Origin of the sequence: Azospirillum sp. ST 5-10, assembly GCF_051225715.1 — a bacterium.
Classification (GTDB): Bacteria; Pseudomonadota; Alphaproteobacteria; order Azospirillales; family Azospirillaceae; genus Azospirillum.
The window spans coordinates 1-56,280 of sequence record NZ_JBPJSP010000015.1 but is presented as its reverse complement, the minus strand read 5'-3'; the positions used below and the strand labels follow the sequence as shown (position 1 = coordinate 56,280).

The following is a 56,280-nucleotide window of genomic DNA, read 5'->3' as shown; positions in this document are numbered from 1 at the left end:
GCGTCCTTGGGCACCTGGCCGGAGACGAAGATGAAGTCGCCGGCGCGGATCGCCGGATGGAAGGGCAGGTTCGGGTTCTTCCTGCCGATCGGGTAGACGTCCGGCGGGCGGACGGTGCTGGAGGCGTCGCTCATGGTCCTCCCCTTCAGCCGAAGACGCTGGTTTCGATGATGTCCACGCCGTGGACGCGGTCGATGAGGTAGATGATCCCCCGCTCGTCCAGGGTGACGTCGTTGGACGAGGCGCGCTGCGAGCCCGCCGGCACGTCGGGAACGAAGTGCCCGACCTCCTGCGGCGCGAACGGGTCGGCGATGTCGACCAGGCGGAGGCCCTGGGCGAACCAGGCGAAGGGGATGATCGAGCCGCTGAAGCGCTCCGACGGCTGATGGCAGCCGGTCATCGGCGGCTGCGGCTCGCCGGTGGTGTCGATGCCGGCGACCTGGAAGGTCGAGATCGGCACCGGCGTGCGCTCGTCGGTGATGTCGTAGATCCAGGTGAAGGCCGGCGGCGCCGGGTACAGCTTGGCGACGTCCTCGTCCGCCACCACCATGATGCGCCGTCCCTTCAGGGTCTGGGGGATCGGCAGGCAGGTGTGGGTGGGGTGCGGGAAGGCGCGGCTGGTGTTGAGGGCGGCGACCGGCTTGGGCGACGACAGGTCGGAGACGTCGAGGATGAACAGCCCGTGGTGCCAGTAGCTGACGTACAGCCGGTCGCCGAGCCGCAGCGGGTGGTGGCAGCGCGGCGTCGGCCAGGCGGGGTCCCACGGGTACTCCTCGCCGCCCGCCTGCCACTGGCCGGGGATCCACCAGCGCCCGACCTCGCGCGGCGACACGGGGTCGGCCAGGTCGAGGATCATCGCGATGTTGCCGATGAACCCCTCGGCGGTCGGCGAGATGTAGGCGTAGCGCCCGTCGAAGTCGTAGCGGTGCACGCCCTTGCCGGCGGTCTGCCACTTCGAGATCAGCCGCGGCTCGGCCGGGCGGGAGACGTCGTAGATGCCGAGCCCGCCGCCGAACTCCGGCGCGTCCTGGCCGAAGCGCTCGTGGTTGACGATCATGATGCCGTCGCTGACGCGCACCTTGTGGGAGTGCCAGCCGTCGGGAACGGTGATGCGGGCGATCACCTTCGGGTTGCGGGGATCGGCGACGTCGACGATGGTCGTGCCGCTCGGCGGCCGCATGTGCCCGATGTAGAGGGTGGTGCCGTCGACCCAGACCTGCCCGCCGCCGGGGCAGTCGATGTGGGACAGGTGGGTGGTGTTGAGGGACTGGGGCATGGGGTCAGGGCTTTCGCTGTGCGGCGTCAGACGAGCCGGACGGTGTCGCCGTCGGCGGTGCGCCCCCATTTGCGGTAGAGCGAGAAGGCCTTCTGGGCCGGCTCGTCGCTCGCCACGAACAGGATGGCGGGCTCGCTGTCGGACCCGTTGACGTGCTCGCACCACGACCCGCCGGGGATCGCCAGGGTGTCGAATTCGTTCCAGTCGAAGCGCTTGCCGTCGACGATGGAGTGGCCGCGGCCGCGGAACGGGGCGGCCAGCAGGCTGGCGGTCTGGCGCAGCGGCAGGGTCTTCTCGCCGGGCCGCAGCATCTGCGCGAAGAAGGTGATGGTCTTGAACACCGGCCCGCCGGTGGTGGGATCGACGTACTCGACCATCAGCGCCTCGTGCGGGTCGCCGTCCCAGTCCTTGTGGCGGTCGAGGATGCCCTCCATCGCCTCCCAGCGGTAGACGTACATGGGCGAGGAGAAGCCGGCGCCGCGGCTGTGGTTGACGAAGCGCGGGCGCAGGCCGCCCTGGCCGTAGATGCGGTGCGAGTAGTCGTCGGGAAAGCGGGCCGACTGCTTCTTCTTCAGCACGTCCTGGCCGCCCTCGGCCTCCGTGTAGTCGTGCTCGAAGCTGACGGCGTTCAGGGTCTCCACCAGCGGCAGGTCGAGGACCGACAGGTTGATGGCGGGCTCGTCGCCGACGGTGCCGTGGTTGTGCCAGGTGTCGATCGGCGTCAGCACCATGTCGCCCGGGCCGAAGACGATGTCCTCGCCCTCGACGCCGGTGAAGTTGCCCTTGCCGATCAGGCCGAAGCGGATGGCGCTCGGCGTGTGGCGGTGCGGCGGCATGATCTCGTTGGGGTCGTTCAGCCGGTAGGCCGTGTACATGGTGCTGACCGTGGCGCGCTGCGGCGCCAGGCCGGGATTGACCAGGATGACCGAGCGGCGGTCGGAATCGTCCGTCGTGATCAGCTCGGCCGAGCGCTTGAGGATCGGCTCGATGTCGTCCTTGTAGGTCCACAGGTGGGGCACGGCGCGGCGGGTCGCCATGAGCTGCCGGATCTCGTCGTGCTCGACCTTCGAGGTCGCCCAGAACGGGAAAAGGTTGCGGGCGTGGAGGTCGTCGTACAGCGCCTTGAGCGCCGCCTCCCGGTTGCTCAGGGTGTCGAGGCTGCTCATCGCGTTGGGCTCCTGTTCGGATGAACGGCGAGGTGTCTCAACCAATTTTCCAACCGTAATCTGGAGCGGTTGCCCCGTAAAGCGAAAATTGGTCGGTCCCGCCAAGTTTTCGCACGGCCCGGTCGGCCGACGTCCCGACCAATGGTCAGGACGCCAGGGGAACGGCCACCTCCCCCGGAACGGCGGCGTCCGCCTGCGGCAGCGCCGCCGGCGGCAGCGGCGAGCGGCCGCGGATGAGGTCGGACGCCCGCTCGGCGATCATCACCACCGGCCCGTTGATGTTGCCGGACGGCATGTCCGGCATCACCGAGGCGTCGACGACCCGCAGCCCGTCGACGCCGCGCACCCGCAGGTCGGGCCCGACCACCGCCATGGCGTCCGACTCCGGCCCCATCTTGCAGGTGCCGAGCGGGTGGTGGACGGTGATCGAGGTGGCGCGGATGTGGGCGTCCAGGTCGGCGTCGGCGGTCCGCGCCGGCCCGGGCAGCGCCTCCCTGGCGACGAAGGGCTGGACGGCGGGCTGCCCCATGATCGCGCGCGTCATCCGCATGCCCTCGCGCAGGGTCGCCCAGTCGGCGTCGCGGTTCAGGAAGTTCTGGTGGATGCGCGGCGCCGCCGCGGGATCGGCCGAGGCGAGGCGGACGCTGCCGCGGCTCTCCGGGTGCAGCATGACGATGCGGGCGACGAAGCCGTCGGCGAAGGGCTGGCTGAAGGGCGGCAGGTAGGGCCGGCCGGTGAAGGGGGCGGCGGTGAAGAGGAGCTGGAGGTCCGGCGCGTCGAGTCCGGAGCGGGTCTTCAGGAACGCGGTGATGCCGCCCGGCACGTCGGCGGCGAAGCCCGTGCCGAACAGGTAGGCCTGGAGGATCGCCGGCCCGATCCGGTCGGCCCGCATCATGCGGTGGAACGGCCCGGGCTCCTTGCGCAGGTAGGAGATGATGACGGAGACATGGTCCTGCAGGTTGCGGCCGACCCCGGGCAGCGCCACGCGGGTGGCGATGGCGTGGGCGGCGAGCTGGTCGGGGTCGCCGATCCCCGACAGCATCAGCAGGTGGGGCGAGTTGATGACGCCGCCGGCGAGGATCACCTCGCGCGACGCGCGCACCTCCTCCAGCCGGCCGTCCCGCCGGTATTCGACACCGACGGCACGGCTGCCCTGAAACAGCACGCGGGTGGCCAGCGCCCTGACCTCGACCGTGACGTTGCCGCGCCGCAGCGCCGGGCGCAGGTAGGCGGTGGCGCAGCTCTGCCGGCGGCCGTTGCGGATGGTCATCTGCAGGCGCGCGAAGCCGTCCTGGCGGGCGCCGTTGTAGTCGTCGTTCCAGGCGAAGCCGGCGGAGCGGCCGGCGGCGGCGAAGCTGTCGACCAGCGGGTCCTGGTACTTGCAGGTCTGCACGCCGAGCGGCCCGCCGCCGCCGCGGTAGGCGCTCTCCCCGCCCTCCCAGCGCTCCTGGCGCTTGAAGTAGGGCAGGACGTCGGCGTACGACCAACCATCGAGGCCGGTTTCCGCCCAACGGTCGAAATCGCGCCGGTTGCCGCGGACGTAGGCCATGGCGTTGGTCGAGGACGAGCCGCCCACCACCTTGCCGCGCGCGCACTCGACGCTGCGGCCGTCCACGTTGGCCTCCGGCTCGCAGAAATAGTTCCAGTCGTGCAGGCGCTTCTGCAGGATGCGGCCCCAACCCAGCGGGATGTGGATCCACGGGTCGCGGTCCCAACCGCCGGCCTCCAGGACCAGCACGCGGACGTCCGGGTCCTCCGACAACCGGTTGGCGAGCGTGCAGCCCGCCGAGCCGGCGCCGACGATGACGTAGTCGTACGATCTTACTGAACCCATTGCTGAATCCCGTTCAAGAGTTTATCTTAGAACGCGCAGACGGGGTGCTGTTTTTCGGCCGGTCCTGTTGGCCTTTGGTCGGCAGGTGGTGCCCGGAAGGTGCTGGCGGGCAGCCGCTGCTTCAGCGCTGCAATAACCAATTCGAGCTGACCACCTTTCAACCAAACTTGTCAACCATTCCAGTGGACGCTATTCTCCACGGCATGTCTGACGCTTTCCGAGGCGGTTTGCCCACGCCGTCGCCAGAAACAGGAACACATCGATGCAGAGTGGCAGGCTCGTGAAGCTGCGGCCATCCGGTGCCGATCTCCCCAAGCTGGAACCGGTGTCCGACCCGGAGCGGGTCGACCTGATCGCCGCCGCGGTGCGCGAGATCGTGGCGGCCGGCGCCGCCCTGCCGCCCGAGCGTGTGCTGGCGGAGGGGCTGCGGGTCAAGCGGCACCGGCTGCGCTCGGCGCTCGAGCTGCTGCGCAAGGAGGGCCACATCGGCCAGCCGGTGGTCGGCCGGCCGCGCAACGCCGCCGCGCCGGACGCCGGCGAGACGCTGATCATCTGCACCAATCCCATCGAGGTGATCGAGATGCGGATGGTGGTCGAGCCCGGCCTGGCCCGGCTCGCCGCCCTGCGCGCCTCGCCCTTCGAGATCGCCCAGATCGAGGCGGCGGCGACCACCGGGGCCGGGGCCGAGACCGGCGCCGTCGACCTCGCCTTCCACATGGCGGTGGCGGCCGGGGCGCGGAACAACCTGGGGGTCGAGCTCTACGGGCTGCTGCGGCGCGTCGGCACCGACGCCCGCGTGCGCATCGGCGCCAAGGACGCCGCCGTCTGCCCCAAGCGCATCCAGCAGCGCGACGCCGAGCACCGCGCCATCGCCGCCGCCATCGCCGCGCGCGACCTCGACGGCGCCGAGCAGGCGATGCGCGCCCACCTGCTGGCGGTCCAGAAGCGCATCACCGAACGCCTGATGCCGGGCGTCACCGCGGCCTGACGCCGGGAGAGGGGGGGCCGACGCCAGTCGTAGGCAAAGGACGGAGACCCTCTCCCCGCCAGGACTAACGCATTCACACATCTGGTGCGGCACAACCCTCCCTCGCCCCCGGCGGGGGAGGGAGGGGCCCGGCCGAAGGCTGGGAGGGTGGGGGCTTGGTCTTGCAGGACGAGCCGGCGCCCCAGTTTTGCACCGCCAAGGGTTCGGCGCTGCTGCGAAACCGAGCCCCCACCCGGCGTCCTTCGGACGCCCCCCTCCCCCGGCGGGGCCGAGGGAGTGGCGGTCGCCCGGCATCGGAAAACGTGTGAATCCGCTGGCCCCGCCGCGGAGAGGGCCGGGTGCGGGGGCTCCGCACTTGGTCGCCCGGTCCCCCGCCCCTCCTCTCACCCGCCCCTGCGGGCCGACCTCTCCCCGCCGGGGCGAGGTGATCCTCACGGCGCCGCCTTGGCGTCGACCAGCGTCTTCAATTGGTCGTACTCCGCCTTGACCGCCGGCTTGTCGTTGATGATGGACAGGCCGATCCGCGCGAACTGCTCCATCATCGCCGCCTGCTCCGCGGCGGGCAGCTTGGCGATGGTGCCGCCGTTGGCGGTCCAGGTGTCGGCGGAGCGGGTCAGGTTCGCCACGCCCCAGGAGAAGGCCCGCTGCTCGGCGGCGCGGCCGGCGGCGCGGATCGCCTCCTGCACCTCGACGGGCTGGGACTGGAACCACGTCTCGTTGACCACGTCGACCGAGACGATGTGGGCGAAGTTGAGGTCCAGCACGTGCTTGGCGACGTCGTAGTACTTGAACGCGGTGAGGATCGGCATGCCCGCCAGCACGCCGTCGATGCCGCCGGTCTGCAGCTGCGGGATCACCTCGGTCAGGGCGAGCGGCACCGGCAGGGCGCCGACCGCCTTCAGCGGCTCCATCTGCAGCGGTGTCGCGAAGGTGCGGATCTTCTGTCCCTTGAGGCCGTCGAGGGTGGTGACGTCGCCCTTGGTCAGCACCAGGGTGGAGCTGTTGTAGATGGCGCCGATCACCCGGAGGTCGCGGTCGAGGAACATGGTCTCGAGATGGTCGCGGTAGGCCGGGTCGTGGATCACCGCGTGGACGTGCTCGGGCGATTTGAAGAGGCCGGGCACGTCGAAGATCTCGAACTTCGGGTCGGTGTTGGTCAGGAACGAGGTCGGCGAGATGAAGGACTCGATGGTGCCGAGCAGCACCCCCTCGGTCATGCGGGGGATCGAGCCGAGCTGGCTGGCCGGGTAGATCTCGACCTTGACCTTGTCGCCGACGCGCTTGGCGAGCTCCTCGGCGAACAGCTTCTGCCACTCGTGCTGGACGTCGTTGATGGTGGCGCTCGCCAGCTTCATCACGGTCTGGGCCGACGCCGGCTTCACGGGGCCGGCGAGGATCGCCAGGGCCGCCGCCGTCAGCAGGCACAGGACTGGTTTCTTCATGTCGAAAGCTCCGATCAGGGGGTGGCCGCGCGGGCGAGGAACAGCGACAGCTCGGGCCAGTAGGTGATGATCACGAGGGCGGCGACCTGCACCGCCACGAAGGGCATGACCCCGCGGTAGATCTTCCCCAGCGGCAGGTCGAACACCGACTGGGCGACGAAGAGGTTGAGCCCGAACGGCGGCGTGAACATGCCGATCGCCAGGTTGACCGACATGACGATGCCGAAGTGGATCGGGTCGATGCCGAGCTGGATGACCGACGGCACCAGCAGCGGCGCCAGCACGAGGATCGCCGAGGTCGGGTCGAGGAAGCAGCCGGTGATCAGCAGGACCACGTTGACCGCCAGCAGGAACTCCCAGGCCGTCAGACCGAGGCCGGTGAGCCAGCCGGTGATCGCCTGCGGCACGCCCTGCAGGGTGAGCAGCCACGAGAAGACGCCGGCCGCCGCGACGATGATCAGGATCTGCGCCGTCAGCAGCGCCGAGCGGCTGGCCGCCGCCAGCACGTCGCCCCACGACATGGTGCGGTGCACGTAGCGGGCGACGACGATGGCGTAGACGCAGGCGACGCCGCCCGCCTCGGTCGGCGAGAACCAGCCGAGATAGATCCCGGCCAGCACGAAGACCGGCATGGACAGCGCCGGCAGCGCCGCCCGGGTGGCCCGCACGAACACCCCGGCGTCGAACCCCTCGGTCCGCGGGATGTCGCGGAAGCGCGAGCCGACGACGACGAAGATCGCCATCATCGCCGCCATCAACAGGCCGGGCAGGACGCCGGCGGCGAACAGCTTGGGGATCGACTGCTCGGCCGCCGCCCCGTAGAGGATCATGGCGATGCTGGGCGGGATGACGATGTCGATCGCCCCGCTCGACGCCGCCAGGCCGGCGGCGTAGCTCTCGCCGTAGCCGCTGCGCACCAGGCGCGGGTAGAGCACCCGCCCGACCGCCGCCACCGCCGCGGCGCTGGACCCCGACACCGCGCCGACCAGGGTGCAGGAGCCCACCGTGGCGACGCCCAGGCTGCCCTGCATCCGCCCGGTGATCGCCAGCACCCACGACACCATGCGGTCGGCGATGCCGCTGGTCCCCATGAGCTCGCCGGCGAAGACGAAGAACGGGATGGCGAGCAGGGCGTAGTTGTCGAGCCCGCCCATCATCACCTGGTGGAGGGCGATCGGCGGCGTCGGCAGCACCAGCAGGAAGCTGGCGGCCGCACCCGCCAGGAACACCGCGAAGATCGGCGTGCCGAGCGCCAGCAGGACCAGCGGCAGCAGCCCCAGCGTCCAGATCATGCCCCGTCCCCTTCCCGGACCAGCGCCGCCAGGGTGCCGAGCGCCAGGCACGCGGCCGTCAGCGCGGTCAGCGAGAACCCCACCAGCAGGGCGGAATGGGGGATGACGGTGGGGATGCCCAGCCCCATGCTGACCTGGCCGACCCGCGCGACGCGGGACACGAAGGCGAAGCTCTGCACCGCGGCGTAGCCGCAGCACGCCGCCACCAGCAGGTTGTGGAACAAGGCCAGGTTGAGCCGGCCGCGGCGGTGCAGGCAGCCCTGCACGGCGTCGAGGCTGAGATGCCGCCCCTCGGCGGTGACCACGACCATCCCGGTCATGACCAGCCAGACCACGGCGTAGACGACCAGCTCGTCGGCGCCGGTGAAGGAGATGCCGAATCCGTAGCGGCCCGCCGCGTTGGCGACGTTGACGACGACCATCAGCAGCAGGACGAGGCCCAGCACGACGCGCAGCACGGCGAGCAGGCCGCCGGCGAGGCGGCCCGCCCCGGCCAGCGCGGCGGCGAGGCGGGAATGCGTTGGGTTCTGGAGTGCGACGCTCATGTGTCCCCGCGCGGTGTTCGCTGAAAGAACCGGACCCGGAAACCTGCCGGCGGCCGTCGGCCGCCAGGGGGCATGCGGGTGGCGTACGGCATAACCATTTCAAGAACCATTTCGGAAATCCTACCATCATGTTCGGCGACGACAAGCAAAATGCGCCGACCGGTCGTCACTGACCTCCGCCAGACCGGGCGAAATGGTCCGTATGCCGCGGCGGCGCTCACGCCCGCGGCCGTCTGCGGTCAACCATATTTCGGCCATGATGGTGGTTTGGTCGGAAAGCCGCCGGGTTCCCTCCCCCGGGGCGGGTCATCGTGTTCACGCATATCCTGAACGGCGATCCGGCCTGATCCTCCCTCGGCTCCGCCGGGGGAGGGTGGCGCCACAGGCGCCGGGTGGGGGCTAGGTTTCGCGAGAACGCCGGGTCCCCTCGGTCGTCGGGTGGAGGCGCCGGTTCTCCTGGTACACCTTGCCCCCACCCTCCCAGCCTATGGCCGGGTCCCTCCCTCCCCCGGCCCGGCCGGGGGAGGGAACGTCGGCGTGCCGCCGATATGCCTGAATTCGCCAGGTCGGGGCGGGCGCGGCCGGAAGCGGCCGGCCGTGTCAGCGGCGCGGCCCGGCGGGCAGCACCAGGGCGAGGCCGGCGAGGATGGTGGCGGCGGCGGCGAGCTCGATCCAGCCCAGCGGCTCGCCGAGAATCAGCCCGCTGCTGACGACGCCGACGACCGGCACGAGGAGGGTCGACAGCGCCGCCATCGGCGCCGGCAGGATGCTGACGATCCGCATCCACACGGCGTAGCACAGCACCAGCGCGACCAGGGTCGTGTAGGCGGCGGCCAGCCACCCCGCGGGCCCCGCCGCGACGGCGAACGGCTCGTCCTGCGCCAGCATGGCGGCGGCCATGGGAAGGGAGCCCAGGAGCAGCTGCCAGCCGGCGCCGGCCAGCGTGCCGACCGACCAGCGGGCGCGTTTCTGGATCACCGTGCCGACCGCCCAGCAGACGGCGCCGCCGACCGTCAGCAGCAGCGGCAGGGGCACCGCGCCGACGCCGGCGGCGTCGCGGGCCAGCAGCAGCCCCAGCCCGGCCAGCCCGAGCGCCAGCGCCGCCACCGTGCGCGGCCGCGGCCGCTCGCCGAAGGCGGCGGCGCCGATCACGGTCACCCAGAGGGGCATGGTGAAGGCGATCAGCGCGACGTGCCCCGAGGCGGCCCGGGGCAGCGCGTAGGCGACGATCATCTGGAACAGGGCGATGGAGAAGAGGGACGCCGCCGCCAGCGCGCCCCATTCCCGCCCGCGGGGGACGACCGGCGCCCCGGCGGCGGCGGCCGCCGCCAGCAGCGACAGGCCGGCGACGAAGCAGCTCGCGAAGCGGAAGGTCCAGGGCGGAAAGCTGACCAGCGCCACCTTCATGATCGGCCAGTTCACGCCCCAGCCGACGGACAGGACGAGCAGCAGGACGGCCCCGGCCGCGAACCGCTCGCGACCGGGGCCGGGGCCGGGGCCGGGGTCCGCCGGCCGGGGGCCCGCGCCGCCGCCCGTCGTCAGCCGCCCGACAGCAGGCGGGGCAGCCACAGCACCAGCCCGGGAAACAGGATCGACAGGACCAGCGCGGCGATCTGGATGAGCACGAAGGGCACGATGCCGCGGTAGATGGTGGCGATGTCCACCCCGGGCGGGGCGATCCCGCGGATGTAGAAGAGGGCGAAGCCGAAGGGCGGGGTGAGGAACGAGGTCTGCAGGTTGACGGCGAACAGGATCGCGAACCAGAGGAGCGTCTCCTGGTCCGCCAGCCCGAAGTCGAGCGAGGCGATGACCGGGGCGACGATCGGCAGGACGATGAAGGTGATCTCGATCCAGTCCAGGAACATGCCCAGCACGAAGACCAGCACCATGATGACGGCGAGCACCCAGTAGGCGCTGCCGGTGCCGGCGCCCAGCGCCTCGGCGATCAGGGTGTCGCCGCCCAGGCGGCGGAAGACGACGCTGAACACCGTGGCACCGATCATGACGAACATGATCATCGCCGTGGTCTTGGTCGTCTCGGCCACCACCGCGGCGAAGCGGCGCCAGGTCAGCTCGCGCGACAGCAGTGCCAGGACGAGGGCGCCGAGCGCGCCGAGCGCCGCCGCCTCGGTCGGCGTGGCGACGCCGCCGATGATCGAGCCGAGGACCACCGCGATCAGGGCCAGCGGCGCCATCAGGTCGCGGGCCAGGACCAGCAGGTCGCGGGCCGAGGTCATGCGCTCGTGCGGCGGCAGCGGCGGCATCAGCTCCGGCCGGCTCAGGGCGAGCACGACGAGGTAGACCACGTACAGGCCGCCGAGCAGCAGCCCCGGGACCAGAGCGGCGGCGAACAGGTCGCCGACGGAGAGGCGCAGGGTGTCGCCGAGGATGACCAGCATGATGCTCGGCGGGATGAGGATGCCGAGCGTCCCGGTGGCGGCGATCAGCCCGGTCGCCACCCGCGGGTCGTACCCGTTCCCCAGCATCACCGGCAGGGCGAGCAGGCCCATCAGCACGACGCTGGCGCCGATGATGCCGGTCGAGGCGGCCATGACGATGCCGATGATGGCGACGGCGAAGGCGTAGCCGCCGGGCGCCCGGCCGAGCGCCCGGGCCAGCGAGCGCAGCAGGCGCTGGGCGATCCCCGACCGCTCCAGCATCAGCCCCATGAACACGAAGAGGGGGACGGCGATCAGCAGCCAGTTCGCCAGGATGCCGGTGAAGATGCGCGGCACGCCGGTGGACAGGAAGATCAGCGGCACCCCGGCGGCGACGCAGAACAGCACGCCGACGCCCGCCAGCACGAAGGCCACGGGATAGCCGCTGAAGATGCCGACGAGCAGCGCCGCCACCATGCCGATGGGCCAAGCTTCACTCACGGCCGTGCGCTCCCTCCGGTTCGCGGCCGGTGGCCAGCTCCACCGCCTTGCGCAGCCCGCGCGCGGTGCCGGCCAGCGCCAGCAGGCCGAAGCCCAGCGGCATCACCGACTTGATGATCCAGCGGTCGAGCAGCCCGCCGTAGCTCGACCCCTCGCCCGACCGGTAGGCGCTGCCGACGAAGTTCCAGGAGAACCACACCATCAGCAGGGCGAAGGGAACGAGCAGGACCAGGTCGCCGAACACCGTCACCAGGGTGCGGAGCCGGGCCGGCAGGGCCTGCGAGAACACGTCCACCGAGACGTGGGCGTCGCTGCGGTAGGCGTAGACGCCGCCGAGCAGCACGAGGACGGCGAAGAGGTGCCATTGCAGGTCGAGCAGCCCGTTCACCGAGAGCTCGGTGCCGAGCACGGGGAGCGGGGTCGACCAGCTGGCGACGACGTTGACGCGGAGCTGCACGGCGGCCACCGCCACGCACACCGCCAGCATCAGGGGGACGACGAGCCAGCCGGCCATGCGGCCGACCCAGGCGCAGGCGTCCTCGATCGCACGGAGGGCGGAAATCATGGGAATACCCGGAGATCGGTCTGCGGACTGTCGCACAGCCGTCCCCGCCGACCGGCGGGGACGGGGACGACGCGAGGGGGGCGGGAGCCGCCGCGGCGGCGGACCGCTCAGTCCCGCGGCAGCGCCTGCAGGTCCTGCCAGCGGCCGACGCGCTTCATGTACGCCCGCATCGAGGCCAGCGCCTCCTTGAACAGCGGGTCCTTGCCCGCCTCCTCCTCCAGCACCTCGTCGGAGGCCTTGCGCAGCGCCGCGAGCACCGGTTCCGGGAAGCGCTCGACGGTCACGCCGGCCGCCTCGATCTTCTCCAGCGCGTCGATCTGCGCGCCGAGCTGGTCGTACATGTTGTAGGTGATGTTGGCTTGGCAGGCCTCGACGAAGATCTTCTGGGTGTCGGCCCCCAGCTCCTTCCAGACGTCCATGTTGACGATGATGGAGTCCCAGCTCGCCGGCTGGTGCCAGCCCGGGAAGTAGTAGCGCTTGGCGATCTTCTGGAAGCCGAAGCCGGCGTCGAGCTGCGGTGCGGAGAACTCGACCGCCTCGATGCGGCCGCGCTCCAGCGAGACGTAGATCTCGCCGGCGGGGATGAGCTGGGTGTTGGCGCCCAGGCGCGCCATCGCCTTGGCGCCGAGGCCGGCGATGCGCATGTTGAGGCCCTTGAGATCCTCGACGGACTTGATCTCGCGGTTGAACCAGCCGCCGGCCTCCGGCACCACGAGGTGGCACGGGATGACCTTCACGTTGAAGGGATCGTAGGCCTTCTGGATGATCTCCAGCCCACCGCCCTGGAACATCCAGCCGAGGAACAGCTCGGGGTCCGGCCCGAACGGCATCGACCCGACGAGGTTGGCGACCGGGATCTTGTCGGCCCAGTAGCCGATCCAGTCGAAGCCCATGGGGATCGCCCCGGTGCTGACGGCGCCGAACACCTCGAAGGGCGGGACCAACTCGCCGGCGCCGTGGACCTTGATCGCCACCTTGTTGCCGGTCATCAGGGCGACCCGTTCGGCCCACTTGCCCGGGCTCGGCCCGATGGACGGGACCTGGAGCCCGAAGACGCTTTGCAGATCGTAGGTCGCGGCGAAACCGGTGGTTGCGGATGCGGCCATCGCGGCCGCCGTCGCGACGCCAAGCAGGAGCTTCTTCACGGCATTTCCTCTCGTTTTCGTTGGTCTCTGTCGCTGCCCGTTCGGGAAGCCGGCGGCACTCCCTGGCCTGCCGCCGGATTCCGCACTGTGCGCTCTGGGGAATGCTTGGGCCGCAGACTAACGTCAAACGAATCGATTCGCAATGATCGAATCGACGAGGCACCCGTGTCCCGCCGCACGGCCCCGCGATCCTTGACCGCCGCACCGGATGCGACATAAACGAAATGATTAGCTGATAACGAATCAGGGAGCCGGCCATGGAAGGGCTGTTGAAGGGCGACGTCGCGGTCGTGACCGGTGCGGCGCAGGGGAACGGGCGCGCCATCGCCCTCGGCTTGGCCGGGGCCGGGGCCGCCGTCGCGGTCGCCGACCGCAACGGCGACGGCGCCGCCGCGGTGGCGCGGGAGATCGAGGCGGCCGGCGGTGCGGCGCTGGCGCTGACGCTCGACGTCACCGACGCCGAGGCCTGCCGCGAGGCGGCCCGGACGGTCGAGGGGCGGCTGGGGCCGGCCTCCGTGCTCGTCAACAACGCCGGCATCATCCGCCGCACGCCGGTCGACGCGCCGGGCTACCGCGACGACGTCGCGCTGACGCTCGAGGTCAACGTCGGCGGCTGCGTGGCCATGACGACGGCGCTGCTGCCGCAGCTGCGGGCGACGCGCGGCCGCATCGTCAATCTCGGCTCGATCATGTCCTTCGTGGGCGGGCGCAACGTCTCCTCCTACGCCGCCAGCAAGGGCGCCGTGCTCCAGCTCACCCGGGCGATGGCGGCCGAGCTCGCCGCCGACGGCGTCCGCGTGAACGGCATCGCGCCGGGGGTGATCGAGACGCCGATGACGCAGACGACCCGCGACAACCCCGAGGTCCTGGAGCGCTTCCTCGGCCACACGCCGCTCGGCCGCGTCGGGCAGCCGGAGGAGCTGGTCGGACCGGTGCTCTTCCTCGCCTCGCGGCTCTCCAGCTACGTCACCGGCGTCATGCTGCCGGTCGACGGCGGCTACCTCGCGGTGTGAGGCCAGGCGCCGCCCCGCTCCAAATTCAAATGCTCAGAGCAAGATTCACGCTTTTGGCCGGATCGGCCAAAAGCGTGAATCTTGCTCTAGGAGGACGGGGCGGCCCGCCGGCGGACGCGCCGGGCGGACACGCCGGCCTCGGCGCCCCCGGCCGACGCGGATGCGGATGCGGATGCGGATGCGGCGTCCGGCGGACGGTGGCCGAACCGTTCGGAGATGCCGCGCGTCGTGCCCAGCAGCGCCCGGGCCTGCTCGCCCTCCGGGCTGCAGTCGACGAGGGCGGTCGGGCCCATCATCATGATGGCCGCCTGCATCTGGCCGGAATGGTCGAACACCGGCGCCGCCAGGGCGCTGACCCCGGGGACCGGCCGGTCGCGGATGGTGGAGATGCCGGTGCGGCGGATCTGCGAGAGCTCGGCCCGCAGCCGGTCGAGGGTGACGTCCTCGGCGTCCGCCCCGCCGCGGCGCGCGGGGTCGCGCAGTTCCGCCTCCAGCAGGGGCAGGACCAGGCGCTCGGGCAGCAGCGCCGCGAACAGCTTGCCCGTCGCCGTGGTGGTGAGCCCGAACACCGTGCCCGGACGGACGTTGACGTGGATCTGACGCGAGGACTCGTGGATGCGCACGACGGTGGCGCCATGGGTGCCCCAGACGCAGACGGCGACCGCGAGGTTGAGCCGCTCGGCCAACTCGACGGCGCTCGCCGCCGCCGCCTCGTAGACATCGGACCCGCGCAGCCGCGCCAGGCCGAGGTGGAGGGCGAACGGGCCGAGGCGGTAGCGCCCGCTCACGCCGTCCTGCTCGACCAGCTCGATCTTGCGGAAGCTGACGAGATAGGCGTGCGCCTGGCCCGGCGGCATCCCCGCCGCGTCGGCGAGGTCGCGCAGCATCATCGGCCGCGCCGCCTCCGCCAGCACCCGCAGCAGCCGGCCGCCGATCTCGATCGACTGGATGCCCCGCCCGGTCGTTCCCGTCGATGGCTCCGGAGTGTCCATGGTCCCCTCCCGTCAGCATCCCGCCCGCCGCGGCCCGATGTACAGGATTCGGCCCGCCCCGGAACAGACCCGCGTCGCGCGCCCGGCACCCCGGGGCCGGCAGGCGGTGCGGCGTCGCTCGTCAGACATTTGCCATTGGCGAATGAGTTCGCTATATGGGAACGAACGATCGGCGTCAACGACGCTGCGCACGACCGGCGCCGGCGCATGGCCGGAACGGGGACACCCCCCGACGCTGCGGCGGGCGGACCATCACGGAAGGGAGGACACATGGCAGCCATCGACGGGGCGGCCCGCGGCCCGGGCAACGGCGACACGACGGCGGTTCCGGTGCGGGGCGACGGGGGCGGAACGGCGGAGCGCGTGTGCGACGTCCTGGTCGTCGGCTCCGGCGCCGGCGGCCTCGCCACCGCGGTGTGCGCCGCCCACCGCGGCCTCGACGTCCTGGTGGTCGAGAAGGAGCACGTCTTCGGCGGCACCACCGCGCGCTCCGGCGGCTGGATGTGGATCCCGTGCAACGGCCCGGCCCGGCGGGCCGGCGTCGAGGACAGCGCGGAGAAGGCGCGCACCTACCTGCGGCACGAGACCGGCGGCCATTTCGACGCGGCGCGCGTCGACGCCTTCCTCGAGGCGGGCCCCCGCGCGGTGGAGTTCTTCGAGACGGAGACGGCGCTGCAGTTCGACCTGGGGCCGACCTTCGCCGACTATCACCCGGACGCCCCCGGCGGCATGCCGGGCGGGCGCTCCATCGTCGCCCGCCCCTTCGACGGGCGCGCACTGGGCGACGAGATCCGGCGCCTGCGCCCGCCCCTGAAGGAGATCACCTTCCTCGGCATGATGATCGGCTCGGGCAAGGAGCTGCTGCACTTCTTCAACGTCACGCGCTCGCCGGTGTCGGCCGCCTACGTCGGCATGCTGTTCGTGAAGTTCCTGCGCGACATGGCCTTCCACGGCCGGCCGATGCGGCTGATGAACGGCAACGCCCTGGTCGGGCGCCTCGCCAAGTCCTGCTTCGACCGGAAGGTGCCGATCTGGACCGACGCGCCGGTGCGGCGGCTGATCCGCGACGACGACGGGCGCGTCACCGGCGCCGTCGTCGACACGCCGCAGGGCCGGGTGACGGTCACCGCGCGCAAGGGCGTCGTCCTGGCGGCCGGCGGCTTCCCGCAGGACCCGGTGCGGCGCAAGGCCCTGTTCCCCCACGCCGCCAGCGGCCACGAGCACGCCTCGCCGGCGCCGCCGGGCAACACCGGCGACGGGCTGCGCCTGGGCGAGTCGGTCGGCGGCGCCGTGAACGACGCGCTGCCCCACGCCGCGGCGTGGGTGCCGGTCTCCCGCCCGGTCCTGCCGGACGGCAGCCGCGGCACCTTCCCCCATTTCGTCGACCGCTCGAAGCCGGGAGTCATCGCCGTCACCCGGTCGGGGCGCCGCTTCGTCAACGAGGCGGACTCCTACCACGACTTCTGCCAGGCGATGCACCGCCGCTGCACCGAGGAGGGGGCGGAGGTCTGCGCGTTCTTCATCGCCGACCACCCGACCTTCCGCAAGTACGGGCTCGGCTACGCCAAGCCGGCGCCGGTGCCGTTCGGGCAGCACCTGCGGTCCGGCTATCTGGCCCGCGGCGAGACCCTCGCCGACCTCGCGCGCGCCGTCGGCATCGACCCGGCGGGGCTGGAGGCGACGGTGGCCGCCTTCAACGCGCACGCGCGCAACGGCCAGGACCCCGAGTTCCACAAGGGCGGCACCGCCTACAACCGGTCGCTGGGAGATCCGGACCACGGGCCGAACCCCTGCGTGGCGCCGGTGGAGACCCCTCCCTTCTACGCGGTCAAGCTGGTGATCGGCGACCTCGGCACCTTCGCCGGGCTGCGCTGCGACGAGAACGCGCGCGTCCTCGACGCGGACGGCGCGGTGATCCCGGGCCTCTACGCCGCCGGCAACGACGCCGCCAGCATCATGGGCGGGAACTATCCCGGCGGCGGCATCACCCTGGGACCGGCGATCACCTTCGGCTACATCGCCGCCCGGCACATGGCCGGCGGCAACGCCTAGAGCAAGACGCCTTTGCCCGATCCGGCCAAAGGCGTCTTGCTCCAAACGTTTGAACTTAGAGCGGGATCAGGCGTTCGGGGCGGGCGTCACGCGGCCGCGCCGCCGGCCAGCCGCTCCAGCAGGTCGCGCGCCGCCGCCAGCCGGGCCGCGGCGGTGTCCGTGGGACGGGCCAGCAGCAGGCGCTCGTCCTGCCAGTGCAGGTCCGCCGCCCCGGCCGCGGCGCGGCGCGCGGCGTCCCGGGCCGCCGTGTCGTGGAACGTCGCGGCCACCGCCTTGGGCCCCGCCTCCAGGCGCGCCACGCCGTGGCGGCGGCAGGCGACGCGCAGGGCGGTCAGGCCGAGCCAGTCCCGCATCGCCGGCGGCGGCGGGCCGAAGCGGTCCTCCATCTCGTCGGCGAAGCCGGCGGCGGCCTCCTCCGACTCGAGCCGGCAGGCGCGGGCGTAGAGGCGCAGCCGCGTCTCCGGCTCGGGCACGAGGTCGGCCGGGATCGCCCCCGGCACGCCGCCGACGCGGACCTCGGGCGTCCAGCCGTGCGGCGCCTCCTCCCCCTTCGCCCGCGCCACCGCCCGGCGCACCATGAAGCGGTGAAGGCCCAGGCCGACCCGGCGGGCGTGGCCCGCCTGGTCCTCGCCCAGCAGGTCGCCCGCGCCGCGCAGGTCCATGTCGCGGGCGCTGATGGCGAAGCCGGCGCCCAGCCGGTCGAAGGCCTGCAGGGTGCGCAGCCGTTCCGCGGCGGCCCTGCCGAGGGCGGTGCCGGGCGCCGTCGTCAGGTAGCAGACGCCGCGCACGCGCCCCCGGCCGACCCGGCCGCGCAGCTGGTGGAGCTGGGCCAGCCCGAAGCGGTCGGCCCGCCAGACCACCATGGTGTTGGCGCAGGGCACGTCGAGCCCGCTCTCGACGATGTTGGTGGCGAGCAGCACGTCCCCCTCGCCGCCGGCGAAGCGGAGCATGGCGTCGTCCACCGCCTCGGCCGGCAGCCGGCCGTGAACGATCGCCAGGTCGAGTTCCGGCACCAGCGCGCGCAGCTCGCCTTCCAGGCGCCCCAGGTCCTCCACCCGGGGGCTGACGACGAAGCTCTGCCCGTTGCGGGCCCGCTCCCGCAGCAGCGCCTCGCGCACCACCGCCGGATCCCACTCCACCGCGAAGGTGGCGACCGGCTGCCGGCGGGCCGGCGGCGTCGCCAGGACGCTGAGGTCGCGCAGCCCCACCATCGCCGCCTGCAGGGTCCGCGGAATCGGGGTGGCGGTCAGGGTCAGGCGGTGGCGGGAGCCGCCGAGGTCGCGCAGGGACGCCTTGGCGCGCACGCCGAAGCGCTGCTCCTCGTCGACGATCAGCAGGCCGAGGTCGCGGAACGCCACCCCCTTCCCCGCCAGCGCGTGGGTGCCGACGACGATGCGGATGCGGCCGTCCTTCAGGCCCCGCTTCGTCTCGCGCGCCTCGGCCGTCCCGGCCAGTCGCGACAGGTGGCCGATCTCCAGCCCGCTGCCGGCGAAGCGCGCCCGGAACGTCTCCAGGTGCTGGCGGGCCAGCACCGTCGTCGGCGCCACCACGGCGACCTGCCGGCCGGCCAGCGCGGCGGCGGCGGCGGCGCGCAGGGCGACCTCGGTCTTGCCGTAGCCGACGTCGCCGCAGACGATGCGGTCCATGGGCCGACCCTTGCCCAGGTCGTCCAGCACGGCGGCGATGGTCGCCGCCTGGTCGGGCGTTTCCGCGTAGGGAAAGCGGGCGGCGAACCGCTCGTAGGCCGCCGCCGGCGGAACGAGCGCCGGCGCCGGCGCGGCCAGCCGCTCGCCGACCCGGCGGACCAGCTCCCCCGCCGTGCGGGCGACCTCCCGCGCGACCTCGTCGCGCCGCCGCTCCCACGACCCGGAATTCAGGCCGTCCAGCGCGACGGTGCCGCCGGCGCCATAGCGCCACACCCGGCCGAGGTCCTCGGTCGGCACCAGCAGCGTGTCGCCGCCGCGGAACTCCAGGCGCACCGCCTCCGCCGGGCCGTCCGGGGTGTCAATCGGCTCGGCGCCGCGCAGCAGGGCGAGCCCGTGGTCGAGATGGACGACCGCCTCCCCGACCGTCAGGTCGCCGCCATCGCCGACCGTCAGGTCGCCCCCGCCGTCGAACGGCGGTACGGCCGCCGCGCCGGCCGCCGCCCCGGCGTGCGGGCCGAGCACCTCCGCCGCCGTCAGCACCAGCGCGCCGTCGGTGCGGAAACCCTGCGGCAGGACGGCCTCGAGCAGCAGGACGGTGCCGGCCTCGTGCCCGTCCACCTCCGCCCAGGAGGCGGCGGGAACCGGGGCGGCGCCGAGGTGGCGCTCGGCGAAGCGGGCGAGGCGGCGCAGCGGCGCGCCGGCGGGCGCGGCCAGGACCAGCCTCCGCCCGGCGTCGCGGCAGGCTGCGGCGAGCGCCGCGAGGCGCCGGCCGGGCGATCCGGCGCCGGCGGGCCGCGGCACCGCCCCGTCGGCGCCCTCCGCCGGCCGCTCCAGGAGCCGCACGGGCCGGCCGGCCAGGGCGCCGTCCCACGCGTCCCCGGTCAGGTACAGCTCCGCCGGCGCCGGCGGGCGTTCGTCCCCGCCGCGCCGGGCGGCGGCCAGGCGGGTGCGGGTCTCGTGGGCGTCGGCGACGATGGACAGCACCGTGCGCACCCGCTCGGGCACCTCCGGTTCGAGGATCGCCGCGGCCTCGGGGGCCAGGTCGAACAGGGTCTCCAGGTGCGGGTAGAGGCGCGGCAGACGGTGTTCGAGGCCGGGCTCGCGCGGCGCGTCCGCCGCGGTGACCGCCTCCGACGCCGGCCGCAGGTCGAGCCGGCGGCACTCCCCCGTCGTGCGCTGGGTGGCGGCGTCGTAGAGGCGGATGCCGGCGACGCGCCCGTCGGCGTGGTCGATCCGGCAGGGCCCGTCGGCGCCGGCGGGGAAGACGTCGACCACCTCGCCGCGGATCGCCGCCTCCCCCGGCTCGTCCACCCGGTCGTCGACGCGGTGGCCGGTGCGCAGGAGGAAGCGCCGCAGCGCGTCGAGGTCGAGCGGCGCGCCGCGCGAGACGGTGAAGACGGCCGCTCCCCAGACCGTCCGCGGCGGCACGCGCTGCAGCAGGGCGCCGGGCGAGGCGAGGATGAGGTGGGGCTCGTCCATCCCGGCGGCGAGGCGGGCGAACACGGCGACCCGCCGGCCCATGGCCGCCGCGGAGGGCGGCGCCCGGTCGTAGGGCAGGCAGTCCCACGGCGGCAGGTGCAGGACGGCGAGCCCGGGCGCCAGCACCCGGAGGATGCCGGCGAGCCGCTCGGCCCGGTCGGCGGAGCGCGCGACATGGATCAGCCCGCGCCGTCCGGCCTGCCGCGCCGCCGCCATCAGGGCCACCGCCAGCGCGCCTTCGGTGGCGGGCATCGCCGTCGGCCCGGCCGCCGCGTCGCCCCACATCCTCTGGTCCAAGCTCGCCGCCTCCCCCTGGTCCGACCGCAGGGCATCAACACGGCGGGCGGAACAAAGGTGCCGTCACGCGGCGCGGATACCGTCGAGGAAACGCCGCATCGCGGACCGCAGGACCTCCGCCTGCTCGGCCAGAGACGTCGCCACGCCGAGCACCCGCCCGGCCGAGCTTCCCGTCTCCTCAGCCGCCCGGGTGACGCCGGCGATGTTGGACGACACCTCCTGCGTGCCCTGGGCCGCCTGCTGGACGTTGCGGGCGATCTCCTGGGTCGCCGACCCCTGCTCCTCGACGGCACTGGCGATCGTCGTGCCGATGGCATCGATCTCGCCGATCACCGTCAGGATCGCCTTGATGTCGCCGACCGCCTCCCGGGTCGCCGACTGCACGGCCGCGATCTGTGCGGCGATCTCCTCGGTGGCGGCCGCCGTCTGGTTGGCGAGCCCCTTGACCTCGGAGGCGACGACCGCGAAACCCTTGCCCGCTTCGCCGGCACGCGCCGCCTCGATGGTGGCGTTCAGGGCCAGCAGGTTGGTCTGTCCGGCGATGGTCCGGATCAGGTCGAGCACGGCGCCGATCCGGTCGGCGACGTCGGCCAGTCCGGCCACGCGGTCATCGGTGGTCCGCGCCTGCTCCACCGCCCGGGCCGCCACCTGCGACGACTGCACGACCTGCCGGCCGATCTCGCCGATGGCACCGGACAGCTCTTCGGTCGCCGCCGCCACCGTCTGGACGTTGCTGGCCGTCTGTTCGGATGCCGCGGCCACGGCGGTGGACTGCCGACCCGTTTCCTCGGCGAGCGCCGCCATGGACCGCGCCGTGGACTGGACGCGCGCCGCCTCGCGGCCGACATGCTCGACCACCTCCGCCACGCTGACCTCGAAGCTCCGCGCCAGCTCGTCGAGCATCGACCGCTTTTCCGCCTCGGCGCGCGCGGTGGCCGCCTTCTGCTCCCCCTCCAGGCGTCGGCGCTCGACAGCGTTCGCCTTGAACACCTCGACCGCCTTCGCCATGGCGCCGACCTCGTCGGCGCGGTCCAGCACCGGGATCGCCACATCCAACCGCCCGTGCGCCAGATCGTCCATGGCCGCCCGGATGCCGAGCAGCGGCCGGAACATCCGTCGCGACAGCGCGAAGAAACCCACGGCCACCAGTCCGGCGACGCCGGCACTGATGCCGCCGATCGCCGTGAGCGTCTCACCGACCGTGGCGAAGAACTCCGCCTTCGGCACGCCGACGAAGAGCATTCCGATCACCTTGCCCGTTGCGTCGCGGATGGGATCGTAGGCCGTGAGGTAGGTTTCGCCGAGGATGTCGGTCTCGCCCCGATAGGGCTGTCCGCGCTGCAGCACCATCTCACGGATCGTCCCGTCGCCCAGCCGGGTGCCGATGGCGCGCGTTCCGTCGGCGTTGTGAATGTTGGTGGTGATGCGCCTGTCGCCGAGAAACAGGGTCGCGGCTCCGCCCACCAGTTGCTTGACGCGGTCGACGGGCTCGGCGAAGCCGTTCAACGACTGGTTGCCGAGATAGAGCGCCTCTCCGTCGGCTCTGAATTCCTCGCCGTAGCGGCTCAGCACGTCGCGGGCAACGCGCATGTTGGCATCCTGCCGAGCCTGCGCCAAGCCTTCCGCATACATGGTCAGCATCAGGTACGTCACCAGCAAGATGGCGACCGCCATGATCCCAATACTGATTATTGCAGCAGCAGCACTCCTGGCCGCCAGCGATAAAGACGGAACTTTCATGCCGCGAACCCTCCGCACGCGCTCTCGAAAGATCTACAAGACGGTGCGACTCAGGATCGAATATGTCAAATTGACCGGACGATGGCCGCACGTCGGCATTCGTGCGGCAGAGCGTATTTTGCGTCGCAATCGCAGAGATTTATTCGATCGTTTCGACCAAGGGTTCGGAACGGACTTTCAAAGCCGTGATTAGAACGACACCGGACGTCCCACGGGATCATCTGTTGCGCGGTCCGTCTCGCACGCATGGCGCGTATGTGGGCGGGTCATGGTGGAAGCGCGTGACGCGGACCCGCCCTGGCCGCGGGTCCGCGCCAAACCCGTCGACTCCGGCGGCTGCCGCGCCTCAGCCGACCACCTCGGGCAGCCGGTCGGCGGGCGGGGTGTTGCGGCTGCGGCCGCAGCGGACCAGGCCGTCGATGACGACCATGCCGACGCCGGGGATGTCGCCCAGCTCGATCGCCTCGGTGACGGTGCGGCCGGCCGAGTGCTGCGGCCGGTCGAGGAAGACGAAATCGGCGGCGCGGCCGGGCTCGATCAGGCCGCCCGCCAGGTTGCGCTGGCGCGCCGTGTTGCCGGTGGCGAGGCAGATCGCCAGCTCCGCCGGCAGGCCGCCGAGGCCGGACAGCAGGGCCACCATGCGCAGGATGCCCAGCGGCTGCACGCCGGAGCCGGCCGGGCTGTCGGTGCCGAGGATCACCCGGTGGAGTTGCTTCAGGTCGCGCGCCGCCTTCAGCGCGGCGATGGCGACCCGCTCGTTGCCGTTGTGCACCAGCTCGATCGCCCGCGAGGAGCGCTCGCAGAGCTCGCAGACGTGGCCCTCGGGCAGCGCGGTGTGGCCGCCGTTGATGTGGCCGATGACGTCGGCGTCGGCCTCCAGCACCACGTCCTTGTCGATCAGGCCGGAGCCGGGGATCGACGGCCCGCCGGTGTGGATGGTGCTCTGGATGCCGTGCTTGCGCGCCCAGGCCACCATCTGCCGGGCTTCGTCGCCGGCCTTGACGCTGCCCAGGCCGACCTCGCCCAGCAGGGTGACGCCGGCCGCCGCCAGCTCCTGGAAGTCGTGCTCCTCCATGCCCTTCTCCAGCACCGGCGCGCCGGCCAGCACCTTGACGCCGCCGGGGCGGAAGGCGGAGAAGCTGCGCTGGGCGGTGATCGCCAGCGCCTTCAGCCCGACCACGTCCTTGGGCCGGCCCGGCAGGTGCACCTCGCCCGCCGACACCATGGTGGTGACGCCGCCGTGCAGGAAGCTGTCGATCCAGTTGAGCTGGCTCTGCCGCGGCGTCCAGTCGCCGAACACCGGGTGGACGTGGCTGTCGATCAGGCCGGGCGCCAGGCAGGTCCCCTTGGCGTCGATCACCGTGTCCGCACCTTCGGTGTCGAGCTCGGCCAGGCGGCCGACCGCGGCGATCCTGCCGTCCACCGCCACCACCGCGTCGGCGTCGAGCACCGGGCGGTCGAGGTCGCCCGACAGCATCAGCCCGACGTTGCGGACGACCGTCTTTCCCTTGGCGGCCCCGCCGCCCTGTTCCACCGCCATCGCCGTCTCCTTGTCGTGCTCTCAAGCTCCCTCGCCCCGGAGGGGAGAGGGTTCCCCTCACATGGTCAGGTACGCGCGCCGGACCTCCTCGTCCGCCTTCAGCGCGTCCATGGTGCCCTCGTAGCGGATGCAGCCCTTCTCGATGACGTAGACGCGGTCGGAGACGAGGGCGGCGAAATGCAGGTTCTGCTCGCTCAGCATCACCGTCAGTCCCTCCTTCTTCAGCTCCAGGATCGTGCGCGCCATCATCTCGACGATGCGCGGCGCGATGCCCTCCGACGGCTCGTCCAAGAGGATCATGCTGGGGTTGCCCATCAGGGTGCGGGCGATCGTCAGCATCTGCTGCTCGCCGCCGCTCATCCGCCCGCCGGCGCGGTCGCGCGCCTCGGCCAGGTTGGGGAACAGCGCGTAGAGGCGCTCCGGCGTCCAGGCCGGGGCGCCGGCGCGCGGCGCCCGGCGGCCCACCTCCAGGTTCTCGCGCACGGTCAGGTCGGTGAAGATGCGCCGGTCCTCGGGCACGTAGCCGAGGCCGAGGCGGGCGATCTCGTAGGGGCGGCGGGCGGCGATGTCGTGCCCGTCGAAGGCGATGGCGCCGCGCCGGTCCTCGACCAGCCCCATGATGGAGCGGAAGGTGGTGGACTTGCCGGCCCCGTTGCGGCCCATCAGGGCCACCACCTCGCCGCGGCGCACCGCGAGGTCGACGCCGGCGAGGATGTGGGCGCGGCCGTAATGGCTGTGCAGGCCGCGCACGGACAGGAGTTCGGTCATCAGGCGGCCTCCTCGCCGTCGGCGAACATGGCGCCGCTGCCGAGATAGATGTCCTGCACCACCGGGTCGTTGCGCACCGCGTCGGGGCTGCCGCTGGCGATGATGGCGCCGCGGTTCATGACGACGATGCGGTGGGCATGGGTGAACACCACGTCCATGTCGTGCTCGGTGAACAGCACGGCGATGCCGCGCTCGCGCACCAGCTCGGCGGTCAGCGCCATCAGCGCCACCCGCTCGCGCGGCGCCATGCCGGCGGTCGGCTCGTCCATCAGCAGGAGCGTCGGCCGGCTGGCCAGCGCCATCGCCAGCTCCAGCCGCTTGAGGTCGCCGTAGGCCAGCACGCTGGAGGGACGCTCCGCCTGCTCGGCCATGCCGACCCGCTGCAGCAGATCCATGGCCTCGTCGCGGAACTGCCGGGCCGCCGGCCGCCAGAAGCCGAGCAGCCGGCGGTGGTGCGACAGCAGCACCATCTGCACGTTCTCCACCACCGTCATCGACAGGAAGGTGGCGGTGATCTGGAAGGTGCGGCCGACGCCGAGGCGCCAGATCTCGCGCGGCGGCTTGCCGACGAGCTCGACGCCGTTCAGCCGGACGCTGCCCTCGTCGGGCAGGAGCTGCCCGTTCAGCATGTTGAAGGTGGTCGTCTTGCCGGCCCCGTTGGGGCCGATGAGCGCCAGCAGCTCGCCGCCCGCCAGCGCGAACTCCACGTTGCGCACGGCGTGCACGCCGCCGAACGACTTGGCGAGGCCCCTGACCTCGAGCCCGCTCATCGCGCACCCCCGAGCGCCGGATCGCCGGCCCGGCCGGGATCGTCGCGGCCGAAGCGCGCCGCCAGCGCGCCGACGACGCCGCGCGGGAAGGCGAGGACCAGGACGATGATGATGCCGCCGAGGGCGATGCGCCAGTAGTCGGTGTGGCGCACGATCTCCGTCTCCAGGCCGTGGAACAGGGCGGCGCCGACGATCGGGCCGGCGAGCGTCTGCACGCCGCCCAGCAGCACCATGACCAGGCCGTCCACCGAGGCGGAGATGCTGAGGTAGGTGGGGAAGACGCTGCCCTTGGAGAAGGCGTAGAACCCGCCGGCGATGCCGGCGAAGGCGCCGGCGACGATGAAGGCGAGCCACTGGTGGCGCCGCGTGTCGATGCCGATGGCGTGCGCCCGCAGCACGGAATCGCGGCTGGCCCGCAGGCCGTAGCCGAACGGCGCGAAGATCACCCGGCGCAGCAGCAGCACCGCGCCCACGCACACCGCGAGCGTGAGGTAGTAGTAGACCTGGATGCCGGACGCCCAGGGCGCCGGCCAGACGCCGAGGATGCCGTTGTCCCCGCCGGTGACCGCCTGCCACTGGAAGGCGATGGACCAGGTGATCTGGGCGAAGGCCAGGGTCAGCATGGCGAGATAGACCCCGGACAGCCGGACGCAGAACCAGCCGTAGACCAGCGCCCCCAGCGCCGCCAGGGCGGGCGCCGCGAGCAGCCCCACCACCATGCCGGTGCCGAGATGGCTGACGGTGAGCGCCGCGGCGTAGGCGCCGAGGCCGAAATAGACGGCGTGCCCGAACGACACCATGCCGCCCTGCCCCATGATGAAGTGCAGGCTGGCGGCGAAGAGGATCAGCACCAGCACCTCGTTGAGGACGACCAGCGCGTAGTCGCCGGCGAGCGCCGGCAGCGCCACCAGCACCGCCAGCACGGCGGCGCCCAGCAGCCGCACCGGGCGCGGCGTCGGGCGCAGCGGCTGGTCGGGCACGTGGGACCCGCCGCGCGCCTCCGGCACCGGCCGGCCGAGCAGGCCGTAGGGGCGCACCGTCAGCACCAGCGCCATCACCAGGAAGACCAGGACCAAGGTGATCTCCGGGAAGATCAGGATGCCGAAGGCCTGCAGCTCGCCGATCAGCAGGGCGGCGAGGAAGGCGCCGGCGACGCTTCCCATGCCGCCGATGACGACGATGACGAAGGCCTCGACCACCATGGAGACGTCCATGTGCAGGTTGACCGCCTCGCGCGGCACCTGCAGCGCCCCGCCGAGGCCCGCCAGCAGCGAGCCGAGGAACAGCACGCTGGTGAACAGCCACGCCTCGTTGACGCCGAGCGCGCCGGTCATCTCGCGGTCCTGGGTGGCGGCGCGCACCAGGATGCCCCAGCGCGTGCGGTGGAACAGCAGCCACAGGAGGCCCAGCACCAGGGGCCCGAGGGCGATCAGGAAGAGGTCGTACTGCGGCACGGCGTGGCCGAGGATGCGCACGCGGCCCGACAGCCCGGGGGCGCGCGGCCCCAGCAGGTCCTCCGGCCCCCACAGCGCCAGCACCACGTCCTGGGCGACCAGCACGACGCCGAAGGTGGCGAGGAGCTGGAACAGCTCGGGCGAGCGGTAGAGGCGCCGCAGCAGCGCCACCTCCATGACGACGCCGAGCACCCCCACCGCCAGCGCCGCCGCGACGATCCCGCCCCAGAAGCCGAGCGCCCCGCCGACCCCGTCGGCCACGGTGTAGGCGAGGTAGGCGCCCAGCATGTAGAAGGTGCCGTGCGCGAAGTTCACGATGCGCGTGACGCCGAAGATGATCGACAGCCCCGACGCCACGAGGAACAAGGACGACGCCTGCGCCAGGCCGCTCAGCGACTGGATGAGGTAGAAATCCATACCCGGGAGCTCTCCTGAAGTGTGCCCCCACCCCGACCCTCCCCCGCTTCGCAGGGGAGGGAGGATGAAGCCCTCCCCTGCGAAGCGGGGGAGGGAGGGGACCCGTGCGTCAGCACGGGGAGGGTGGGGGCAAGCGCCGCCTCACTCCTTGGGCCGGCGGGCGGTGACGTAGTCGTCGGGCGGCAGGTAGGCGGCGCCGTCGGCGTAGCGCCAGTCCACCATCTTGCCCTTGCCGTCCGCGACGGCGATCTTGCCGACGTAGCCGCCCATGGTCGACTGGTGGTCGAGGGCGCGGAAGGTCACCGGGCCGAAGGGGCTGGCCACGGTGATGCCGGACATGGCGTCGACCAGCTTCTCGGTGTCGGCGGAGCCGGCCTTCTCGATGGCGGCGGCGACCGCCTTGAAGGTGGTGTAGCCGACCACCGAGCCGAGGCGCGGGCTGTCGTTGAAGCGCTTGCGGTAGGCCTCGACGAAGGCGGTGTTCTCCGGCGTGTCCACCTGGTCCCAGGGATAGCCGGTGACGATCCAGCCCTCCGGCGCCTCGCCCTTGAGCGGGTCGAGGTATTCCGGCTCGCCGGTCAGCAGGCTGACGACGGCGCGGTCGTCGAACAGGCCGCGGGTGGTGCCCTCGCGCACGAACTTGGCGAGGTCGGCGCCGAAGGTGACGTTGAAGATCGCCTCCGGCTCGGCGCCGGCCAGCGCCTGCACCGTCGGCCCGGCCTCCAGCTTGCCCTGGGCCGGCCACTGCTCGGTCACGAACTCGACGTCCGGGCGCTTGGCCTTGAGGAGCGCCTTGAACGCGGCGACCGCCGACTGGCCGTACTCGTAGTTGGGCGCCACGGTGGCCCAGCGCTTGGCCGGCAGCTTGGCCGCCTCCTCCACCAGCATGGCCGCCTGCTGGTAGGTGCCGGGGCGCAGGCGGAAGGTGTAGCGGTTGCCCTTCTCCCAGACGATGGCGTCGGTCAGCGGCTCGGCGGCCACGAACAGCACCTTGTTGCGGGCCGCGAAGTCGGCCACCGCCAGGCCGATGTGGGAGAAGAAGGTGCCGGCCAGCAGCGCCACCTTCTCGTTCTCCACGAGGTCGCTGGCGATGCGCACCGCGTCCTCCGGCTTGCCGGCGTCGTCGCGGGCGATCACCTCCAGCTTGCGGCCGCCGAGCAGGCCGCCCTTGGCGTTGACCTCCTCGACCGCCAGTTCCCAGCCGTTGCGGTACGGCACGGTGAAGGCCGGCAGGCCGGTGTAGCTGTTGATCTCGCCGATGCGGATCGGGTCGGCCGCCTGCGCCGCCGAGACCGTCCCCAGCAGCGCCACGGCCGCCAATGCACTCGCCAACGTCCTCATCCCAGCCCCCTCTGTCCGTTTGTGGATGTTGCAGGAAACAGCCGCACTCAGCGCAGCCCGTCCTCCCCCTTGATCTGGTCCTTGGTGAGGCCGCCGACCCGGGGCAGCGGCCGGCCGCTGTCGGTCACCGCCACGGCGAGCACGATCTCGTTGGCGCGCGGCGCGTCGGGCACGCGCACCTCCATCGCGTCGAAGTGGCTGCGCACGTACGCGGCGTCCTTGTGGCCGAGCGGCACGTCGATCGGCGTGCCGGGGCCGCCCATCTTCTTGGCCGAAGGCAGCAGCGCCGCCCCCTTGCCGATGGTGGCGCGGATCGGCGTGCCGAGCTTGGGGTGCAAGAGGGCGGCGGCGTGCTCCAGCTCGCCCGCCTCGCCGACGATCGCCGCCTTGCCGTAGCTCTCGGCCCGGGCGCCGTCGATGCCGAGCGCCTCCAGGCAGCGCCGGGTCAGCAGCGCGCCCAGCTCCTCGCTCAGCGCCACCAGCTCGGACAGGTCCTCGGCGTAGCGGCCGGCGAACGGATTCTCGACGACCGCCAGCGCCGCGGCGCGCCGGGTCGGCGGGTCGACGGGACGGCCCATCTCGCGGCGGGTCTCGTCCGTCACGGTCACGATCTTGCGGATGGTGGCACTCATCGCAGTCCGTCCTCCCCCTTGATGTCCGACGCCGCAAGGCCGCCGACGCGGGCGTGCACGCGCGGCCCCGTCGTCATCACCAGAACATAGACCAGCTCGTCCGCCTTGGGCGAGCCGGGCACGCCCACCTCCATGGCGTCGAAGTGGCTGCGCACGTAGGAGGCGTTGACGTGGGTCACCGGCACGTCGAGCCGGGTGCCCGGCCCGCCCACCTTCTTGGTCGAGGGGACGATGGCCTTGGTGCCGCCCAGCACCTCGCGCATGGCGTAGCCGCCGGGCACGTGCCACAGGGCGCCGTGCTCCAGCTCGCCGGCGGCGCCGACGATGGCGCCCTTGCCGTAGCCCTCGATCGCCGGGGCATCGCCGCCCAGCGCGCTCAGCAGCCGGCGCGCCATGTCGAGGCCGACCGGCTTGAGGGCGTCCATCATCGGCGCGATGTCCGCGACGTAGCGCCCGGCGAAGGGGTTGGTCAGCACCGCGCACACGGCGCCGCGGCGCTGCGGCACCGCCGCCGCCGGCCCGCCCTCGTGGAACACCTCCTCCACCGTCACCTGGATCCGCCGGATCTCGATCATGCCACCGCCCTCCCCTGTGCCGTCCGGGCGCTCCCCGGCTCCTGTCCGCCGATCGCGCCGACCGGCCCGACCACGGCGTAGCGGCCGGCCAGCGCCAGCACCGCCCCGTGGATGAGGCCGGCGGCGCGCATCCGTTCCGCCTCGCGCACGCCGCCCGCCAGCGCGTGGCGCACCGCCGCGTCGGGCAGCGGCCCCACCGCCACCGTCACCAGGCGCTCGCCGAGGTCGCTGTCGTCCTTGACCTCCGACGCCGGCCGCCGCCGCACGGCGGGATGATCGACGTCCACGGCGTTGGCGACCAGGGTGGCCGCGGCGTCGGCCGCCGCCGCGTCGGCCGCCAGCACGGTCACCGCATCGGCGACGCCGAGGCTCTGGCTGCGCCCGCGCCAGCCGCTGGTCGCCAGCCCGCGCACCGGCCGATCATGGTCGAGCGTGATGGTGCCGTCCAGGACGGATGACGCGAGCCTCACGCCCCTCTCCCGCCCCGGGAGAGGGAAGGGGCCCACGCGCAGCGTGGGAAGGGTGAGGGTCCTTCCAGAGGTGCGCCCCTCACCCTCCCCACGGCTTCGCCGCGGGTCCCCTCCCTCTCCCGGGACGGGAGAGGGCGAGGTTGGGGGCAAGGGTCGGCCGATGTCGGCCACCAGCCCGACCCGCAGTTGCCGGCCGGGCGCGAGGTGGACGGCGACGTCGCCGCCGTTGTTGACGTAGGCCGTGGCGAGATCCGCCGCGGCGGTCATCTCGGCGAGGATCGCGTCGGCCACGGCGCCGGCCACCGCCGCCATGGGCGTCACGAAGACGCTCCGGTGCGGCCAGCAGGCGGCCACCATGCGCCGGGCCACCGCACCCTCGACCGGGACCGTCCCCGCGCCGAGCGGGGTGCGCAGATGGACCAGTTCGGCGCACAGCGCCGGCAGCACGTCGGGGAAGCGCCGGGCCGCCGCCCGGAAGGCGGCCGTCACCGCGTCGCGCTCGCCCTCGGCGCCGATGATCAGGTCGATGGGGCCGTGCTGCAGGTGCAGCCGGCCGTCGGGCAGGAGGCGGGCGGCGGCACCCGTCATCGCCCCGGCTCCTGCAGGGGCCAGGGGTTGGCGGCGTGCCAGCCGACCAGGCGCTTGCGGTCGACCGCCGAGACCTCGTCGATGCGGCGCACCCGGTCCATGTGGCCGCCGAGCCGGGCGTAGTCGTCGAGCCGCAAGGTGAACTCGATGGGGGCCACGATGGCCGGGGTCGGCACGTGGCCGAAGGAATTGGCCGGCATGCGGGTGACGTCGACCATGAAGGTGATGCCGCCGCCGGGCCAGACATAGACCGGCGCCCCGCCCGAGGTGACGCGGGTCAGCATGTCGCGCACCGAGCGGGTGAGCCGCACCGGATTCTCGGTGACGCCGGCGCGCAGGCTGCCGCCGGCCCCGGCCATGAACAGCACGGTGCACAGCGCCGGCTCGCAGTTCTCGCCGATGCGCTCCACCACCGTGCGGATGGGATCGGGCATCGCCGCCGGGCGCGGCACCAGCGCCTCGTCCAGCTCGACCCACAGCGCGTCCTCGCCGGTGGTCGACACCATCAGCAGGCGCAGGCCCGGCCGGGCCACCGCGGGGTCGATGCTCTCGATGATGGTCAGGGGATCGACCACGTTGGTACCGCCCCAGCCCGAGCCCGGCTCGGCCACCTGGAAGTAGCGGCCGGGCGTCGAGCGGCGCCCGCGCACGCGGATGCCGGACGGCGGCATGGCCAGGAACTTGCCGGCCTGGTGCTCGGTCAGCACGCCGGTGATGTGGTCGTCGACGACGATCACCTCGTCGACGTGGCCGTGCCACTGCTGGGCGAACATGCCGATGGTGGCGCTGCCGCAGCCCACCCGCATGCGCTGCTCCTGCTGGCCGTCGACGATGGGCGGCTGGCCCGCCTGCACGGTCAGGGTCGAGCCGCCGTCGACCGTCAGCTCCACGGCACCGCCGTTGCACAGGGTCAGCAGGGTCTCGCAGGCGACCACGCCCTCCTTCTTGGAGCCGCCGGTGAGGTGCCGCACGCCGCCCAGCGCCAGCATCTGCGAGCCGTACTCGGCGGTGGTGACGTGGCCGACCTGCTCGCCGCGGCAGCGCACCGCCGCCTGCTCGGGGCCGACGTAGCGGTCGGTGTCGATCTTCACCTTGACGCCGCAGTAGCTGAAGATCCCCTCGGTCACCACGGTGACGAGGTCGACGCCCTCCACCGTGCTGGAGACGATGAAGGGGGCCGGCTTGTAGTCGGGATAGGTGGTGCCGGAGCCCACCCCGGTGACGAACAGCGCCGACGGTTCGACCGGGTTGCCGGTCCAGTCGTTGGCCAGGAACGGCACCATCGAGCCGTTCTGGTCGAGCGTGCGGGAGGCCAGCAGCAGCGGGTCGACGCGGCTCAGCACGCCGTCGGCGTTGGCGTAGCGGTCGCAGGCGCCGGTCCGGCCCGGCCGGATGCGGCACAGCACCGGGCAGGCGTCGCAGGTGACGACGCCGCCGGCGTCGGCGGGCTTGGCCGTGACGACGTCCGCGCTCATGGGGCGACTCCCTGGGCCTTGAGGGCGGCGCGCACGCGGTCCGGCGTCGCCGGGACGTGGGTGACGCGGGCCCCCGTGGCGTGGTGGATGGCGTTGAGGATGGCGGCCGGCGTCGGCACCAGGGCCGGCTCGCCGACCCCCTTGGCGCCGTAGGGGCCGAGCGGCTCGGCGTCCTCGATCAGGATGCAGGCGATGTCCGGCACGTCGCCGACGGTGGGGATGAGGTAGTCGTGCAGGTTCTCGGTGCGGCCGGGCACGTACTCCTCCATCAGCGCCAGGCCGATGCCCTGGGCGATGCCGCCCTGGATCTGCCCCTCGACCTGCTGCGGGTTGACCGCGCGGCCGACGTCGTGGGCGGCGACGATGCGGCGGACCGCCACGGTGCCGAGCTCGACGTCCACCTCGACCTCGGCGATCTGCGCGGCGAAGCCGTAGGTGGCGTAGGGGACGCCCTGCCCGTCCGCGTCGAGCGGCGTGGTCGGCGGATCGAAGGTGCCGGTTCCCGCCAGCACGTCGCCCGCCGCGTCGCGCGGCAGCCCGGCGAGCGGCAGGGCGTGCACGCCGGCCGCGTCGACCGCCCGCACCGCACCGTCGGCGAACTCCAGCCGCGCGTCCTCGCCGGCGTTGAGCCGCTGCAGGATGGCGCGGCGCAGGTCGCGGCCGGCCAGCTCCGCCGCCTTGCCCGACACGAAGGTCTGGCGCGAGGCGGAGGTCTTGCCGGCGTCCTCGGTGCGGTCGGTGTCGCCCATGACGAGGTCGAAGCGGTCGACCGGGGCGCCGAGCGCGTCGGCGCAGATCTGCACCATGATGGTGTTGGAGCCCTGGCCGATGTCGACGGCGCCGTTGTAGAGGGTGAGGCGGCCGTCCGGCTTCAGCCCGACCCGCATGCTCGACGGGTTGGAGAGCGAGGTGTTGCCGATGCCGTACCACATGCAGGCGACGCCGACGCCGCGGCGCAGCGGGCCGGGCTCGGCGTTCGCCGCCGCAGCGGCGGCGCGCGCCTCGCGCCAGTGCGGGCGCAGCGCCTCCAGGCAGGCGCCGAGGCCGGCGCTCGCCTCCAGCACCTGGCCGGTGGCGGTCGGCTGGCCGGCGTGCAGCGCGTTGCGCAGGCGGATCTCCAGCGGGTCGAGGCCGAGCCGCTCGGCCAGCATGTCCATCAGCGCCTCGTGGGCGATCGCCGCCTGCGGCACGCCGAAGCCGCGGAAGGCGCCGGCCGGCGGGTCGTTGGTGAGGATCGCCCGGGTCTCGGCGCGCACCGCGCCCCGGACGTGGTAGGGGCCGGTGGCGTGGACCGGCACCCGGTTGGCGACGGTCGGCCCCCAGGACGCGTAGGCGCCGGTGTTGAAGTCGCCGTCCAGCGCGAACCCCAGCAGCCGCCCCTCGGCGTCGGCCGAGGCGCGCGCGGTGATCCGCGCGGGGTGCCGCTTGGTGGTCGACGCCATGGATTCCGGCCGGGTGTAGACGCAGCGCACCGGCCGGCCGAGCGTCCAGGCGGCGACGGCCACCAGCGGCTGCAGGGACAGGTCGAGCTTGCCGCCGAAGCCGCCGCCGACCGCCGTCGGCACGATCCGCACGGCGTCCTGCGGCAGCTTCAGGATGGCCGCCACGTCCTCCAGGTCCATGTAGGGGCTCTGGGTGCAGGCGACGACCTCGATGCGGTCGCCGACCCGCCGGGCGTAGCCGGCCTCGGGCTCGATGTAGGCGTGCTCGACGAAGCTGGTCGTCACCGCCACCTCGGCCTGGGCGGCCGCCCCGGCGAAGGCGGCGTCGAGGTCGCCGCGGGCGACCCGGCCGCGCACCAGCACGTTGTCGGGCTTCTCCGCGTGCACCGCCGCCGCCCCGCCGGCCCGCGCCGCCGCAAAGGCGACGGGCTCCAGCGGCTCCCAGGCGATGGGCAGCTCGTCGTCGCGCAGGGTCTCGATGGTGGCGCGGTCGCCGACCAGCGCCAGCACCGCCTCGCCGCGGTAGCGGACGTGCCCCTCGGCCAGCGCCGGCTGGTCCTTGATGTGCGGCATCACGCCGTAGCGGTTGAAGGGGATGTCGGCGGCGCTCAGCACCGCCACCAGCCCCGGCCAGCGCCGGCGCACCGGCTCCAGGTCGCCGACGGTGAAGCGGGCGCGCGGGTGGGGCGAACGGACGGCGCGCAGCCAGAGCGCGTCGGCCGGCGCCTCGTCGGCGCCGTAGCGCTCGGCCCCGGTCAGCTTGGCCATGCCGTCCACCTTGGCCAGGCGGGCGCCGACGGCGTCGCCGACGGCCGGCGGCGCAGGGTCGGCCCCGGGGGCGGTCTCGCGCTCGGCGGCGTGCAGCACCGCCTCGACGATGGCGCGGTAGCCGGTGCAGCGGCAGAGCACGCCGCCCAGCGCGTCCTCCACCTGGCAGCGGTCGGGAACGGCGACCCGGGTCAGCAGGTCGGTGGCGGCCATCAGCATGCCCGGCGTGCAGACGCCGCACTGGGCGGCGCCGAAGCGCAGGAAGGCGCGCTGCAGGCGCCGCGCCGCCTCCTCGCGCGCCAGCCCCTCCACCGTCTCGACGCGGCGGCCGGCCACCTGCCCCACCGGCGTCAGGCAGGCGCAGACCTGCCGGCCGTCGAGGATCACCGTGCAGGCGCCGCAGTCGCCGGCGTTGCAGCCGACCTTGGTGCCGGTCAGCCCGAGGTCGAGGCGCAGCGCGTCGGACAGGCGGCGGATCGCCGGGGCGCGGATCTCCACCGGGCGCCCGTTGAGCTGGAAGGCGATGGTCCGCTCGCCCTCGGCGGCGGACACGGTGAAGGCGGCGCTGGTCATCGGTCCTCCACGAGCTGGGCCACGAGCTGGGCGATGGCGCGCCGCACCAGGATGAGCGCCGCGTCGCGGCGGTACTCGGCCGAGGCGCGGACGTCGTCGATGGGGGCGAGGGCCGCCAGATGCTCCGGCCGCACCCGGTCGGCGAGGCGGGCGTCGACGGGCCGGCCGGCGAGGTCGCGTTCGAGCGCCGACAGGCGCTGCGGCACGGCGCTGCAGGCGCCGACCGCCACGTGCAGCCGGCCGACGGTGCCGTCCTCGGCCGGCTCCAGCAGCGCCGCCACCATGACGATGGAGATCACGAGGTAGCGCCGGGCGCCCAGCTTGAGGAAGGTGGCGGCGGTGCCGGGCGCGAAGGCCGGCACGCGCAGCGCCGTCACCACCTCGTCCGGCCGGCGCAGGGTGCAGCGGTTGCCGGTGACGAAGTCGGCGACCGGCAGCCGCCGCACGCCGGCAGCACTGGCCAGCTCGACCTCGGCGTCGAGCACCAGCAGGTTGGGCGTCCCGTCGGCGGCCGGCGAAGCGTTGCACAGGTTGCCGGCGAGCGTCCCGGCGTTCTGCACCTGGACGCCGCCGACCTGGCGCGCCGCCAGGCGGTAGCCGTCGAACCAGGGCGGCAGGTCGGCCTCCGCCAGGTCGCTCCAGGTGGCCAGCGCGCCCAGACGGTGGCCGCCGGCTTCCTCGGCGATTCCGGACAGCGCGCGGATGCCGGTGAGGTCGAGCATGTCCTCGTCCGGAGGATGGGCGACGCGGGCGGGATAGACGTCGGTGCCGCCGGCCAGCAGGGTCAGCGGCCGCCCCCGCAGCAGGGTCAGCGCCTCGTCAAGGGTCGACGGTCTGTGGAATGCCCCCATCACCCTCTCCCACACACGGGTTGCCGGACATGCTCGTTGTCTGCACGCTCATTGTATGCGAGCTTATGTACGTGCACATACATCGTGAGCCATCCGGCGGAGGGCTGTCAAGCGGGATCATCCGGGGCAAACGCAGATCAAGGATAAGCCTGGACCGGTCGATGAACAGCCTATAAAATAGACAAGCAATGCCTATGTCGTGGTCCGTAACGGCCCAAAATCATGGCAGATCAGAATTGGGTTTGGAAAGAACACAATGACGAACGCAAGAAAGAGGGCCGCGGAAGCGCCCGCCGAACCCGAGTCGACCGCCGCCGGTGTGGACGGGTACGTGCTGGAGGAGCAGATCGGGCACATCCTGCGGCGCGTCCACCAGCGGCACGCGGCGATCTTCCAGGAGCGGATCGGCGCGGCGGGGCTCACGCCGACCCAGTTCGCGGCGATGGTGAAGATCCTCGAGGTCGGGCCGCTCTCGCAGAACTATCTCGGCCGTCTGGCGGCGATGGACGCCGCCACCATGCAGGGCGTGATCCGGCGCCTCCTGGAGCGCAACTACGTCGACCGCTCGCCGGACCCGAGCCACGGCCGCCGGCTGCTGCTGGCGCTGACGGCGGAGGGCGAGCGGGTGGTCCGCGGCTGCCTCGACAACGCCCGGGCGATCACCCGCGAGACCCTGGCGCCCCTCGCCCCGGCCGAGCAGGCGACGCTGCTGGCGCTGCTGCGGCGCCTGGCCTGAGCGAAACGCCGACCTCGCCCCCACCCTCCCCGCGGCATCGCCGGGGAGGGCAAACCAAGCTCCCGCCCCGGCAAAGCGGGGGAGGGTCGGGGTGGGGGGCCGGCGGGTCCGCTCACCGTCCCGGCGGACGCCGCTCCAGCCCGCACCAGCCGGCGACGAAGAGGGCGAGCACGCGGGTCACGTCGCGCACGCTGTCGAGCGACACCGACTCGTCGATGCCGTGGATGCGCTCGGCCTCCGGCCCGTAGCAGGTGGCCGGGGTGTCGCCGTAGAGGTTGAAGAAGCGGGCGTCGGTGGTGCAGGTGGCGGCCAGCTCCACCACCTCGGTGCCGCGCACCGCGCGGTGGCAGTCGGCCAGCATGCCCATCATCGGGTGGCCGCGGTCGACGACGCAGCCCTCGGCCTGGAAGCCGCGCCATTCCACCCCCACCTGCGCCCCGCCGAACGCGTCCCCGGCGTCGCCGACGGCGTCGAGGACCGCCTCCTGCACGGCGGCGACGCTCATGCCGGGATAGAAGCCGACGCGCACGTCGATGGTGCAGCGGGTCGGCACCGAGGAGGTCCACTCCCCGCCCTCGATGCGCCCCAGGTTGAAGTTCACGGGATGGCGGTGCCCGGCGTAGGCGGGGTGGCGGTGGTCCGCCCCGTTCCACTCCGCCTCGAGGCGGCGCAGCCGCTCCATCACGGCGACGGCGGCGTCGATGGCGTTGCAGCCGGCGGCGGTGTCCAGCACGTGCGCCGGCGTGCCGGTGACCGTCAGGCGCGCCCACAGCACGCCGAGCTGGGCCGTCAGCAGGGTGTGGTCGAAGGGTTCGGGGATGATGGCGGCGTCGGCCCGGTAGCCGCGGTGGAGGCAGGCGAGCGCGCCGTTGCCGGTGCACTCCTCCTCCACCACGGACTGCAGGAACACCGGCGCCGCCGGTGCGAACCCCAGCGCGCGCAGGGCGGCGAGCGCGCCGACGCAGGCGGCGAGGCCCGCCTTCATGTCGCCGGCGCCGCGGCCGTAGAGCCGGCCGTCGGCGATCCAGGGCTCGTAGGGCGGCCGGGTCCACAGATCGTGCGGCCCTTCCGGCACCACGTCGATGTGGCCGTTGAGGATGAGCGACCGCCCGGCGGCATCGGCCGGCCGGTGGACGCCCACCACGTTCTCCCGGCCGTCGTAGGAGACGAGCGAGGGCGAATAGCCCGGCAGGGTGCGGATGGCCTCCTCGTCGATGGCGAAGCGGTCCACCGCCATGCCGAGGTCGCCGCAGGCCGCCGCCATCAGCGCCTGCGCCCCCTGCTCCCGGCCGAGCGTCGAGGGCTCGCGCACCAGCGCCGCCAGAAGCTCCACCGTGCCGTCGTGCTGCCCGTCGACCGCGTCGAGGATCGCCTGCCGCAGGCCGTCGTCGGCCAAAGCCGCGGCGGTGGGGTGTCCGTCCATGGTTTGCTCCTTATGGACCAACGTTACAGCGCGATGGCGGTCCTGATCTCGTCATAGTCGGCGCGCACCCCGTCGGCTGTCCGCTCAATCAGGTTCGACCCGCTTTGGCGTCGACACGGCGGCCAGTCCGGCCCAACGTTCGACGGTGACATGTGTTTCCGGCTCGACGGCCTCGCCTCGTTCCACACGCTCCCAGGCGTCGACGAAGCGTTGGGCGGCCTTGGCGACGTGCTCGCCGGAATGCAGGGTGAGCTTGCTCATGGAGGACCTCGCATCGCCTCTACGTCGGACCGGACAGCGGTCAGGGATTCAATGCGTCGTCGAGCAGCAGCCGGTTTTCCGGCCGAAACGGATTGACGAACCGCACCCCCTCCAGGTCGCGGCCGTCCTGAAGGTCCTCGCTCAGCAGGTAGCGGGCGCCGGCGCGGCGCGCCACAGCCCACATCATGCCGTCCCAGAAGGGAATGCCATGCGCGCGATGCACCCGCATCGCATCCGCCACGTCGGCAAGAACCGCCTCTCGCACGGGAAAGGCATCGCTCCAGACCTCGACGTAGCGGCTCGCCTGATCGGGTGGAATACCCTTTGTCCGCGTGGCGACGGCGTAGAACTCCGTCAACGCCTGCAAGACCACCAGACCCCGTCCAGCCGCGCTGAGCCGATCGAGCAACGCGACGGCCGTGCGGTGCTTGTCGGCATCGCCCCGGTTGTCCGCCGCATACAGCAGGACGTTGGTGTCGAGACCGGCGAGACTCATCGCTCATGCAAGGCGTCACGGTCGACGCCCCCGGTAAATCCGAGGGGCAATCCCTCCTCCAGCAACGCCATCATACGCCGGCGCGCACCTTCGCGCCGCCCGGAGTCCGAAGCTGCCGCGGGGAGCAACACGGCGACCGGCCGGCCGTCCTTCGTAATCGTCACGCGGGCACCGCCCTCGACGTCACGCAGGACCTTCGAGAAGTTCCGGTTTGCCTCAGTGGCGCTGATATGTCCGTCTGGCATCGCGACACCGTGGGTTGGTAGTGCGATCTACCTACTCTGGTTCCGACCCGGCAGTTTGGCAAGTCCGCTTACCCCGCCCCCGCCACCGTCTCGGGGAAGGCCGGCGGCAGCGCCGCCTCGACGGCACGGGCGACCCGCAGGACGGTGGCGTCGGCGAAGCGAGCGGCGACGATGTGGAGGCCCACCGGCATGCCGTCGTCGCCGGCGCCGCAGGGGACCGACGCCGCCGGCTGCTGGGTCATGTTGAAGGGGTAGGTGAAGGGCGTCCATTGCGTCCAGTGGGCGAGGCCCGATCCCGGCGGCACCTCCTGCCCGGCGGCGAAGGCGGTGATCGGCATGGTCGGGGTCACCAGGACGTCCCAGCGGCGGTGGAACGCGGCCATCCGCTCGGCCAGCGCGCCGCGCTCGTCGACCGCGCGGAGGTAGTCGACCGCCGTGTGCCGCGCCCCCGCCTCGGCGACCGCCCGCAGCCCGGGGTCGACGAGCGCGCGCCGCTCGGCCGGCAAATTGGCGAGGATCTTGGCGGCGCCGGACTGCCAGAGGACGTCGAAGGCGGGCAGCGGATCGGCGAAGCCGGGGTCCGCCTCCTCCACCACCGCGCCGAGATCGCCCAGCCGCGCGACCGCCGCGTCGACCGCCCGCGCCACGTCGGGGCGCACCGCGGCGTAGCCCAGCGTGCGGCTGTAGGCGACGCGCAGGCCCCGGACGCCGCGCTCCGCCTCGCCCTCCCAATCCCGCTCGAAGGGCGCACCGGCCAGCCAGTCGCGGTCGTCGGGCCGGCCGACCGCCGCCAGCAGGCGGGCGACGTCGCCGACCGTGCGCGCCATCGGGCCGAGGTGGGACAGGGTGCCCATGGCGCTGGCCGGCCATTGCGGGACGTAGCCGAAGGTCGGCTTGATCCCGGCGGTGCCGGTGAAGGCGCAGGGGATGCGGATCGAGCCGCCGGCGTCGGAGCCCTGGTGCAGCACCCCCATGTTGAGCGCAGCCGCCGCCCCGGCGCCGCCGCTGGAGCCGCCGGGGGTGAGGGCCGGGTCCCAGGGGTTGCGGGTGATGCCGGTGAGCGGGCTGTCGGTCACCCCCTTCCAGCCGAACTCCGGCGTCGTCGTCTTGCCCAGCAGCACCGCGCCGGCGGCGCGCATGTGGGCGGCGAACGGCGCGTCCGCCGCGGCCGGGGCGTCGTCGGCGGTGCGCGAGCCGCGGCGCACCGGCATGCCGCGCACCGGCGTCAGGTCCTTGACCGAGGCCGGCACGCCGTCGAGCGGGCCGCACGGCGTGCCGGCCCGCCAGCGCGCCTCCGAGTCCCGTGCGGCCGCCAGCGCGCCCTCCTCGTCAACGTGGCAGTAGGCGTTGACCGCCGGGTTGAAGCGGGCGATGCGCGCCAGCGCGGCCGCGGTCGCCTCGACCGGCGAGGCGGCGCCGCGGCGGTAGAGGTCGAGGAGCTGCCCGGCGGTCATCGTGCCGAGGTCGGTGTCGCGTCGCGTCATCGGTGTTTCCTTCCGATCGGGGCGGTGGCCGGGGCGGCGGCCGGGGCCGGCATCATCACCGACGCCACCGCGGACACCACGAGGGCCAGGGCCAGCACCACCCGCACCGTCAGCGGGTCGCCGAGGACGAGGATGGAGCCGCCCACCCCGATCACCGGGATGATCAGGGTGGTGGTGGCGGCCTGCCCCACGGTCAGGCGCCGCACCACCACCAGGTACAGCATCTGGGCGAGGCAGACGGCGAAGGCGAGGTGGAAGGCGAGGGCGATCCAGGTCGCCCCGTGCCAGGAGGACGGCGCCGGCGGGCGCTCCAGCAGCGCCGCCAGGACCACCGTCGGCAGGGCGATCAGCGCGTACTGCCAGCCCGTCACCACCATGACCGGCGTGATCCAGGCGCCGCGCCGCTTCAGGAGCACGGTGCCGAGCGCCCAGGACACCGCCGCCGTGAGCACCAGGAGCGGCCCGGCCCAGCCGTCCCCCTGCCCGCGCACCGCCTCGGGTCCCAGCAGCACCAGCAGACCGGCGAAGCCGAGCGCCAGGCCGGCGGCCTGCCGGCGGCCCGGCCGCTCGCCGAGCAGCGGCACCGCCAGCAGGGTCGCCCACAGCGGCATGGTGAAGGCGATGATGGCGGCGCGCGAGGTCGGCATCAGGAGCTGGGCGAAGACGGTGCAGAGGTTGAAGACCAGGATGTTGAGCACCCCCGTGGCGGCCAGCCACGGCACCTCCCGGGCCGGCACCCGCAGCCGCATCCCCTTGGCCGCGGCGAAGCCCAGCAGCACCGCCGCCCCGGTGGTGAAGCCGAGTGCGCGCAGGGTGAGCGGCGGCACGTCGGCCAGCACCGTCTTCACGGCCGGCCAGTTGCCGCCCCAGGACAGGCCGATGGCCAGCACCAGCGCCAGCTTGACCAGGGTGTCGCGCGGCACCGCCGCGGAGGGCGCCGCGGCCTCGCCGGTCATGGCGCGGGCGCCGGCTCCAGGAACTCGATCTCGACGAACACCAGATCGGCGTCGCCGTCGTTGATGACGTTGTGGGACACGCCTGCAGCGCGGAAATAGCTGCGCCCCGGCGCCAGCTCGGCATGCGCGACACTGCCGTCGGGCAGTTCCAGGCGCATGCGCCCGGGGGTGACCGGGACGATGACGTAGTCGTGCCCGTGGACGTGCGCCCCGGTCTCGGCACCGGGGACGAGGCGCCATTCGGTGACGGCGGTGCGGCCGTTCTCCACGTGCCGCTGCGCGGTGGCCTGGGGGCGTTCGGTCATGGCGGACTCCGTCAGACGGTGGCGAGGGTGTGCGCCGCCTCGAACCCGTCGAGGAAGCGCGTGAGGTTGACCGTCAGGTGGTCGACGGCGTAGCCGCCCTCCTGCACCAGCACCGTCGGCAGGCCCAGCGCCGCGATGCGGCGGCCGAGCCGTTCGAAGCCGTCGGTGGTCACGCCGAAGGCGGCCAGCGGGTCGTCCTTGAAGGTGTCGAAGCCCAAGGACAGGACCAGCAGCGACGGCGCGAAGCGCGCCACCGCCTCGGCACCCCGGTCCACCGCCGTCAGGAACGCCGCCTCGTCGGTGCCCAGCGGCAGCGGCAGGTTCAGGGTGTAGCCCTCGCCGCGGCCGGCGCCGCGCTCGTGGGCGTGGCCGGCCATGAAGGGATAGAAGGCGTCGGGGTCGGCGTGCACCGAGGCGAAGAAGACGTCGTCGCGCTCCCAGAAGATGGCCTGGGTGCCGTTGCCGTGATGGACGTCGACGTCGTACACCGCGACCCGCGGCGGGCGCCCCTGGACCGCCAGCAGCCGGGCCGCCTCCTGCGCGGCGATGGCGGCGTGGTTCAGGTAGCAGAAGCCGCCGGCCATGTCGCGGGCGGCGTGGTGCCCGGGCGGCCGGCACAAAGCGTAGGCCGCCCCAGCCTCGCCGGAGACGACGGCCCGCGTGGCGGCGACGGCGCAGTCGGCGGCCGCGACGGTGGCCGCCCAGGTGCCCTCGGCGATCGGGCAGGCGGTGTCGCTCATGTGGTAGCCGGCCTGGCCGACCACGCTCGCGGGGTAGGAGCGCATGTCGGGCCCGCGGTGGACGTTGGGAATCACCGCCGAGGAGGAGTCCGGCAGGGCCGTCCAGCGGGCGTGGGCGGTCTCCAGGAAGGCCAGGTACTCCGGGGAATGGACGGCCGCCAGGGGGGCCGGGCCGGCGGCGGGCGCCACCTCCAGCCGGTCGCCGCGGCGGGCCAGCGCGTCCAGCAGGGCGGTCACCCGCTCCGGCTTCTCGGGCACCGGGCGTACCTGGCCGCGGACCAGGTATTGGGGCGGCCGGTGCCGCTCGGTGTCGGGGTGATGGAAACAGAGCATGGGACCTCCGGGGTCACGCCGCGACGCCGGCGGTGGCGGCGACGGCGTCGTAGAGGATGGCGCAGCCCTGCGCCGCGTGCTCGGGGCGGACGTTCTCCGCCTCGTTGTGGCTGATGCCGTTCTCGCAGGGGATGAAGATCATGGCGGTGGGGCAGACGCCGGCGACGTAGACGGCGTCGTGGCCGGCGCCCGAGACGATGTCGCGCCAGCGCACGCCGCGGCGCACCGCCGCGTCGCGCACCCGGCCCACCAGCACGGGGTCGAAGGGGGTCGAGGGGAAGGCCCAGAAGTCGGCCACCTCGACCGCCAGCCCCAGGTCGCGGCCCACCGCGGCCGCCCCTTCGCGGAAACGGGCGTCGAAGCCGGCCAGCGTGGCGGGGTCGGGGTGGCGCAGGTCGACGGTGAGGAAGGCCCGGCCGGGGATGACGTTGCGCGAATGGGGCAGCACGTCGAGGATGCCGACGGTGGCGCAGGCCTCCTCGCCGCCCTCCAGGCCGATGCGGTGGACCAGCTCGACGATGCGCGCCGCCCCCACCAGCGCGTCCTTGCGCAGGCGCATCGGCGTCGGCCCGGCGTGGGCCTCGCGGCCGGTCACCGTCACCTCGTACCAGCGCTGGCCCTGGGCGCCGGTGAGGACGCCGATCTCCATCCCCTCGTGCTCCAGGACCGGGCCCTGTTCGATGTGCAGCTCGAAATAGGCGGCGAAGGGGTGGCGGCGGTGATCGGCGGGGGCGGCGCCCCGCCAGCCCAGGCGCGCCAGCTCGTCGCCCAGCCGCGCCCCGTCCTGGGCCGGCTTGGCGAGGATCTCCTCCTCGCCGAACACGCCGGCCCACACGCCCGAGCCCATCATGGGCGGCGAGAAGCGCGCGCCCTCCTCGTTCATCCACACCGCCACCTCGATGGGGTGCTCGGTGGCGAGGCCGCGGTCGTTCAGGCTCTCCACCACCTCCAGCCCGGCCAGCACGCCGAGCACGCCGTCGAAGCGCCCGCCGGTCGGCTGGGTGTCGAGATGGCTGCCCATCACCACCGGCGGCCGGTCGTCGCGCCGCCCGGGCCGGCGGACGAACAGGTTGCCGATGGAATCGGTCACCGCCGTGCAGCCCGCGGCCTGTGCCCAGGACAGGAAGAGCGCACGCCCGTCGCGGTCGAGATCGGTCAGCGCCAGGCGCCGGTTGCCGCCCTTCGCGGTGGCGCCGACGGCCGCCATGTCCATCAGCCTGGACCACAGGCGGGCTCCGTTCACCGCCTCTTCGGATGCCATGTCCGTTCCCTCCGTCATGCCGCCGCCCCGGTGGCGGTGCCGCGCAGCTCCGCCTTGAGGTCGACCAGGGCGGCCACCGTGTCGACCGTCGGCGTCGGCACGCCGATCAGCGCCCCCAGCTCCGCCACCGCGCGGACGATGGCGTCGAGCTCCAGCCGCCGCCCGGCGTCCATGTCCTGCAGCATGCTGGTGCGGTAGTCGCCGACCGCCTCGGCCGAGGCGATGCGGGCCTCGACCGTCGTGGTGAAGCGCACGCCCAGCCGCTCGGCCACGGCCTGCGCCTCCTCCATCATCGCCCGCGCCACGGCGCGGGTGCCGGGGTGGCGGCACAGCGCCGCCAGGCCGGCGCCGGTCAGCGCGCTGGTCGGGTTGAAGGCGAGGTTGCCCCACAGCTTGGTCCAGAGGTCGGCGCGGATGTCGAGGCTGCCGCGGGCCTGGAAGCCGGCCAGGCCGAACAGCTCCACCACCCCCTCCACCGCCGCGGTGCGGCGGCCCAGCGGGTCGCCGAAGACGAAGCGCTGGGCGTCGACGTGGCGGATGCGGCCGGGTCCCTCGCCCTCCACCGACACCCAGACGACGGCGCCCACCAGGTGCTCGGTCGGCACGGCGCGCCACAGCGTGCCGTCGGGATCGACCGTGGCGAGGCGGTGGGAGCCCAGCGGCTCCGGCTGGCCCAGCGGGTACCACCAGGGGACGCCATTGATCATCGGCACCACGGCGGTGCGCGGCCCCAGCAGGCTGGAGAGCTGGTCGAGCACGCCGGCCAGGGCGTGCGCCTTGACGCAGAGGAACACCATGTCCTGCGGCCCCGCCGACAGGGCGTCGTCGGTGACCCGCACGGGAACGCGGGCGACCCGGCCGGTCGGCGTCACCATGGTGATGCCGTCGCGGGCGATGGCCTCGGCGGCGCGGGGTCGGGCGATCAGGGTCACCGCGGCCGGCGTGCTGGAGAGGCGCGCGGCGAGCAGGCAGCCGATGGCGCCGGCGCCGATGATGGCGACCCTGGGCGGGGCGTTCGTCATGCCACCGCCCCCCGCCCCATGCCGTCCTCGGCGGTCCCACCGCCGCCGGGCCGCTCGCGCAGATCGTCCGGCACCTGCCAGCCCTTGCCGGGGATGGCGTCGAACAGCGCCCGGGTGTAGGGGTGCTGCGGATTCCGGAACACCTCGCGCGCCGTGTTCAGCTCCACCACCCGGCCCTTCTGCATGACGGCGATGGTGTCGCAGACCTGGGCCGCCACCCGCAGATCGTGGGTGATGAACAGCATGGCGAGCCCCAGCCGGTGGCGGATGTCGTCGAGCAGGTCGAGCACCTGCTTCTGCACCGAGACGTCGAGCGCCGACACCGGCTCGTCGGCGATGATCAGCTTGGGCTCCAGCGCCAGCGCCCGGGCGATGGAGATGCGCTGGCGCTGGCCGCCGGAGAACTCGTGGGGGAAGCGCTCCGCCGCGCTCTCCGGCAGGCCGACGAGGCGCAGCAGCTCGCGCGCCCGCTCCAGCGCCTGCGCCCTGGGCTCGCCGAAGGCGACCGGCCCCTGGGCGATGATGTCGCCCACCCTGTGGCGCGGGTTGAGCGATGCGTAGGGGTCCTGGAAGATCATCTGGATGTCCTTGCGGATCGGCCGGAACCGTTTGCGGTCCAGCGCCAGCAGGTCCTGTCCCCGGAACAGGATGCGCCCGCCGTCCGCCTTGCTCAGCCCGACGATGCAGCGCCCGAGCGTCGACTTGCCCGAGCCGCTCTCGCCCACCACCCCGACGGTCTCGCCGGGATGGATGGTCAGCGAGACGTCGTCGCCGGCCACCACGGTGCGCCCCTTGCGGAACCAGCCGCCGCCGAGGTGGAAGACCTTGCGCACCTTCTCCGCCCGCAGCAGCGCCTCGCCCTCCTTGAGAAAGTCGTCGCGGTGCTCGACGTAGTGGGGCACGGCGGCGATGAGGGTGCGGGTGTAGGGGTGCTGCGGCCGGTTCAGCACCCGCTCGGCCGGGCCGACCTCGACGCAGCGCCCGTGCTGCATGACGGCCACCGTGGTGGCGATGTCGGCGACCACGCCGAAGTCGTGGGTGATGAACATGACGCCCATGGCGCGCTCGGCCTGGATCTGGGCGACGAGGTCGAGGATCTGGCGCTGGGTGGTGACGTCGAGCGCGGTCGTCGGCTCGTCGGCGATCAGGATGTCGGGCTCCAGCGCCAGCGCCATGGCGATCATCACCCGCTGGCGCTGCCCGCCCGACAGGCGGAAGGGGTAGCTGCGCCGCAGATGCTCGGGCTCGGGCAGGCCGACGGCGGCCAGCAGCTCCACCACCCGGGCGCGCCGCGCCGCGCGGTCGAGGGTGGAATGGGCCTTCAGGCTCTCCTCGATCTGGTCGCCGACCCGCATCAGCGGGTTGAGCGCCGTCATCGGCTCCTGGAAGATCATGGCGATGCGGCCGCCGCGCAGGGCCCGCTGCTCCGCCTCGCTCATGGTCAGCACGTCGCGCCCGCGGTAGAGCGCCTGGCCGCCCGTCACCCGCACGTGGGGTTTCGGCAGCAGGCCCATCAGGGCGTGCGCCGTCATCGACTTGCCCGAGCCGGACTCGCCGACGACGCAGAGGATCTCGTTGCGGCGGATCTGCAGGCTGACGTCCTCGACGGCGTGGGCGCGCTCGGCCCCCGCCGGCAGGGCGACGGTCAGGCCGCGGACGTCGAGCAGGAGGTCGTCGTCCCTCTCCTTGCCCCCGTCCATGCCCCCGTCCAGGCCGAAGTCCATGCTCACGCCCTCCCCTTGCGCGCCAGCCTGGGGTTGAGGGCGTCGTTCAGCCCCTCGCCCACCAGGTTCAGCGCCAGCACCGTCAGCAGGATGGCCACACCGGGCATGAAGCTCATCCACCAGGCCTGGCGGATGACGGTGCGGGCGGCGCCGATCATGTAGCCCCAGCTCATGACGTTGGGGTCGCCGAGGCCGAGGAAGCTGAGCGAGCTTTCCAGCAGGATCGCCGTCGCCACCATCAGCGAGGCGGAGACGATGATCGGCGACAGGCTGTTGGGCAGGATCTGGCGCAGGATGATGGTGGCGGTGCCCTGCCCGGTGGTGATCGCCGCCTGGACGAACTCGCGCGCGCGCAGCGCCATGAACTCAGCACGCGCCAGACGGGCCAGCGGCGGCCAGCTGACGATGGCGATGGCGACGATGATGTTGGTGATGGAGGGGGTGAAGATCGCCACCAGCACCACCGCCAGCACGAAGTTGGGAATGGTCTGGAACAGCTCGGTGAAGCGCATGATGGCGTCGTCCACCGGGCCGCCGTGGAAGCCGGCGATGGCGCCCAGCGTGACGCCGATCAGCAGCGCCACGGCGGTGGAGGTGAGGCCGATCAGCAGCGACACCCGCGCCCCGTAGACCAGCCCCGCGGCGATGTCGCGCCCCAGCGTGTCGGAGCCGAGCAGCGCGCCCTCCGACAGCGGCGGCTGGAAGGGGGCCGTGGTCATCTCCCACGGGCTCTGCGGGTAGAGCACGTCGGCGAAGACGGCGCAGGCCACCACCACCGCCAGGATGGCGAGGCCCAGCACGGCGCCGCGGTTGCGGGCGAAGGCGCTCCAGAAGTCGCGGCTCATCTCAGGTCACCTCGATGCGCGGGTCGACCGCGGAGTAGAGCAGGTCGGTGAGGATGTTGAAGACGATCACCAGGACCGAGGTGACGAAGAAGATGCCGAGCAGCACCTGGTAGTCCCGCTGCAGCACGGCGTCGAAGGCGAGCCGGCCGATGCCCGGCCAGGCGAACACCGTCTCCACCAGGATCGAGCCGCCGATGAGGTGGCCGGCCTGGATGCCGGCGAAGGTGATGACCGGCAGGATGGCGTTGCGCAGGACGTGGCGGACGACGATGCGCGCCTCGCTCAGCCCCTTGGCGCGGGCGGTCTTGACGAAGTCCATGTCGCGCACCTCCAGGATCGAGGCGCGGGTGAGGCGGGCGTAGACCGCCATGTAGAAGAGGCCGAGCGTCAGGCCCGGCAGGATCAGGTGCTCGCCGATGTCGAGCACGCGCGCCCAGCCGGTGTGGCCGCCGCCCACCGTCTCGTAGCCGAAGGCGGGCAGCCAGCCGAGCTGCACCGAGAACAGCAGCACCATCATCAGCCCGACCCAGTAGATCGGCGTCGCGTAGCTGAGCAGCGCCAGCACGGTGATGGCGCTGTCGGTCCAGCGCCCGGCGTTCATGGCGGCGAGCGTGCCCAGCGCGATGCCGGCCCCCAGCGCCAGCACGAAGGCGCTCCCGGTGAGCACCAGGGTCGGCGGCAGGCGGTCGGCGATGAGGTCCCACACCGGCCGCTGCTGGCGGTAGGAGTAGCCGAGGTCGCCGGTCGCCACCCCGCCGAGATAGAGGCCGAGCTGGACGTGCAGCGGCCGGTCCAGGCCGAACTGCTCGCGCAGCTGCCGGACGAACTGCTCGTCGGCCGCCCCGGCCTCGCCGGCCATCACCATGGCCGGGTCGCCGGGGGCGGCGCGCACCAGCAGGAAGTTGATGACGACGATGGCGAACAGGATGAAGACGGACTTGATCAGCCGCCGTCCCAGGAAGGATGCGATGCCGGCCATGGCGGTTGGGGCCTCTTCGCTGCGGGCGGATAGGGAGGTGCGCCTCGCCCCCCTCCCCTGCGACGCGGGGGAGGGTCAGGGTGGGGGCGAGGCGCGCCAGCGCACGCGCTTAAGCGATCACGACTTCTTGTCGACCCACACCTCGGCGAAGGTGTCGGAGGTGCCGATGGAGGTGGTCACCGCGTTGTGCACGCGCTTGTTGACGAAGGTCGGGAACTCCATCTCCAAGAGCCAGATCACCGGCACCTCGTCGACCAGGATCTTCTGCACCTCGCTGAAGAGGGCGCGGCGCTTCTCCGCGTCGTTCTCCACGGCGGCCTGCGCGAAGAGCTCGTCCACCCGCTTGTTCTCGTAGCCCATGGTGTTGGAGAACATGACCCCCTTGCGGATGTTGGAGGACACGTAGGTGCGCGCCACGCCGAGCGTCGGGTCGCCGTACTGGTAGACGAAGTCGGCGGTGGCCTGGTAATCCCAGTTCGAGACCTTCTGCACCCAGCCGGCGACGTCGGTGCTGACCAGGTTCACCTTGACGCCGATCTTGCCCCAGGACTGCTTGATGTACTCGGCCAGGCGCTGCCAGGTCTCGCCGTAGGGCATGGGGGTGAAGGCGATCTCGGCGCGCACGCCGTCGCCGTTGGGGGCCAGCCCCATCTCGTCGAGCAGCGCCTTGGCCTTCGCCGGATCATAGGGGTACTTCGGCACCGCCGGCTCGTAGTAGGCGGTGACCGAGTTCACCGGGCCGGTGGCGACCCGCCCCAGGCCGAACCAGATCTTGTCGCGGATGAACTGGCGGTCGAGCCCGTACATCAGCGCCTGGCGGAAGCGCTTGTCGTTCAGCGGCTTCTCCCGCACGTTCAGCTCCAGCCACGACAGGGGTGCGACGAACTCGTAGCCCTTGGTGGTCAGGGTGAGGTGGGGCAGCGCCTTCAGCCGCGGCACGTCGAACGGCTCGACGTCGTTGTACTGGCTGATGTCGACCTCGCCGGTCTCCAGCGCCAGCGCCCGGCTGGCGGCGTCGGGGATGACGCGGAAATAGATGTCGTCGAGGTAGGGCTTGCCTTCCAGGTAGTAGTCCGGGTTCTTCACCAGGTGGATGTGGCTGCCCTTGACCCACGTGTCGAACTTGAAGGGGCCGGTGCCGATCGGCGTGGCGTTCTTGGGGTTCTGCTTGTAGTCCGTGCCCTCGTAGATGTGGGCCGGCATCATCGGCGCCGACGACACCTCGAAGGCGTTGATGAAGGCGGGGAACGGCTGCTTCAGTTTGTAGACCACGGTGTGGTCGTCGGGGGCGGTGACGCTCTCGACGTGGCTGAAGTTGGCGCGGGCGCGCGGGTGCGTCTCCGGCAGGAAGGTCTTGGTGGTGAAGACCACGTCCTTGGCGGTGAAGGGCGTGCCGTCGTGCCACGTGACGTTCTTGCGCAGCGTGAAGGTGTAGGTCAGGCCGTCGGGCGAGACCTCCCAGCTCTCGGCCAGCGACGGCATGGGCTTCAGCGCGTGGTCGTAGCGCAGCAGCCCCTCGTAGATCTTGCCGGCCACCGTCTGGGTCGGCCCCTGCTGGTTCAGGCCGTAGACCAGCATGGGCGGTTCGGGCTGGACGATGACGTTGAGGGTGCCACCCGTCTGCGGCGTCTCCTGCGCCGTCGCCGGCCCGGCGGCCAGGGTGACCGCGGCGACGGACGCCACGGAGGCGAGAAGCGTGGCGGCGACGGTGCTCGAAACGGAGAGGCGCCGCAGGAATGCCAGTCGATGGTGCATGATCGTCTTCTGCTCCCTGTTCGTTGCTGTGGCGCCTCTTTCGGGCGCGGTCACGCTTGGTAGCCGTCCCCGCCCTGGGCGCTGATCCAGCGCAGGAGCGGCGTCCATTCCAGGACGCCGGCGCGGGGGTAGGCGGACTCGTACTGGCGCGCCGTGTGCTCGCACACCTCCGGCGGCGGCACGACCAGCGACCGGCCGCCGGACAGCGCGGCGATCTGCGAGCGGCAGCTCTGCTCCAGGTAGTACATGAGCACCGTCGCCTCGGGCACGTCGCGCCCCACCGTGAGCAGGCCGTGGTTGCGCAGGATCATGGAGTGGTGGCCGCCGAGGTCGCGGGCCAGCCGCTCGCGCTCGGCGTGGTCCAGCGCGATCCCCTCGTAGTCGTGGTAGGCGATGCGGCCGTACCAGCGCAGGGCGTGCTGGGTGATCGGCAGCAGCCCGTCGGCCTGGGCGCTGACCGCCATGCCGGCCTGGGTGTGCAGGTGGACGGCGCAGCCGACGTCCGCGCGCGCCATGTAGAGGGCGGAGTGGATGGTGAAGCCGGCGGGGTTCGCCTCCCCCTCCCCCGGCTCGGCCAGGTTGCCCTCGCGGTCCACCTTGACCAAGTTGGAGGCGGTGACCTCGTGGAACATCAGGCCGTAGGGGTTGATGAGGAACCGCCCGTCCTCCCCCGGCACGCGGGCCGACATGTGGGTGTAGATGAGGTCGGTCATGCCCAGCAGGTGGAACAGCCGGTAGGCGGCGGCCAGATCGACGCGCGTCTGCCATTCCTCGGGCGACACGCGGTCCTGCTTGGAGGCCATGGATTCGTCCCGTGCGGTGAGTTGCCGCACCATTACGCGGCCCACCACGGCCCGTGTGCAAATTGCCAATTCTCATTTCCACCATAAACCGGAATTATGGGGGCGCCGGCCGGACGGGCCGGCGGGCCGGGCGGCGGACGGGGAAGGACCGCGGGAACCATGACGCAGCCGCGCGAACTCGACGCGATCGGCAACCAGCTCGACTGGAACCTATTGCGCACCTTTATGGTGATCGTGCAGGAGGGCGGCATCACCGCCGCCGCCGGCCGCCTGTTCCTGACCCAGCCGGCGGTGAGCCTCGCCTTGAAGCGGCTGGAGGGGCAGCTCGGCCGCACCCTGATCGAGCGCGGCCCCGGCCGCTTCCGCGTCACCGAGGCGGGCGAGGCGGTCTACCGCGAGGTGGTGGACATCTACGGCACCATCAGCCGCTTCGGCGTGCTGGTCCGGGAGATCCGCGAGGAGATCTCCGGCCACGTCCGGGTGCTGATGACCAGCCGCATCCAGACGGTGCTGCTGGACCGGGTGCTGACGTCGTTCCACGAGCGCCACCCCAAGGTGACCTTCCGGGTCGACGTCATGCCCTCCACCGACGTCCACGTCGCCCTGCAGCAGAAGATCGGCACGCTCGGCCTGTGCCTGCTGCGCGAGCCGATCCCCGGCCTGCGCAGCGAGGTGTTCATCCACCAGACCTACCGCCTCTACTGCGCCCGCGGCCACCGCCTCTACGGCGTGCGCGGCCTCGACGTCGCCGACCTGCGCACGGAGGATTTCGTCTCCTTCACCACCGACCAGATCGACGGCACCTTGTCGCCGCTGGCGGTGTTCCGCGCGCGGGAGGGCTTCGCCGGCCGCATCGTCGGCGCCTCGGCCAACCTGGAGGAGGTGCGGCGGATGATCGTCTGCGGCCTCGGCCTCGGCCCCCTGCCCGAACACATCGCCGCCCGCGACGTCGCCGACGGCGCGCTGTGGGAGCTGCCGCCCTACGAGGGCGTGGCGACGGTCGACGTCCACCTCATCTGGAACCCCCAGGCCAAGTTCAACCGCGCCGAGGCGGCCTTCCGCGAGGCGCTGCTGGCCGAGGTGCGGGACCTGCCGGTGGCGGAGCGGCTGCCGACGGTGGCGGGGTGAAGGGCGGGCGCGTGCCGGCGACTTGCATACCATCGGCGTCGATCACCGCATCGCCTGACGATCGATACGTCAGGGCGGTGCGCGTCGGCGCCGATGTCCGGTGACATCGGCGCCCGGAACCGTCGGGAACCGCCGTCCGCCCGGTCACTCCGCCGCGGCGTTCTCAAGGGACGGGGCGAACCGCTGCTCCATCGTCCGCCGGTAGCGGAACGCATCGCCGTCGATGGTCTCCACGTCCGTCCAGCGAACGATGGCTCCCTTCGCGACGGCGTGGCGGAGCTTCACCCCGTGGGCGAGCCCTATGGGAAGGCAGCCTTCGCGCAGGCTGCGTTCGGCGGGAATGAGCTTTCCCCAGACGGTGAAGCCGCCTTCGCCGTCCAGCGTCTCGCCCGGCGACAGGTCCCGCTTGGCGACGGCGGCGACATCCCCCTTGAAGGCCCGGGTCTGCCCGGTCGGCTCGCCCCGCAGGGCGGCGGACAGGACCGAGATCCCGAGTTCGAGGCCGATCAGATGGTAGGGCTTGTACATGGCGGCGTAGAGACCGCTGGCATCGGTCTTGAGGCCGTACTGGCGGAAGCATTCCCTGGCGTAGTCGTTCGGCGCCTTCAACACCACATAGACGCCCCACCGCAGATCGCGATGGACCGGCCGGCCGTCGCGCTCGAGGGACGAGACGACCTCGACGACCCCTTCCTCCGCCAGGACGCCGCCCGCCGTGCGCGGCCGCAGCACGTGCGGCAGATCGTCGACGCCGCAGGGCGGGAACGACAGCCCGTCGGCCGGCACCCGGAGGCCGCACGCGTTGGCGATGGCCGCCATCTCGATGGCGGATTTGGTGCCATCCAGGAAGGAATTGAACATCTGAGGGTTCATTCCACCGCTGCGGGCCTCCTCGGCGGTCAGCCCATAGTGCTCCCACACGTCGGCCGGGGTGACGCCGTGGTACAGCGGCAGGTATTTGGTGCCCTTGCCCGCGGCGACCACCTGAAAGCCGCAGGCGCGCGCCCAGTCGACCAGCTCCGCGGTGAGCGCGGGCTGGTCGCCGTAGGCCATGGAATACACCACGCCCTTGCTCCGCGCCTCCTCCGCGAGGAGCGGCCCGGCCAGGACGTCGGCCTCGACGTTCACCATCACGATGTGCTTGCCGGCATCGATGGCCGTCCGGGCGTGGGTGATGCCGGCCGCGGGCACGCCGGTCGCCTCGATGACGACCTCGACCTCCGGATGCGTGCATGCCGCGGCACCGGAACTGGCGAACAGCGCGCGGTCGATGCGTGCGCCGTCCCAGCCGACCCGTCGGCAGGCGGCGCGGGCGCGGTCGGGATCCAGATCGGCGATGACCGTCACCTCCAGGCCCGGCGTCGTCGGGACCTGCGACAGGAACATCGACCCGAATTTTCCGGCGCCGACAAGGCCGACCCGCACCGGCCGGCCCGCGTCCGCGCGCCGTTGCAGCAGATGATAAAGGTTCACGTTGCGTCCCTCCCGATCGTGTTTTTTACGCCGCCGCCGGTGTGCGTGAGCGCGCGTAGCGGAGCAGGGCGTCGTCCGCGACCGCCTCGATCGGTGTGAAGTCGCGGTGGGCGATCCACTCGGGCCGGGTTGGCGTGCGGATGTGGTTGGAGATGGCGCACAGGGTCAGATAGACGATCTTGCGCGGGTAGGGCGTGATGTTTCCCGCCGATCCGTGCACCAGGTTGCCGTGGAACATCAGCATCGACCCGGGTTTGCCGGTCGGCGCCACGATCCCGCCCTCGTCGACGAGCCGCCCGATCGTGTCGTGGTCGAGAGTCCAGAGCGGGTAGGAGGTGGTCTGGGTGTCGTGGCTGGCCGCCAGGGTGCCGTGCCTGTGGCTGCGCGGGATCAGCATCAGCGGCCCGTTGATCGGCATCACCTCGTCGATGAAGACCGAGATGTTCATCGCCCGCGGCTCTGGCATTCCGTCGTCGCGCGCCCAGGTGCCGTAGTCCTGGTGCCACTGCCACACCTCGCCGTCGAACGCAGCCTTGGCGTTGACCTTGTACTGGTGCATGTAGAGCTTTTCGCCGAAGAACTGCTCGACGGGCTCGATGAGGCGCGGGTGCGCTCCGAGGATGCGGAACGCCTCGTTGTAGGTGTGCGCCGCGAAAGCCGTCCGCGGCGAGCCGCTCTTTTCGCGCCAGACCTCCTGGCGGTCGGTCTTGTAGATGGCTTCGGCCTCGCTGCGCAGGACGTCCACCTCTTCGGCGGAAAAGCAGTCGGGGACGAAGAGGTAGCCGAGATCCTCGAACTCCTTGAGCTGGTCCGGCGTGAGCTTCATGGTCGTTTCCTCCTGTTTTTATCGGTTGTCTCGTCGGTTGTCCTTGGGTCACGAGGAGCCGCACGGCGTCGGCGCGACGGGCCGGAAGCGTCAAGCGGCGTCGGCAACCGTGGAGAGCCGGCTGGCCGTCGTCTTGGCCGCCTCGTCCGTGTGTTTGCGCGCCGCGGCCTCGGCCGCGCCCACGTCCCCGGCCAGGACGAGCCGGGCGATCTCGGCGTGCTCCTGCCAGATGCGCGGACGGACCCCGGCGTCGGCGAGGACGACCGCCATGGCGCGCTGCAGCTGGAGCCACTGCGCCGCGACGGTCTCCTCGATGGCGGCGTTGCCCGACAGGCGATAGAGCGCGGTGTGGAAGTCCACGTCCGCCCGCACGTAGGCGGCGCAGGCGGCGGCACAGGCGGCGGCGCTCAGGGCCGAGCCGCGCTCGATCGCGGCCTCAAGCGCGCGGACGCGGTCCGGCTCGGCCACCCGCCGGGCCACCCGGTCCGCCGCGAGCCGCACCGCGAGCCCGTCAAGTTCCGTCCGGATCTGATACAGGTCCCGAATGCGCGCCACATCGATTCGCGCGACGATCCACCCGCGCTTGCCGGCCTCCTCGAGCAGTCCCTGGCGGCGCAGGAGCTGCAGCGCGTGACTGACCGGCTGGCGCGAGACGCCGAGCCTCGCCGCGAGATCCTCCTGGCGGACGCGCACGCCGGGCGGCAGCTCGCCGGCCGTGATGGACTCGACCAGCCGCTCGTACACCTGATCGATCAGGATGGGCTGCGTATTCAAGGGCTTCATGGTCGCCGGTCGTCTGAATTCAGAATTCAGAATTCTCTGTCAAATTGCCGGCCGCCTCAACCCGCCGGTGGCGAGGAGCCGTGGCGCAAAAGGCGTAATCCGGACGAGCGGGCGGTGAGGCGCTGTCCAGGTCGACGTCCACCTCATCCGGACCCGCAGGCCAAGTTCAACCACGCTGAGGCGGTCTTCCGCGAGGCGCTGCTGGCCGAGGTGCGGGACCTGCCGGTGGAGCAGCGGCTGCCGACCTCGGGGGTGGGGTGACGGAACCGTCACCGCCCGATCCGGTCACGCCAGACCGATCCAGAGCAGGAGCGACCGGTTGACGGCGACCAGGGCGTCGTCCTCCAGCCGCCCGATGACCGGACCGATCCGCTCGCGCTTCACGGTCATGGCTTTGTCCACCATGATCTGCGACCGGGTGCGCAATCCGTTCTCCGGCGATGGCTCGACGGTCAGGCGGAACAGCGGTGCGTCCACGAGGGTCCCGGACACCAGCAGCACCGTCACGGTGGCGTGGGCGTCGAAGCGGTCGGACTGGATGACGAGGGCCGGCCGCGGCGTCCCGAAATCCCCTTGCAAGGCGATGGCGACGATACCGTCGAGCGGAATGGCTGACACACCTCCTGCCCCCACCCTCCCCACGGCTCCGCCGCGGGTCCCCTCCCTCCCCCGCTTCGCAGGGGAGGG

At 72.6% G+C, this 56,280-nt stretch carries 50 protein-coding genes (1 of these 50 only partly in view); 6 read left to right on the top strand and 44 right to left on the bottom strand.

Annotation, left to right across the window (positions count from 1 at the left end; all coding sequences use genetic code 11):
- The 4 genes from ACSBPG_RS17525 to ACSBPG_RS17510 form a co-directional block, all read right to left on the bottom strand.
- Nucleotides 1–134, bottom strand: partial view of a RidA family protein gene (locus ACSBPG_RS17525; RefSeq protein WP_435538486.1) — the 5' portion only. Its footprint begins 274 nt before the window's first position; 134 of the gene's 408 nt are visible here — the first part of the coding sequence; its start codon is at nt 132–134; the stop codon falls past the left edge of the window.
- 11 nt (nt 135–145) lie between these two features.
- A complete protein-coding gene (locus ACSBPG_RS17520; protein WP_435538485.1) occupies nt 146–1,276 on the bottom strand; it encodes an LVIVD repeat-containing protein in 1,131 nt (376 codons plus the stop codon).
- Nucleotides 1,277–1,302: 26 nt separating this feature from the next.
- The gene (locus ACSBPG_RS17515) at nt 1,303–2,442 is read right to left on the bottom strand and encodes a cupin domain-containing protein (protein WP_435538484.1); all 1,140 of its coding nucleotides are present in this window, start codon (nt 2,440–2,442) and stop codon (nt 1,303–1,305) included.
- Nucleotides 2,443–2,587: 145 nt separating this feature from the next.
- Complete coding sequence (locus tag ACSBPG_RS17510) at nt 2,588–4,276, bottom strand: GMC family oxidoreductase (RefSeq protein WP_435538483.1); 1,689 nt, start codon at nt 4,274–4,276, stop codon at nt 2,588–2,590.
- A 262-nt stretch (nt 4,277–4,538) separates the two neighbouring features.
- On the opposite strand from ACSBPG_RS17510, the gene ACSBPG_RS17505 reads away from it, so the two are divergent.
- On the top strand, nt 4,539–5,264 hold the full coding sequence (locus ACSBPG_RS17505; protein WP_435538482.1) for a FadR/GntR family transcriptional regulator: 726 nt from the start codon (nt 4,539–4,541) through the stop codon (nt 5,262–5,264).
- A gap of 431 nt (nt 5,265–5,695) precedes the next feature.
- Here ACSBPG_RS17505 and ACSBPG_RS17500 read toward each other — a convergent pair whose 3' ends face one another.
- The 7 genes from ACSBPG_RS17500 to ACSBPG_RS17470 form a co-directional block, all read right to left on the bottom strand.
- Complete coding sequence (locus ACSBPG_RS17500) at nt 5,696–6,706, bottom strand: TRAP transporter substrate-binding protein (protein ID WP_435538481.1); 1,011 nt, start codon at nt 6,704–6,706, stop codon at nt 5,696–5,698.
- A gap of 14 nt (nt 6,707–6,720) precedes the next feature.
- Nucleotides 6,721–7,998, bottom strand: coding sequence for a TRAP transporter large permease (locus tag ACSBPG_RS17495; RefSeq protein ID WP_435538480.1), 1,278 nt, complete (start codon nt 7,996–7,998; stop codon nt 6,721–6,723).
- On the bottom strand, nt 7,995–8,543 hold the full coding sequence (locus tag ACSBPG_RS17490) for a TRAP transporter small permease (protein WP_435538479.1): 549 nt from the start codon (nt 8,541–8,543) through the stop codon (nt 7,995–7,997). Before ACSBPG_RS17490 ends, ACSBPG_RS17495 begins: the two co-directional genes overlap by 4 nt.
- A 600-nt stretch (nt 8,544–9,143) precedes the next feature.
- Entirely contained in the window at nt 9,144–10,112 is a 969-nt protein-coding gene (locus ACSBPG_RS17485) for a DMT family transporter (RefSeq protein WP_435538478.1), read from the bottom strand.
- Nucleotides 10,082–11,422, bottom strand: a complete 1,341-nt coding sequence (locus tag ACSBPG_RS17480) for a TRAP transporter large permease (protein ID WP_435538477.1) — start codon at nt 11,420–11,422, stop codon at nt 10,082–10,084. Before ACSBPG_RS17480 ends, ACSBPG_RS17485 begins: the two co-directional genes overlap by 31 nt.
- Nucleotides 11,415–11,987 carry a TRAP transporter small permease subunit gene (locus ACSBPG_RS17475; protein WP_435538476.1) on the bottom strand — a complete coding sequence of 191 codons (573 nt, stop codon included), beginning with the start codon at nt 11,985–11,987 and terminating at the stop codon, nt 11,415–11,417. Before ACSBPG_RS17475 ends, ACSBPG_RS17480 begins: the two co-directional genes overlap by 8 nt.
- Before the next feature lie 107 nt (nt 11,988–12,094).
- Entirely contained in the window at nt 12,095–13,132 is a 1,038-nt protein-coding gene (locus ACSBPG_RS17470) for a TRAP transporter substrate-binding protein (protein ID WP_435538475.1), read from the bottom strand.
- A gap of 257 nt (nt 13,133–13,389) precedes the next feature.
- On the opposite strand from ACSBPG_RS17470, the gene ACSBPG_RS17465 reads away from it, so the two are divergent.
- On the top strand, nt 13,390–14,145 hold the full coding sequence (locus ACSBPG_RS17465; RefSeq protein WP_435538474.1) for an SDR family NAD(P)-dependent oxidoreductase: 756 nt from the start codon (nt 13,390–13,392) through the stop codon (nt 14,143–14,145).
- An 86-nt stretch (nt 14,146–14,231) separates the two neighbouring features.
- Here the strand turns inward: ACSBPG_RS17465 and ACSBPG_RS17460 are convergent, their stop codons facing one another.
- Nucleotides 14,232–15,137, bottom strand: a complete 906-nt coding sequence (locus tag ACSBPG_RS17460) for an IclR family transcriptional regulator (protein ID WP_435538473.1) — start codon at nt 15,135–15,137, stop codon at nt 14,232–14,234.
- A gap of 270 nt (nt 15,138–15,407) precedes the next feature.
- On the opposite strand from ACSBPG_RS17460, the gene ACSBPG_RS17455 reads away from it, so the two are divergent.
- Nucleotides 15,408–17,189 (top strand): FAD-dependent oxidoreductase, encoded by a 1,782-nt coding sequence (locus ACSBPG_RS17455; RefSeq protein ID WP_435538472.1) that lies wholly within the window; start codon nt 15,408–15,410, stop codon nt 17,187–17,189.
- 86 nt (nt 17,190–17,275) lie between these two features.
- Here ACSBPG_RS17455 and ACSBPG_RS17450 read toward each other — a convergent pair whose 3' ends face one another.
- From ACSBPG_RS17450 to ACSBPG_RS17390, 13 genes are all read right to left on the bottom strand, one after another.
- Entirely contained in the window at nt 17,276–20,611 is a 3,336-nt protein-coding gene (locus ACSBPG_RS17450) for a DEAD/DEAH box helicase (protein ID WP_435538471.1), read from the bottom strand.
- Nucleotides 20,612–20,674: 63 nt separating this feature from the next.
- The gene (locus ACSBPG_RS17445; RefSeq protein WP_435538470.1) at nt 20,675–22,351 is read right to left on the bottom strand and encodes a methyl-accepting chemotaxis protein; all 1,677 of its coding nucleotides are present in this window, start codon (nt 22,349–22,351) and stop codon (nt 20,675–20,677) included.
- Nucleotides 22,352–22,697: 346 nt separating this feature from the next.
- Complete coding sequence (locus ACSBPG_RS17440; protein ID WP_435538469.1) at nt 22,698–23,891, bottom strand: amidohydrolase family protein; 1,194 nt, start codon at nt 23,889–23,891, stop codon at nt 22,698–22,700.
- A gap of 57 nt (nt 23,892–23,948) precedes the next feature.
- Complete coding sequence (locus tag ACSBPG_RS17435) at nt 23,949–24,659, bottom strand: ABC transporter ATP-binding protein (RefSeq protein ID WP_435538468.1); 711 nt, start codon at nt 24,657–24,659, stop codon at nt 23,949–23,951.
- Nucleotides 24,659–25,429: an ABC transporter ATP-binding protein gene (locus ACSBPG_RS17430; RefSeq protein WP_435538467.1), complete on the bottom strand. Its 771-nt coding sequence runs from the start codon at nt 25,427–25,429 to the stop codon at nt 24,659–24,661. The genes ACSBPG_RS17435 and ACSBPG_RS17430 overlap by 1 nt, the downstream gene beginning before the upstream one ends.
- The gene (locus ACSBPG_RS17425; protein WP_435538466.1) at nt 25,426–27,300 is read right to left on the bottom strand and encodes an ABC transporter permease; all 1,875 of its coding nucleotides are present in this window, start codon (nt 27,298–27,300) and stop codon (nt 25,426–25,428) included. Before ACSBPG_RS17425 ends, ACSBPG_RS17430 begins: the two co-directional genes overlap by 4 nt.
- Nucleotides 27,301–27,441: 141 nt before the next feature.
- A complete protein-coding gene (locus ACSBPG_RS17420) occupies nt 27,442–28,641 on the bottom strand; it encodes an ABC transporter substrate-binding protein (RefSeq protein ID WP_435538465.1) in 1,200 nt (399 codons plus the stop codon).
- Nucleotides 28,642–28,688: 47 nt separating this feature from the next.
- A complete protein-coding gene (locus ACSBPG_RS17415; RefSeq protein ID WP_435538464.1) occupies nt 28,689–29,273 on the bottom strand; it encodes an amino acid synthesis family protein in 585 nt (194 codons plus the stop codon).
- Complete coding sequence (locus ACSBPG_RS17410) at nt 29,270–29,848, bottom strand: amino acid synthesis family protein (protein ID WP_435538463.1); 579 nt, start codon at nt 29,846–29,848, stop codon at nt 29,270–29,272. Before ACSBPG_RS17410 ends, ACSBPG_RS17415 begins: the two co-directional genes overlap by 4 nt.
- Entirely contained in the window at nt 29,845–30,906 is a 1,062-nt protein-coding gene (locus ACSBPG_RS17405; RefSeq protein ID WP_435538462.1) for a UPF0280 family protein, read from the bottom strand. Before ACSBPG_RS17405 ends, ACSBPG_RS17410 begins: the two co-directional genes overlap by 4 nt.
- A complete protein-coding gene (locus tag ACSBPG_RS17400) occupies nt 30,903–32,381 on the bottom strand; it encodes a 6-hydroxynicotinate reductase (protein ID WP_435538461.1) in 1,479 nt (492 codons plus the stop codon). The genes ACSBPG_RS17405 and ACSBPG_RS17400 overlap by 4 nt, the downstream gene beginning before the upstream one ends.
- Nucleotides 32,378–35,164: a molybdopterin-dependent oxidoreductase gene (locus ACSBPG_RS17395; RefSeq protein WP_435538460.1), complete on the bottom strand. Its 2,787-nt coding sequence runs from the start codon at nt 35,162–35,164 to the stop codon at nt 32,378–32,380. The genes ACSBPG_RS17400 and ACSBPG_RS17395 overlap by 4 nt, the downstream gene beginning before the upstream one ends.
- Nucleotides 35,161–36,015, bottom strand: a complete 855-nt coding sequence (locus tag ACSBPG_RS17390) for an FAD binding domain-containing protein (protein WP_435538459.1) — start codon at nt 36,013–36,015, stop codon at nt 35,161–35,163. The genes ACSBPG_RS17395 and ACSBPG_RS17390 overlap by 4 nt, the downstream gene beginning before the upstream one ends.
- A 256-nt stretch (nt 36,016–36,271) precedes the next feature.
- Between ACSBPG_RS17390 and ACSBPG_RS17385 the strand changes: the two genes are divergently transcribed.
- The gene (locus tag ACSBPG_RS17385) at nt 36,272–36,751 is read left to right on the top strand and encodes a MarR family winged helix-turn-helix transcriptional regulator (protein WP_435538458.1); all 480 of its coding nucleotides are present in this window, start codon (nt 36,272–36,274) and stop codon (nt 36,749–36,751) included.
- A gap of 112 nt (nt 36,752–36,863) precedes the next feature.
- Here the strand turns inward: ACSBPG_RS17385 and ACSBPG_RS17380 are convergent, their stop codons facing one another.
- The 15 genes from ACSBPG_RS17380 to ACSBPG_RS17310 all read right to left on the bottom strand — a co-directional run bounded on the left by ACSBPG_RS17380 (nt 36,864) and on the right by ACSBPG_RS17310 (nt 51,383).
- Nucleotides 36,864–38,174 carry a M20 family metallopeptidase gene (locus ACSBPG_RS17380; RefSeq protein WP_435538457.1) on the bottom strand — a complete coding sequence of 437 codons (1,311 nt, stop codon included), beginning with the start codon at nt 38,172–38,174 and terminating at the stop codon, nt 36,864–36,866.
- An 84-nt stretch (nt 38,175–38,258) separates the two neighbouring features.
- The gene (locus tag ACSBPG_RS17375; protein ID WP_435538456.1) at nt 38,259–38,435 is read right to left on the bottom strand and encodes a hypothetical protein; all 177 of its coding nucleotides are present in this window, start codon (nt 38,433–38,435) and stop codon (nt 38,259–38,261) included.
- Between the two features lie 40 nt (nt 38,436–38,475).
- A complete protein-coding gene (locus ACSBPG_RS17370) occupies nt 38,476–38,931 on the bottom strand; it encodes a PIN domain-containing protein (RefSeq protein ID WP_435538455.1) in 456 nt (151 codons plus the stop codon).
- A complete protein-coding gene (locus ACSBPG_RS17365; RefSeq protein ID WP_435538454.1) occupies nt 38,928–39,176 on the bottom strand; it encodes a type II toxin-antitoxin system Phd/YefM family antitoxin in 249 nt (82 codons plus the stop codon). Before ACSBPG_RS17365 ends, ACSBPG_RS17370 begins: the two co-directional genes overlap by 4 nt.
- A gap of 68 nt (nt 39,177–39,244) precedes the next feature.
- Nucleotides 39,245–40,660, bottom strand: a complete 1,416-nt coding sequence (locus ACSBPG_RS17360; protein WP_435538453.1) for an amidase — start codon at nt 40,658–40,660, stop codon at nt 39,245–39,247.
- A complete protein-coding gene (locus tag ACSBPG_RS17355) occupies nt 40,657–41,616 on the bottom strand; it encodes a DMT family transporter (RefSeq protein ID WP_435538452.1) in 960 nt (319 codons plus the stop codon). The genes ACSBPG_RS17360 and ACSBPG_RS17355 overlap by 4 nt, the downstream gene beginning before the upstream one ends.
- Nucleotides 41,613–41,921 carry a cupin domain-containing protein gene (locus ACSBPG_RS17350; protein ID WP_435538451.1) on the bottom strand — a complete coding sequence of 103 codons (309 nt, stop codon included), beginning with the start codon at nt 41,919–41,921 and terminating at the stop codon, nt 41,613–41,615. Before ACSBPG_RS17350 ends, ACSBPG_RS17355 begins: the two co-directional genes overlap by 4 nt.
- Before the next feature lie 11 nt (nt 41,922–41,932).
- Nucleotides 41,933–42,994 carry a histone deacetylase family protein gene (locus tag ACSBPG_RS17345; protein WP_435538450.1) on the bottom strand — a complete coding sequence of 354 codons (1,062 nt, stop codon included), beginning with the start codon at nt 42,992–42,994 and terminating at the stop codon, nt 41,933–41,935.
- Nucleotides 42,995–43,007: 13 nt separating this feature from the next.
- The gene (locus ACSBPG_RS17340) at nt 43,008–44,255 is read right to left on the bottom strand and encodes a Zn-dependent hydrolase (RefSeq protein ID WP_435538449.1); all 1,248 of its coding nucleotides are present in this window, start codon (nt 44,253–44,255) and stop codon (nt 43,008–43,010) included.
- Between the two features lie 14 nt (nt 44,256–44,269).
- Nucleotides 44,270–45,277 carry a ketopantoate reductase family protein gene (locus ACSBPG_RS17335; RefSeq protein ID WP_435538448.1) on the bottom strand — a complete coding sequence of 336 codons (1,008 nt, stop codon included), beginning with the start codon at nt 45,275–45,277 and terminating at the stop codon, nt 44,270–44,272.
- Nucleotides 45,274–47,001, bottom strand: coding sequence for an ABC transporter ATP-binding protein (locus ACSBPG_RS17330; RefSeq protein WP_435538447.1), 1,728 nt, complete (start codon nt 46,999–47,001; stop codon nt 45,274–45,276). The genes ACSBPG_RS17335 and ACSBPG_RS17330 overlap by 4 nt, the downstream gene beginning before the upstream one ends.
- A gap of 2 nt (nt 47,002–47,003) precedes the next feature.
- Nucleotides 47,004–47,846 (bottom strand): ABC transporter permease, encoded by an 843-nt coding sequence (locus tag ACSBPG_RS17325; RefSeq protein WP_435538446.1) that lies wholly within the window; start codon nt 47,844–47,846, stop codon nt 47,004–47,006.
- A gap of 1 nt (nt 47,847) precedes the next feature.
- Entirely contained in the window at nt 47,848–48,825 is a 978-nt protein-coding gene (locus ACSBPG_RS17320; RefSeq protein ID WP_435538445.1) for an ABC transporter permease, read from the bottom strand.
- Nucleotides 48,826–48,942: 117 nt separating this feature from the next.
- Complete coding sequence (locus tag ACSBPG_RS17315) at nt 48,943–50,580, bottom strand: ABC transporter substrate-binding protein (protein WP_435538444.1); 1,638 nt, start codon at nt 50,578–50,580, stop codon at nt 48,943–48,945.
- Between the two features lie 50 nt (nt 50,581–50,630).
- The gene (locus ACSBPG_RS17310; RefSeq protein WP_435538443.1) at nt 50,631–51,383 is read right to left on the bottom strand and encodes a class II aldolase/adducin family protein; all 753 of its coding nucleotides are present in this window, start codon (nt 51,381–51,383) and stop codon (nt 50,631–50,633) included.
- A gap of 159 nt (nt 51,384–51,542) precedes the next feature.
- Between ACSBPG_RS17310 and ACSBPG_RS17305 the strand changes: the two genes are divergently transcribed.
- Nucleotides 51,543–52,511 (top strand): LysR family transcriptional regulator, encoded by a 969-nt coding sequence (locus ACSBPG_RS17305; RefSeq protein ID WP_435538442.1) that lies wholly within the window; start codon nt 51,543–51,545, stop codon nt 52,509–52,511.
- 144 nt (nt 52,512–52,655) lie between these two features.
- Here the strand turns inward: ACSBPG_RS17305 and ACSBPG_RS17300 are convergent, their stop codons facing one another.
- The 3 genes from ACSBPG_RS17300 to ACSBPG_RS17290 form a co-directional block, all read right to left on the bottom strand.
- A complete protein-coding gene (locus tag ACSBPG_RS17300; RefSeq protein WP_435538441.1) occupies nt 52,656–53,984 on the bottom strand; it encodes an NAD(P)H-dependent oxidoreductase in 1,329 nt (442 codons plus the stop codon).
- Nucleotides 53,985–54,009: 25 nt separating this feature from the next.
- Entirely contained in the window at nt 54,010–54,810 is an 801-nt protein-coding gene (locus ACSBPG_RS17295; protein ID WP_435538440.1) for a phytanoyl-CoA dioxygenase family protein, read from the bottom strand.
- A gap of 90 nt (nt 54,811–54,900) precedes the next feature.
- The gene (locus ACSBPG_RS17290; protein ID WP_435538439.1) at nt 54,901–55,593 is read right to left on the bottom strand and encodes a GntR family transcriptional regulator; all 693 of its coding nucleotides are present in this window, start codon (nt 55,591–55,593) and stop codon (nt 54,901–54,903) included.
- 114 nt (nt 55,594–55,707) lie between these two features.
- Here ACSBPG_RS17290 and ACSBPG_RS17285 point away from each other — a divergent pair, with 114 nt between their 5' ends.
- A complete protein-coding gene (locus ACSBPG_RS17285) occupies nt 55,708–55,854 on the top strand; it encodes a hypothetical protein (protein ID WP_435538438.1) in 147 nt (48 codons plus the stop codon).
- A 24-nt stretch (nt 55,855–55,878) separates the two neighbouring features.
- Here the strand turns inward: ACSBPG_RS17285 and ACSBPG_RS17280 are convergent, their stop codons facing one another.
- Nucleotides 55,879–56,211 carry a type II toxin-antitoxin system PemK/MazF family toxin gene (locus ACSBPG_RS17280; protein WP_435538437.1) on the bottom strand — a complete coding sequence of 111 codons (333 nt, stop codon included), beginning with the start codon at nt 56,209–56,211 and terminating at the stop codon, nt 55,879–55,881.
- Nucleotides 56,212–56,280: the final 69 nt, after the last annotated feature.

Coding starts and splice junctions, on each gene's coding strand:
- ACSBPG_RS17520 (WP_435538485.1), bottom strand. CDS start 1,276: ATGCCCCAGTCCCTCAACACCACCCACCTGTCCCACATCGACTGCCCC.
- ACSBPG_RS17515 (WP_435538484.1), bottom strand. CDS start 2,442: ATGAGCAGCCTCGACACCCTGAGCAACCGGGAGGCGGCGCTCAAGGCG.
- ACSBPG_RS17510 (WP_435538483.1), bottom strand. CDS start 4,276: ATGGGTTCAGTAAGATCGTACGACTACGTCATCGTCGGCGCCGGCTCG.
- ACSBPG_RS17505 (WP_435538482.1), top strand. CDS start 4,539: ATGCAGAGTGGCAGGCTCGTGAAGCTGCGGCCATCCGGTGCCGATCTC.
- ACSBPG_RS17500 (WP_435538481.1), bottom strand. CDS start 6,706: ATGAAGAAACCAGTCCTGTGCCTGCTGACGGCGGCGGCCCTGGCGATC.
- ACSBPG_RS17495 (WP_435538480.1), bottom strand. CDS start 7,998: ATGATCTGGACGCTGGGGCTGCTGCCGCTGGTCCTGCTGGCGCTCGGC.
- ACSBPG_RS17490 (WP_435538479.1), bottom strand. CDS start 8,543: ATGAGCGTCGCACTCCAGAACCCAACGCATTCCCGCCTCGCCGCCGCG.
- ACSBPG_RS17475 (WP_435538476.1), bottom strand. CDS start 11,987: ATGATTTCCGCCCTCCGTGCGATCGAGGACGCCTGCGCCTGGGTCGGC.
- ACSBPG_RS17465 (WP_435538474.1), top strand. CDS start 13,390: ATGGAAGGGCTGTTGAAGGGCGACGTCGCGGTCGTGACCGGTGCGGCG.
- ACSBPG_RS17460 (WP_435538473.1), bottom strand. CDS start 15,137: ATGGACACTCCGGAGCCATCGACGGGAACGACCGGGCGGGGCATCCAG.
- ACSBPG_RS17455 (WP_435538472.1), top strand. CDS start 15,408: ATGGCAGCCATCGACGGGGCGGCCCGCGGCCCGGGCAACGGCGACACG.
- ACSBPG_RS17445 (WP_435538470.1), bottom strand. CDS start 22,351: ATGAAAGTTCCGTCTTTATCGCTGGCGGCCAGGAGTGCTGCTGCTGCA.
- ACSBPG_RS17440 (WP_435538469.1), bottom strand. CDS start 23,891: ATGGCGGTGGAACAGGGCGGCGGGGCCGCCAAGGGAAAGACGGTCGTC.
- ACSBPG_RS17435 (WP_435538468.1), bottom strand. CDS start 24,659: ATGACCGAACTCCTGTCCGTGCGCGGCCTGCACAGCCATTACGGCCGC.
- ACSBPG_RS17430 (WP_435538467.1), bottom strand. CDS start 25,429: ATGAGCGGGCTCGAGGTCAGGGGCCTCGCCAAGTCGTTCGGCGGCGTG.
- ACSBPG_RS17425 (WP_435538466.1), bottom strand. CDS start 27,300: ATGGATTTCTACCTCATCCAGTCGCTGAGCGGCCTGGCGCAGGCGTCG.
- ACSBPG_RS17420 (WP_435538465.1), bottom strand. CDS start 28,641: ATGAGGACGTTGGCGAGTGCATTGGCGGCCGTGGCGCTGCTGGGGACG.
- ACSBPG_RS17415 (WP_435538464.1), bottom strand. CDS start 29,273: ATGAGTGCCACCATCCGCAAGATCGTGACCGTGACGGACGAGACCCGC.
- ACSBPG_RS17410 (WP_435538463.1), bottom strand. CDS start 29,848: ATGATCGAGATCCGGCGGATCCAGGTGACGGTGGAGGAGGTGTTCCAC.
- ACSBPG_RS17405 (WP_435538462.1), bottom strand. CDS start 30,906: ATGACGGGTGCCGCCGCCCGCCTCCTGCCCGACGGCCGGCTGCACCTG.
- ACSBPG_RS17400 (WP_435538461.1), bottom strand. CDS start 32,381: ATGAGCGCGGACGTCGTCACGGCCAAGCCCGCCGACGCCGGCGGCGTC.
- ACSBPG_RS17395 (WP_435538460.1), bottom strand. CDS start 35,164: ATGACCAGCGCCGCCTTCACCGTGTCCGCCGCCGAGGGCGAGCGGACC.
- ACSBPG_RS17390 (WP_435538459.1), bottom strand. CDS start 36,015: ATGGGGGCATTCCACAGACCGTCGACCCTTGACGAGGCGCTGACCCTG.
- ACSBPG_RS17385 (WP_435538458.1), top strand. CDS start 36,272: ATGACGAACGCAAGAAAGAGGGCCGCGGAAGCGCCCGCCGAACCCGAG.
- ACSBPG_RS17380 (WP_435538457.1), bottom strand. CDS start 38,174: ATGGACGGACACCCCACCGCCGCGGCTTTGGCCGACGACGGCCTGCGG.
- ACSBPG_RS17375 (WP_435538456.1), bottom strand. CDS start 38,435: ATGAGCAAGCTCACCCTGCATTCCGGCGAGCACGTCGCCAAGGCCGCC.
- ACSBPG_RS17370 (WP_435538455.1), bottom strand. CDS start 38,931: ATGAGTCTCGCCGGTCTCGACACCAACGTCCTGCTGTATGCGGCGGAC.
- ACSBPG_RS17365 (WP_435538454.1), bottom strand. CDS start 39,176: ATGCCAGACGGACATATCAGCGCCACTGAGGCAAACCGGAACTTCTCG.
- ACSBPG_RS17360 (WP_435538453.1), bottom strand. CDS start 40,660: ATGACGCGACGCGACACCGACCTCGGCACGATGACCGCCGGGCAGCTC.
- ACSBPG_RS17355 (WP_435538452.1), bottom strand. CDS start 41,616: ATGACCGGCGAGGCCGCGGCGCCCTCCGCGGCGGTGCCGCGCGACACC.
- ACSBPG_RS17350 (WP_435538451.1), bottom strand. CDS start 41,921: ATGACCGAACGCCCCCAGGCCACCGCGCAGCGGCACGTGGAGAACGGC.
- ACSBPG_RS17345 (WP_435538450.1), bottom strand. CDS start 42,994: ATGCTCTGTTTCCATCACCCCGACACCGAGCGGCACCGGCCGCCCCAA.
- ACSBPG_RS17340 (WP_435538449.1), bottom strand. CDS start 44,255: ATGGCATCCGAAGAGGCGGTGAACGGAGCCCGCCTGTGGTCCAGGCTG.
- ACSBPG_RS17335 (WP_435538448.1), bottom strand. CDS start 45,277: ATGACGAACGCCCCGCCCAGGGTCGCCATCATCGGCGCCGGCGCCATC.
- ACSBPG_RS17330 (WP_435538447.1), bottom strand. CDS start 47,001: ATGGACTTCGGCCTGGACGGGGGCATGGACGGGGGCAAGGAGAGGGAC.
- ACSBPG_RS17325 (WP_435538446.1), bottom strand. CDS start 47,846: ATGAGCCGCGACTTCTGGAGCGCCTTCGCCCGCAACCGCGGCGCCGTG.
- ACSBPG_RS17320 (WP_435538445.1), bottom strand. CDS start 48,825: ATGGCCGGCATCGCATCCTTCCTGGGACGGCGGCTGATCAAGTCCGTC.
- ACSBPG_RS17315 (WP_435538444.1), bottom strand. CDS start 50,580: ATGCACCATCGACTGGCATTCCTGCGGCGCCTCTCCGTTTCGAGCACC.
- ACSBPG_RS17310 (WP_435538443.1), bottom strand. CDS start 51,383: ATGGCCTCCAAGCAGGACCGCGTGTCGCCCGAGGAATGGCAGACGCGC.
- ACSBPG_RS17305 (WP_435538442.1), top strand. CDS start 51,543: ATGACGCAGCCGCGCGAACTCGACGCGATCGGCAACCAGCTCGACTGG.
- ACSBPG_RS17295 (WP_435538440.1), bottom strand. CDS start 54,810: ATGAAGCTCACGCCGGACCAGCTCAAGGAGTTCGAGGATCTCGGCTAC.
- ACSBPG_RS17290 (WP_435538439.1), bottom strand. CDS start 55,593: ATGAAGCCCTTGAATACGCAGCCCATCCTGATCGATCAGGTGTACGAG.